Below are 54,801 nucleotides of genomic sequence, written 5' to 3'. Positions count from 1 at the left end.
CTCGCGGTGCTGCTGGCGGACCGGGTCGACCGCCTGAGCCACGACGTCCTCGAGCTGCTTCACGTCGGCCTCGACCGCCGGGTGTACCGCCACGTCCACGACCTCGCCCTGGACTACCGCGACACCGCCACGGGGGCCGGTGACGCGGGAGCCGGCCCGGTCGTCGTGCCCCTCACCCAGGCGCAGCTCGCCGACCTGACCGGCGGCACCCGGCCGTCGGTCAACCAGGCGCTGCAGCGGCTGGTGCGCGAGGGCGTCGTCACCCTCGGGCGCGGCCGCGTCGAGGTGCACGACCTCGCCGCGCTCGCGCGCCGCTGCGGGCGCTGACCCCTCGACGAGGGCCGGCGTCCGGGTCCTGTGGTCACGCCCCGGGCGGCGACGGGATCGGAGGGAGGGCCGCCATCTCCCGGACCAGGTCGGCCACCGCCTCCGTCCGTCCACGCTCCCGCGCCGCGTCGTACTCCTCGGGGTCGAGCAGCGGACGGACCGCGGACATCACACGCTCCTCCACGGCCGCCCCGTAGTCGTCGCGCCCCATGCCCTCGACGTCGCGGAGCGCGGCCGAGCTCGCGTAGGTGCGGACGCAGACCGACGGGTACGCCGGGCCCACGGCCTCGGCCATGGTCTCGGCGTAGACGCCGAGCAGGTAGGGGTCCCCCAGGTCGAGCGGCAGGTCGGCGTGCGCCGCGAGGCGGGCGTGGGCCAGGTGGTGACGGTCCAGACGGATGTCGACGTCGGCCAGGTTGTTGACGTCCTGCACCCGCAGCGGGACCCCGGCCGCCAGGCGGTGCTGCTGGGACTCCAGCAGCAGCGCCCGGTCCTTCTCGAGGTCGCCGTCGTGCTCGGCCAGCCAGGAGCCCATCTCCGCCACGAACGCGGAGATCAGGTGGTCGTCCGCGGCCTCGCCCACCGCCCGCATCCGACCGTGCCACGCCCGTGACTCCTCGACCCGGTCGGTGTCGAGGGCGCTGAGCGAGCCGAGGTAGGCGACCTCGACGGCGACGCGCGCGGCGGAGCGCCACGGAGGCGAGGTCCCGTGGGTCGTCACGCCGAGCTCGGCCCAGCCCTCCTCCGCGAACGCCAGCGCGCGTCCGGCGTCGCCGTGGCGGGACTCGATCCGGCCGAGCTCACCGCGCAACCACGCCCGGGCCACCCGGCCGGTGTCACCGTCGCCCGCGTCGGCGGCCAGGCCCGCCCGGCCCCACTGTCGGGCGTCCTCGACGAGGCGGAGGTCGAGCGCGAGCACAGCGGCGTACGCGTGACGGTGCGCCGGCGGCACGGGCACGTCGTCCCACGTCAGGTCGAGGGCCGGCCGGGCGAGCATGGCGTCCACGTTGGGCAGCTCGCGGAGGAGGACCGTGCGCGTCGCCCGGTACTCGCCCCCCTCGAGCGCGCCGTGGAGCCGGCGGAGCAGGTCGAGGTGGTGCTGGCCGTGCCGCTGCTCGGCCCCGGCCCGCCGTCCGGTGGCGTCCAACCGGTCCCGCGCGAAGCGGCGGACGGTCTCGAGCAGGTCGAAGCGGGGCTCGCCGTCGGCGGTGTCGCCGACCACGACCATCGACTGGTCGACCAGGTCGAACAGCACGTCCAGGAGGTCCGCCCCACCCAGCTCCGCGGCGGGCACGACGGCCTCGAGCGCCTCGAGCGACGCGCCGCCGACGAAGACACCGAGGTGCTCCAGCACGCTGCGCCGGCCGGCGTCGAGCAGGTCGTGGGACCAGGCGATCGTGTCGCGCAGCGTGGCCTGGCGGCCCTCCCCCAGCCGGTGGCTGGTCGCGAGGTCGAGGCTGGAGTCGAGCCGCGCGAGCATCGCCTGCGGCGAGAGCAGCTTGACCCTCGCCGCGGCGATCTCCAGGGCCAGGGGCAGCCGGTCGAGCGCCGAGCAGAGCTCGCGGACCGCCGTGGCGTTGGACGCGTCGACGACGAAACCCCGCCGCGCGCGGGCCGCGCGCTCGGCGAACAGCGCCACGGCGTCGGCCGGCTCGAGGCCGCGGACGGCGTGCTCGTGCTCGGCCGGGAGGTGCAGCGGACGGCGCGACGTGGCGACGACGCCGACGTCGGGCGCCGCGTCGAGCAGCGTCGCGACGACCTGGTCGGCGTCGGCGATCTGCTCCAGGTTGTCGAGCAGCAGCAGGACCCGGCGGTGCCGCAGGTGCTCGAGGAGGCCGGTCGGCTCCTGGGCGTCCGGGGGCGCGTCGAGCACCTGCGACAGGGCAGCCCACATCCCGGCGGCCGAGGTCACCCCGGCCATCGGGACGACGTGCACGCCGTCGGGGAAGGAGTCGGCCACGACGGCGACCGCCGCCGTGGCCAGCGTGGTCTTGCCGACCCCGCCCGGACCGGTGAGGGTCACGAGTCGGACGCCGTCGGTGATCAGCCCGGCGACCTCGGCCACCTCGCCGTCGCGCCCGCGGACCCCGCGCAGCCCGTCGCGCACCGAGGTGGTGAGGCTCCCGGCCCCGCCCAGGGTCCGCGGCGGCCCGAAGGCGGCGTCCTGCCCGGCGGGCGACAGCTGGAACAGCCGGGTCCGGGTCGGGATGTCCCTCAGCTGGTGCTCGCCGAGGTCGACCGTGGCGACGGAGTCCGGCAGCCAGTCGGCCACCAGCCGCATCGTCGCCTCCGAGACCAGCAGCTGCCCGCCGTGCGCGGCCGCGGCGACGCGCGCCGCCCGGTGCACGTCCATGCCCACGTACCCGTCCGCGTGCCGCGTCGGCGTCCCGGTGTGGATCCCCACCCGCAGCCGGACCCTCGCGCCGACGGGCCAGGTCGCGGCCGCGATCGAGCCCTGCACCCGCAGCCCGGCCGCCACCGCGTCGCGCGGCGAGGCGAACACCACGAAGAACGAGTCCCCCTCGGTGGCCAGCTCGACGCCGGCGTGCCGCACCCACGCCCGCCGGCACAGCCGGCGCTGGTGCGCGAGGACGTCGGCCCAGTCGTCCCCGAGGGCGTGGACCATCTGCGTCGAGGCCTCGACGTCGGAGAACAGCAGCGTCACCGTCCCCGACGGCAGGACCTCACCCACGTCCATCCCCACGCGCCGCAGTGAAGCACCCGCGGCCCCTCGTTTCCAGACCGGAGCGGACCGCCCGCCACGGGTGTCGTCGATCCGACACGGGTCGTGTCCGTCGGCCGACACCCACGGGCCGCGGACCGGGCGACAGTCCGTGTCGTCGGGCGCCACCGCCCGGCGAGCCCTCACCGAAGGAGAACGCCATGGACCACGACGAGCCGACCCCCGAGACCCGCAGCGACGCCGACCGGACCGACCACGCCCCGGAGGTCGAGGTCGAGGACGACGTCGAGGGCCACCGCCGCCGCATCTTCCGCAGCTGAGCGGGCCGTTGGCCGGGCGCACCGCCCCCTCCCGCGCGCACCCGCGCCCGGCCGACGCTCCGCCGCCCCGTCCACCACCTCCCCCTGAGGAGCCGACCGTGACCCTCGCCCACGCCACCGAGACCGAGGCCGACCGCCGCGACACCGCGCTGACCGCGGCCCTGCGCCACCGCGACTACCGCCTTCTCCTCGGCGCGTCCACGCTGTCCGACGCGGGCAGCTGGGCCTACACCGTCGCGGTCACGGTCTGGGTCTTCGAGGCGACGGGCTCCGTGACGTGGCTGGCCGTAGCCACCGCCTGCCGCTTCGTCCCCGCGCTGCTGGTGAGCGCCTGGGCGGGGGTGCTGGTCGAGCGGCACGACAAGGCCCGCCTCCTGCGCACCGTCGACCTTCTGCTGCTCGCCGTCATGGTCGCGATGGCGCTCGCGATGACGCTCGGTGCCCCGGTCACCGTCGTGCTGGGCCTGGCGGCGGTCGCCTCGACCCTCGCCACGGCGTACGACCCGGCGACGGCCGCGCTCACCCCCCAGGTCGTGCCGGAGCGGCACCTGGCCTCGGCGAACGCCCTGCGCAACGCCGTCGACGACGTCACCGTGGTCGCCGGTCCGGCCCTCGCCGCGTCGCTGCTGCTCCTGGGCCCTCCGCAGCACGTCGTGTGGCTCAACGCCACGACGTTCGCGGTCTCGGCCATCCTCGTCGCGCGGGTGCGGACCCGCACCCGCGCGGTCGACACCTCGGACGGCGGCGAGCTCGGCGCGCTGGGCCAGCTCACGACCGGGATCCGCACGATCCTCACGGAGCCCGCCGCCGCCGTCCTGGTCGGCTACGCCGTGCTCGCGACGGCGGTCTTCGGCGTGGACACCGTGCTGTTCGTCGCCGTCTCCGACGACCTGCTCGGGACGGGGGCCGACGGGTTCGGCTACCTCCTCGCCGGGCTGGGGGTCGGCGGCGTGCTCGCCGCACCGCTGGTCACGCGCGCGGAGGCGTGGCCGCGCCTGGCCCCCGTGATCCTCGCCGCCACGGCTGCCGCCTGCCTGCCGATGCTGGTCGTGCTCGTCACGGACGCGCCCGCCGCCGCCCTCGCCGCCCAGGTCGTGCGGGGCGCGGGCACGCTCGTGGTCGACGTCCTGGCGGTCACCGCACTCCAGCGCGCACTGCCCACCGACGTGCTGGGCCGGGTCTTCGGCGCCCTCAACAGCCTCGCCATCGCCGCGCTGCTGCTCGCCTCGTGCCTCACGTCCTGGGCGATCGCGACACTGGGGACCCCGACCACGGTGTGGCTGAGCGTCGTCAGCCTGCTCGGCGTCGGCCTGCTCGGACTGCCCCGGCTGCGACGCCTCGACCGCGCCGACCCGGTGGCACCGTGAGCGCGCGGACCCGCGCGAGCCGGCACCCGGACGTCGCCCGGTTGCTCGGCAGCATCCGCACCCTGTACGACGCCGCGGCCTGCTCCTACGCCGTCGTCGAGGCCGGCGGGACCCGACTGCGGTTCGTCGCCGCCGACGGCGCCGGGGCCGACCGGCTGCCGGACGTGCCGGTGTCCCTCGACCGCGGGATCATCGGGTGGGTGGCGCGGTCCGGCCTGCCCGCCGGCGTCGCCGCGGTCGCGACCGACACCCGGTTCGACCACGCCGCGGCCCGGGCCACGGGCTACGTGCCGACGACGGTGCTGGCCGCGCCGGTCGCGGACGCGACCGGCGCGGTGGTGGGGGTCGTCGAGGTCCTGGACCCCGCCGCCGAGCACCCCGGGCTCGAGGTGCTGACCGTGGTGGCCGCCAGGCTCGACGCCGCCGTGCGCCCGGTCGCCCGCGCGCCGGGGTCGCCGCACCCGGTCCCCGCACCCGCCCGGGTCCGGCCCGCTCCCGACGCCGCTTCCGCGGTCGCCGACGACCCGCCGGAGTGGTCGGCGGCGTTCGCGGACCCCGCACCGGTCCGCTCGCTGCCGCTGGACGACGTGCGGGAGTGGGCCTTCGGCGGCGCCACCGGCGCCGGGATCCGGGTCGCCGTGGTCGACTCCGGCGTCGACCCCGACCACCCCGCCGTCGGGGGGATCGCCGGGGGCGCCGCGGTCGTCCGCGACGGCGGCGCCGCGGGCGGCGTCCGGGTCGAGGAGGGACCGCACGAGGACCTGGTGGGCCACGGCACGGCGTGCGCCGGCGTGATCCGCGGCTTCGCCCCGGAGGCCGAGCTGCTGTCCGTGCGGGTCCTCGGGGCCGACCTGAAGGGGCAGGGCGCGATGCTGGTCGCGGGCGTCGAGTGGGCGCTCGCCCGCGGCATCGACGTGGTCAACCTGAGCCTGTCGAGCCGCAGCGAGTCGATGTACGCCCGCCTCCACGCGCTCGCCGACGCCGCCTACTTCGCCGGCACCACCCTGGTCTGTGCGGCCAACAACGACCCCGGCCCCACCTACCCCTCGCAGTTCGCCTCGGTGGTCTCGGTCGCGGCGGCCCCGGGTGACGACCCCTGGGGCCTGGCGTGCAACCCCCGACCGCCCGTCGAGCTCGGTGCCCGCGGGATCGACGTCGAGGTGGCGTGGAGCGACGGGGAGACGGTCGTCGCGACGGGCAACAGCTTCGCCGCCCCCCACGTCACCGGGATGGTCGCGCTGATGCGCAGCAAGCACCCCTGGCTCACGCCGTACCAGGTGAAGACGGTGCTCCTGGCGCTCAGCGACAACGCCCGGGTGCGCTAGCGGCGAGCCTCGGCCTCGCGCAGCCGGCCGCAGAGGGAGACGAGCAGCGCGTTGGCGAGCTCGGCGTCCTTCTCCAGCAGACCCGCCACCGTGACGTGCGGGATCGCGAAGGTGGTCGTGACCTCGGTCGTGGTCACCGTGGCCGAGCGCGGTCGTCCGTCGATCATGCTGATCTCGCCGAAGTAGTCACCGGGGCCCAGGGTCCGGATGACCGATCCCTCACGGCTGACCTCGACCTGGCCGTCCAGGATCACGTGCAGCGCGAGGGCGCCGAGGCCCTCCGTCGCGATCTCCTTGCGCGCCGGGCTGCGCACCTCGCTGCCCGCGTCGACGAGCTTGCGCAGCTGGCGCCGCGAGAGGCTGGACAGCACGTCCACGGCGGCGAGCGCCTGGTCGAGGTCGGTGCGGGTCATGGTCTCTCCTTGCCGGACGGGTGGCGGCACCCTAACCGCTGGTCGCGCGCCCGGGCCGGGCCGACCACCAGGGGGCCGGTCGCGGGCACCGTCGCTCAGAACAGCAGCGCCGTGCCCGGGTCCTCCATCACGTCGGCGACGTCGCGCAGGAAGCGCGAGCCCGCCTGACCGTCCACGTGGCGGTGGTCGAAGGACAGCGCCAGCGTGGTGACCTGGCGCGGCTCGATCACCTCGACGCCGTCCCGGACGACGACCCACGGCTGGCTGCGGACCTGGCCGAAGCACAGGATCGCCGACTCGCCGGGGTTGATGATCGGGGTGCCGGCGTCGACGCCGAAGACGCCCACGTTGGTGATGGTGAAGGTGCCGCCCGCCATCTCCGCCGGCGACGTCCGGCCCTCGCGCGCGGTCGCGGTCAGCGCGACCAGCGCCTCGGCGAGCTCGCGCAGGTCCATCTCCTGGGCGTCCTTGACGTTGGGCACGACCAGCCCGCGGGGCGTGGCCGCGGCGATGCCGAGGTTGACGTAGCGCTTGAACACCACCTCCTGGGCGGCGTCGTCCCAGGTCGAGTTGATCACCGGCGTGCGACGGATCGCGAGGATCGCGGCGCGCGCGAGGAGCAGCAGCGGCGAGACCTTGACGTCGCGCAGCTCGCGGCGGCCCTTGAGCCGCTCGACGAGCTCCATCGCGGCGGTGACGTCGACGGTGACCCACTCGGTGACGTGGGGGGCGGTGAAGGCGGAGCCGACCATGGCCTCGCCCATCATCTTGCGCACGCCCTTGACCGGCTCGCGCCACTCCCGGCCGGCCGGCTGCGCGGCGGCCTGCGGGGCCGACGGGGCGGACACGGCGGTGGCGGGGGACGCGGCCGGGGCGCGGCGCGCGCCCTCGACGTCCTCGCGGGTCACGGTGCCCCCGGGGCCGGTGGCGCGGACCGCGGCGAGGTCGACGCCGAGGTCCTTCGCGAGCTTGCGGACCGGCGGCTTGGCGAGCACCCGGACCCCGCCGGGGGTCGTGGCCCGCGCCGGGGTGAGCGGGTCCGCCACCCGGTCGTGGGTCTCGTCGGGGCGCGCCGAGGTCGCGGGCACGGCCGGCTCGTCGGTCTCCACGACGGGGTCGGACTGCGCCCCGCCGGGGGCGAACGCGCCCTGGACCTGCATCTGGGTGGCGGCGGCCGACTCCGTGCGCGGCGACGCGCTGCCCTTGCGCGGGCGACGCACCGGCCCGCGCTCGGCCTTGCTGCGCCCGACCAGCGACTCGCCCTCGCCGCCGCCGCTGGCGGCGGGGTTGGACCAGTCGATCTCGACCGTCTCGGCCGCCTCGACCGGCGAGGTCGCCGCGGGGTCGGGCGACGCGGCACCGCCCGCGGGAGCAGCCGGGGCCGCCGCCCCGGACCCGACGTCGCCGACGGCGATGATCGGGGTGCCGACCTCGACCGTCTCGCCCTCGGCCACGAGCAGGGCGGTGACCTCCCCGGCGTACGGGGAGGGGAGCTCGACGAGGGACTTGGCGGTCTCGATCTCGACCACGATGTCGTTGATCGCGATGACGTCGCCGACCTTCACCTTCCAGGTGACGATCTCGGCCTCGGTGAGGCCCTCACCGACGTCGGGGAGCAGGTACTCGGCCATGGGTGGTGTGTCTCCTGATCAGTACGCGAGGCTGCGGTCGACGGCGTCCAGCACCCGGTCGAGGTCGGGGAGGTAGTCCTCCTCGATCCGCGACGGCGGGTACGGCGCGTCGGGGGCGCCGACGCGCAGGACGGGCGCCTCGAGGGAGTAGAACGCCTCCTCGGTCACGCGGGCGGCGATCTCGGCGCCCATGCCGAGGTTGACGTGCGCCTCGTGGACGACGACGAGGCGGCCGGTGCGACGCACGGAGTCGAGCACGGGACCCATGTCGAGCGGCGAGAGGGTCCGCAGGTCGATGACCTCGAGCGACGTGGAGTCCTCGGCGGCCTCGGCGGCGCGCAGGCAGGTCTTCACCGTCGGGCCGTAGCCGACAAGCGTCGCGTCGGTGCCGGCCCGCACGGTGCGTGAGGTGAACAGTGGCGCCGGGGTCTCGGTCTCGTCGAGGTCGGCCTTGTCGGCGTGGTACTGCCGCTTGGGCTCGAGGAAGATCACCGGGTCGTCGCACGCGATCGCCTGCTGGATCATCCAGTAGCCGTCGACGGGGTTGGAGCAGGCGACGACCTTGAGGCCCGGGGTGTGCGCGAACTGCGCCTCCGGGCTCTCGGAGTGGTGCTCGACCGCGCCGATGCCGCCGCCGAACGGGATCCGGATGACCATCGGCATCGGGGAGCGGCCCCGGCTGCGGTAGCTCATCTTCGCGACCTGGCAGACGATCTGGTCGTAGGCGGGGTAGACGAAGCCGTCGAACTGGATCTCGATGACGGGGCGGTAGCCGCGCAGCGCCATGCCGACCGCCGTGCCGACGATGCCGGACTCGGCGAGCGGGGAGTCGATGACGCGGTCCTCGCCGAAGTCCTTCTGCAGGCCGTCGGTGATGCGGAAGACGCCGCCGAGCTTGCCGACGTCCTCGCCCATGAGGAGGACCTTGGGGTCGTCCTCCATGGCCTTGCGCAGGCCGGCGTTGAGGCCCTTGGCCAGGGTGATCCTGCTCATCGGTGGGCTCCCGTCCCCGTGGTGTGGTCGGTCTCGAAGCTCTCGGCGTAGGCCTGGTGGGCGGCGCGCTGGGCCTCCAGCTCGGCGGTCTGCTCGGCATACACGTGCTCGAACATCGACATCGGGTCCGGGTCCGGCAGCGCCTTGCAGCCCTCGCGCAGCTTGGCGCCGAGGTCGTCGGCCTCGTCGGCCAGCTCGGCGAAGAACGCGTCGTCGGCCAGACCCATGCGACGCAGGTACGCCGTGACCCGGGCGATCGGGTCCTTGAGCTTCCAGTGCTCGACGTCCTCGCTCATCCGGTAGCGGGTCGGGTCGTCGGTCGTGGTGTGGGCGCCCATCCGGTAGGTGTAGGCCTCCACGAGCGTGGGTCCCTGGCCGTCGCGGGCGCGCTGCAGCGCGGCCTTGGTCACGGCGTACGTCGCGATCACGTCGTTGCCGTCGACGCGGACGCCGGGGAAGCCGAAGCCGAGGGCGCGCTGGTAGAGCGGGATCCGCGTCTGGCGCTCGATGGGCTCCGAGATGGCCCACTGGTTGTTCTGGCAGAAGAACACGACCGGCGCCTGGTAGGAGGCCGCGAAGATGAAGGCCTCGTTGACGTCGCCCTGGCTGGAGGCGCCGTCGCCGAAGTGGGCGAGGACGGCGGCGTCGCGGTCGGGCTCGCCCGTGCCGACGACGCCGTCGCGCTGCATGCCCATCGCGTAGCCGGTCGCGTGCAGGGTCTGCGCGCCGATGACGATCGTGTAGAGCCCGAAGCCGAACTCGGCCGGGTCCCAGGCCCCCTGGTCGACCCCGCGGAACAGCCCGAGCAGGTCGAGCGGGTCGATGCCCTTGCACCAGGCGACACCGTGCTCGCGGTAGGTCGGGAAGACGTGGTCCTGTCGACGCAGCGCGCGGCCGGCGCCGATCTGCGCGGCCTCCTGGCCGAGCAGCTGGGCCCAGATGCCGAGCTCGCCGTGGCGCTGGAGCGCGGTCGCCTCGGTGTCGAGGCGGCGGACCAGGACCATGTCGCGGTAGAGCCCGCGCAGCTCGTCGGCGGAGAGGTCGACGGCGAAGTCGGGGTGCTCGACGCGCTCGCCCTCGGGGGTGAGCAGCTGCACGAGGTCGGGTCCGCCGTCGCGCTGCGAGGGTCCGAAGACCTCCGCGAGGTCGGGGCCGAACTCGGCGCCCGGGGCAGGGGTGGCTGCGGTCATCGGTGCTCCTTCACTCTGCGGTCGGCGGGGTCTCCGCGACCGGGCGCCCGGTCACCTGCCCGACCGCCCGGGGTGGTGGGCGACAGGGTCCGGCCGGCACGCCGTCGGGTGTGAGCCGGACCACAGGGGTCCGGCTGGGGCAGACGGTAGCGGACCCCTCCGACCGGCACGAAACCACCGCCGCGCACCCACCGCGCGGACCCGTCGGACGTCGAGCCGTCCGGGGTCGCGGCACCCGACGACCCGACCACCCGACGCCGTCAGCCGGCGGTGGGCGGGGCGCCGGGGCGGGGGGCGTCGGTGGGACGGGCGCCGATGGTGGCCGCCGCGACGCCCGCGGCGGCGACGGCGAGGCCGACGAGCTCGAGCGGACCGAGGGTGTCGCCGAGCACGGCCCAGGCCATCAGCGCGGTGACCGGCGGCATCAGGAAGAAGGTGCTCGAGGCGGAGCCCGCGCCGCTGGCCCGGACGAGGACGCCGAGCAGCACCAGGCCGAGGACGGAGTTCACGACGACCATGTAGACCAGTGCCGCCGCGCCCGCGGCGGCGTCGCGGACCACGTCGCCGCCCTCGACGAGGACCGCGAGCAGCGCGACCAGCGGCGCCGAGGCGGCGAACTGGATCGCCGCCGACCACAGCGGGTCCGGGGCGGCGCCGATCCAGCGCTGGCCCAGGGTGCCGAGGCTCAGCCCGAGCAGGCTGGACACGGCGAGACCGACGGCGAGGGGGCCACCGGTGCCGTCGAGGTCCGGGACGAGCACGAGCATCACCCCGAGGACCCCGACGGCGAAGCCGGCGACCTGCACGCGGCTGAGCCGCTCGCGCAGCAGCACACCGGCCAGGACGACGGTGAGCACCGGGCTCAGCGAGTGCACGAGCGCGCCGAAGGTGGCGTCCAGGCCGAGACCGAAGGCCGAGAACATCGCGGAGAAGACGACCGCGTTGAGCACCACCCCGACCAGCGCGATCCGACCCAGCTCCCGCCCGCGCACGCCGACCCTGCGGCGCAGCACCAGGGCCAGCGCGGCCGCGAGCACCGCCGCCAGGCCGAACCGCATGGCGAGGATCCACAGCGGGCTGATCGCCTGCACGCCGAGCGGGGTCACGACGTACCCCGACGACCAGACCACCACGAACGCCGCGGCCGGGACGAGCGGCAGCCTCCCCGGGGTCGTCACCTCCCCGAGGCTAGGCCGAGTGGGCGCGAGCTCCCGCCTCCCGGGCGCCCGGCGCCGTGAGCTCGTGACGACTCGGCGCTCGTCCGACGCCGAGTGGGCGCGAGCTCCCGCCTCCCGGGCGCCCGGCGCCGGGAGCTCGTGACGACTCGGCGGTCAGTCGCTGTCGAGGTCGAAGGGGTCGGGCCCGGAGCGGCCGGTCAGGCGCTCGAGGATGCCTGCGAAGCCCGAGGCGATGTGGTCCTCGCAGGCACGTCGGGCGGCCTCGGCGTCGCCCTCGCGCAGGGCCGCGAGGATCGCGCGGTGCTCGGCGTGGGCGGCGGCGCCGCGCTCGGGGCTGCCGAGCGCCAGGTCCCACGGGAACGACGCCCAGAGCCCGGTGATCTGCTCGACGAGACCGGGCAGGCCGCACCGCTCGTAGAGGAAGAAGTGCAGGTCCCGGTTGGCCGCCCGCACGTCGACCGGCTCGGTCGCGGCCTCGACCGCGGCCACGAGCTCCTCGGCGCGGGCGAGGTCGCGGCGGGTCAGCCGCGACGCGGCACGGGCGACGGCGTGGCCCTCCACCAGCCGCCGCACGACGTACGTCGCGGTGACCCGGTCGACGTCGATGCCGGCGACGCGGGTGCCGCGGTGGGGCGCCGAGACGACCAGGCCCTCGGCCTCCAGCGCCCGCAGCGCCTCACGGACCGGCGTGATGGAGGAGGAGAAGCGCGCCGCGAGCTCGTCCTGCGGCAGGCGGGCGTCCCGGGCGAGCTCGCCGGACAGGATCAACCGGCGCAGCTCGTCGACGATCAGGTCACGCTTGGTCGTGGCGCCGGTCGTCGCGGGGAGGCTCACAGCACCCCATCATGACGCAGGCGCGCGACCTCCGTCTCGTCGTACCCGAGCGCGGCGAGGATGGCCGCGCTGTGCTCGCCGACGCCGGGCACGGGGTCCATCCGCGCCTCGCGACCCGCGAGCCCGATGGCCGGCAGGACCGCCCGGATCTCGCCGACCGGGGTGCCGACGTCGCGCCAGCGGTCCCGCGACGAGAGCTGCGGGTGCTCGAGCACCTCCGCGAGCTCGCGGCGCCGGGCGTTGGCGATGCGGCCCCGGTCCAGCCGCTCCCCCATCTCCTCGCCGCTCAACGGCGCGAGCCGGGCGGCGATCTCGGCGTCGAGCTCGTCGCGGTGGGCGACGCGGCGCGAGCCCGTGTCGAAGCGCGGGTCGGTGGCGATCGCGGGGTCGCCGAGCACGACCTCGCAGAACGCCGCCCACTCGCGCTCGTTCTGGATCGACAGCACGTACTCGGTGCCGTCGCCCGCCGCGTAGGTCCCGTACGGCGCGATGGCGGCGTGGCTGGTGCCGGTGCGCCGCGGCGGGGTGCCGCCGTACGCCGCGTAGTACAGCGGGTAGCCCATCCACTCGACGAGGGAGTCGAAGAGGCTGACCTCCACGTCGGTGCCGACGCCGGTGCGCTCGCGCTCGTAGAGCGCGGCCAGGATCCCGGAGAACGCGTACATGCCGGCGCCGATGTCGGCCGCGGGGATCCCGCTCTTGGCCGGGACGTCCTCCGTGCCGGTGACCGAGACCAGCCCGGTCTCGGACTGGATGAGGAGGTCGTAGGCCTTCGCGTCGCGGTAGGGGCCCGCGGAGCCGTAGCCGGAGATCGAGCAGGTCACCAGGCGCGGGTTGAGGTCGCGGAGCCGCTCGGCGCCGAGCCCGAGCCGCTCGGCGGCGCCGGGCGCGAAGTTCTGGACGAACACGTCGGCGTCGCGCAGCAGCTCCTCCATGACCCGCACGGCCTCGGGGTTCTTGAGGTCGAGCGTGAGGCTCTCCTTGGAGCGGTTGAGCCACACGAAGTGGCTCGACATGCCGCGCACGGTCTCGTCGTAGGCGCGGGCGAAGTCGCCGCTGCCGGGGCGCTCGACCTTGATCACCCGGGCGCCGAGGTCGGCGAGCTGGCGGGTGGCGAGCGGGGCGGCGACCGCCTGCTCGCACGAGACGACGGTGATGCCCTCGAGGGGCAGCCCTGCGGTGGGGCCGGTCATCGGCTGCTCCTCACAGACCGATCGCGACGGTCTTGGTCTGGGTGTAGCCGAGCATGCCCTCGAAGCCCTTCTCCCGGCCGTAGCCCGAACCCTTCCAGCCGCCGAACGGCAGCTCGATGCCGCCCGCCGCGCCGTAGGTGTTGACGAAGACCTGGCCGGCGACGAGGTCCTGGGCCATCCGGTGGGCGCGGGTCAGGTCGCGGGTCCAGACCGCGGCGACCAGCCCGTACTCCGTGCCGTTCGCGAGGGCGAGCGCCTCGTCGTCGGTGTCGAACGCCGTGACGGCGAGTACCGGCCCGAAGGCCTCCTGCTGGCCGATCGGCGAGGCCGGGTCGACCTGGTCGAACAGCGTGGGCCGGTAGTAGAAGCCGCGGTCGAGGTCGCCGCCGGTGGGGATCTCGCCGCCGGTGACCAGGCGGGCCCCCGAGGTCGCGGCGGCGACCTTCTCGTGGATCTGGTCGCGCTGCTTCGCGTTGATGATCGCGCCGAGGTCGGGGTCGCCCATCGCGGGGCCGATCCGCATCGCCTCGAAGGCCTCGGCGACCCGGCGGACGAGCTCGTCGTGGATCGAGCGGTGCACCAGCACCCGGGATCCGGCGGAGCAGGTCTGGCCGGCGTTCTGGGTGATCGCGGTGACGATCTTCGGCACCGCGAGGTCGAGGTCGGCGTCGGCGAAGACGAGGTTGGGGCTCTTGCCGCCGAGCTCGAGCACGACCGGCACCACGTTGTCGGCGGCGGCCTTGGCGATCAGCGTGCCGACGGGGCGGGAGCCGGTGAAGGACAGGTGGCCGACGCCCGGGTGGGCCGACAGCGCGGCGCCCGCCTCGTGGCCGAAGCCGTTGACGACGTTGACCATGCCGGGCTCGAAGCCGGCCTCGAGCGCGAGCCGGGCGATCGCGAGCGCGGTCAGGGGGGTGTCCTCGGCGGGCTTCAGCACCGCGCAGTTGCCCGCCGCGAGCGACGGCGCGAGGGTGCGGGCGGTCATCTGCAGCGGGTAGTTCCACGGGGTGACGTGGCCGGTGACGCCGAAGGGCTCGCGGGTGGTCCAGGCGACGCTGCCGCCGGGCTGCGGGATGGTCTCGCCGTGGAGGGCGTGGAGCACCCCGGCGTAGTAGTCGAAGTAGCGCGCGGTCACCGCCACGTCGTTGCGGGCCTGGCCCAGCGGCTTGCCGACGTCGCGGCACTCGAGCTCGGCGAGGCGCTCGCCGTCGCGGCGGATCAGGTCGGCGAGCGTCGACATCACGCCGCTGCGCCACTCCGGGCCCCGGCGCCGGGTGCGGGCGAAGGCCTCGCGGGCCGCACCGACGGCGGCGTCCACCTCGTCGGCCCCGCCGCGGGCGACCGTGGCGAGCCGCTCGCCGGTGGAGGGGTCGACGTCGTCGAAGACACCGGTGGTCTCGACGTCGCGGCCGTCGATGAGGCAGGGCACGTGGTGCACGGGTTCGCTCCTCGCGGTGGTGGGGTCGGGCTGGTGGGGCCGGGCCGGTGGGGCCGTCGGGGGCTCTCAGATGCTGCGGCCGCCGTCGACCGGCAGGACGACCCCGGTGACGAACGCCGCGGCGTCCGAGCCGAGGAAGCAGATCGCGGCGGCGACGTCCTCGGGCTGGGCGAGCCGGCCCAGCGGGATGGAGGCGATGAACCGCTCGCGGGCCGCCTCGGGGTCCGCGCTGCCCAGGAACGTCGAGAGCATCGGGGTGTCGGTGGCGACGGGGGCGACGGCGTTGACCCGGATCCCGTCGGGCGCGAGCTCGACGGCCAGGGTGCGGGCGAGGTGGTTGGCCGCGGCCTTGCTCGGGGCGTACGCCGCGAAGCCCGGCCGGGTGCGCTCGCCCATGACGGAGCCGGTCACGACGATCGCACCCCCGCCGGCGGCCCGCAGCGCCGGCACCGCGGCGCGCGCGGTGAGCCAGGCGCCCTTGACGTTGACCGCGAAGGTGGCGTCGAAGTCGCCCTCGTCGATGTCGACGGCCGGGGTGGGGTCGGTGGTCAGGCCCGCGTTGCAGGCGACCAGGTCGACGCGTCCGTACGCCGCGACGGCCTCGGCGACCATCGCCGCGCAGGAGGCCGCGTCGGTGACGTCGACCGTGACGGCGGTGCCGGCGACCTCCTCGGCGACGCGCCCGGCGCCGTCGGCGTCGCGGTCCGCGACGACGACCCGGGCGCCGGCGGCGGCCAGGGCCCGCGCCGTGGCGGCACCGATCCCGCTCGCAGCGCCGGTGACGATCGCGACCTTGCCCGTGTAGCCCGACGGGGTCGGGACGGACGTGACGGGTGCGCTGCGCTGGGTCATCGGCGATCCTCTTCGACGGGAGCGGTGTGTCGTGCACCACGCTACGGATAGAATGCCCGATAAGCAACGCTCATGTCGGACCCAGACCGATCATGCATGATCCAGGAGGCGCCATGACCCAGCAGTCGAGCGGGCAGTCGAGCCGGCAGCCCGGCGGAGAGCGGAGCGGGCCCGCGGGCGGGGCCCCGGCCTACACGCCGATCCTGCAGCGCGGCGCCGACACCACGTCGTACCGGCGGCTGGACCTGCCCGCTCCCGAGGTGCGCGAGGCCCTCGGCCGACGCTTCCTCGAGGTGCCCGGGGAGACGCTCGCGGCGCTGGCCGACACGGCGTTCGCCGACATCTCCCACTACCTGCGCACCTCCCACCTCGAGCAGCTGCGCCGGATCGTCGACGACCCGGAGGCCAGCGGCAACGACCGGTACGTCGCGACCGACCTGCTGCGCAACGCCGCGGTCTCGGCCGGTGGCGTGCTGCCGATGTGCCAGGACACCGGGACCGCGATCGTGATGGGCCGGCGTGGCCGCCACGTGCTCACCGACGGCGACGACGCGGCCTGGCTCACCGACGGCATCCGCTCGGCGTACCGGCGGCTCAACCTGCGCTACTCCCAGCTCGCGCCCCTGACCATGTACGACGAGCGGAACACCGGCGACAACCTGCCCGCGCAGATCGACCTCATGGCCGAGGGCGACGACGCCTACGAGCTGCTGTTCGTGGCCAAGGGCGGGGGCAGCGCCAACAAGAGCTTCCTGTTCCAGGAGACGAAGGCGCTGCTCAACGAGGCGTCGCTGATGGCGTTCCTGCGCGAGAAGATCGCCTCGCTCGGCACGGCCGCGTGCCCGCCGTACCACCTGGTCGTGGTCGTCGGCGGGACCTCCGCGGAGGCGACGCTCAAGACGGCCAAGCTGGCCTCGACGAAGTACCTCGACTCGCTGCCCACGACCGGCTCCGAGGGCGGTCGCGGCTTCCGCGACCTCGCGCTGGAGGAGCAGGTGCACCAGCTGACCCGCGAGCTCGGCATCGGTGCGCAGTTCGGCGGGAAGTACTTCTGCCACGACGTCCGCGTCGTGCGCCTGCCCCGCCACGGTGGCTCCTGCCCGGTCGCGATCGCGGTCTCCTGCTCCGCGGACCGCCAGGCGGTCGCGCGGATCACCGCCGAGGGCGTGTTCCTCGAGGACCTCGAGCGCGACCCGGCCCGCTTCCTGCCCGACGTGACCGAGGAGTCGCTCGCGGAGGCGGGCAGCGAGGTCGTCGCCGTCGACCTCGCCGGGTCGATGGACGACATCCGCGGGCGGCTCTCGGGGCTGCCGGTCGGCACGCGCGTCTCGCTGACCGGCGACCTCGTGGTCGCCCGCGACCAGGCCCACGCCGAGATCAAGAAGCGCCTCGACGCCGGCGAGGAGATGCCGGACTACCTGCGCGACTCCCCCGTCTACTACGCCGGCCCGGCGAAGACCCCCGACGGCTTCGCCTCGGGCTCGTTCGGCCCCACCACCGCCGGGCGGATGGACACCTACGTCGAGCAGTTCCAGGCCGCGGGCGGCTCGCTGGTGATGCTCGCCAAGGGCAACCGCTCCGCCGCCGTCGCCCGGAGCTGCGGCGAGCACGGCGGGTTCTACCTCGGCACGATCGGCGGTCCCGCCGCGCGGCTGGCCCAGGACTGCATCACCCACGTCGAGGTCCTCGAGTACGAGGAGCTCGGCATGGAGGCCGTCTGGCGGGTGCGGGTCGAGGACTTCCCCGCCTTCGTCGTCATCGACGACCAGGGCCGGGACTTCTTCACCGACGACTCCGGACCGGTCCTGCAGATCACCCGGCGGCCCTGAGCCGACGGCCGCCCGGGCCCGCCCGGGCGTCGATCAGACCGGATCCCACGGATCATGCATGATCCGTTGACGCTCGGCATCGCACCGTCGTAACGTGCATCACATGACGACCGCCACACCCGGCGCTGCTGCGCCCACCACGACCTCCTCCGACATGCGCAGGGTGGCCGGCGCCAGCCTGATCGGCAGCGCCATCGAGTGGTACGACTTCTTCCTCTACGGCACCGCCGCCGCCCTGGTGTTCAACCGGCTGTTCTTCCCGGAGGCCTCGCCGCTGGCGGGCACCCTCTTCGCGTTCGCGACCTTCGGCGTCGGGTTCTTCGCCCGACCCGTCGGCGCGGTCGTGTGCGGCCACCTCGGCGACAAGGTCGGGCGCAAGCGGATGCTGATCTGGACCCTGATGGTCATGGGTCTGGCGACGGCGCTGATCGGCATGCTCCCGTCGTACGCCACGATCGGCGTCGCGGCCCCGATCCTGCTGGTGGTGCTGCGGATCGCCCAGGGCTTCGCGGTCGGGGGCGAGTGGGGCGGCGCCGCCCTGATGGCCGTCGAGCACGCCCCCGCCGACAAGCGGGGGTTCTACGGCTCCTGGCCCCAGCTCGGGGTCCCGATCGGCCTGATGCTCTCGACCGCGGTCTTCGCCGTCGTCTCCCAGCTGCCCGACGACGAGTTCCTCGCGTGGGGCTGGCGCGTGCCGTTCATCCTCAGCCTCGCGCTCGTCGCCGTCGGCCTGTTCATCCGCCTCAAGGTCTCCGAGTCGCCCGCGTTCGCCCAGCTGCAGGCCAGCGGCGAGCAGGTGAAGACGCCGATCGTCGAGGTCTTCAAGCGCCACCCCAAGCAGGTCTTCCTGTCCGCCGGGATGCGCTTCACCGACAACATCGCCTACTACGTCTTCGCCACGTTCGCCCTCACCTACCTCACCGGCGAGCTGGGGATCTCCCGCAACGTCGCGCTGCTCGGCGTGCTCGTCGCCTCCGCCGTCGAGCTGGTGCTGATGCCCTACTTCGGGGCGCTCTCGGACCGCATCGGCCGCCGCCCGGTGATGATCGGCGGCTCGGCGGTCTGCGCGTCGATGGCCTTCCCCTACTTCCTCATGGTCGGCACCACGAACCCCTACCTCGTCGTCCTCGCCACGGTGCTGATGATCGGCGTCGGCCACGCCGCCGTCTTCGCCCCGCTCTCGGCGTTCTTCTCCGAGCTCTTCGGCACCGGCGTGCGCTACTCGGGCACCTCGGTCGGCTTCCAGCTGGGCGCCCTCGTCGCCGGCGCCCCCACGCCGTTCATCGCGACCGCGCTGCTCGCGGGCAGCGACGGCGAGCCGTGGCTGATCGCGGGCCTCACCGTCCTCGGCGCGCTGGTCACGATCGTCGCCACCTGGCTCGTCGCGGAGACCTACAAGGCGGGGCTCTCCGACTGAGCCGTCGCGCACGGCCCCGGGGCGGCGGGGCCGCTGGCTACGCTCGCGACATGGCCCACGACGAGCGCATCGTGTCCGAGACCGCCCCGATCGCCGCCCCGCCGGAGGTGGTGTTCGCGATCCTCGCGGACCCCCGCCAGCACGAGCGCATCGACGGCTCCGGATCGGTGAAGGGCAACATCACGGGGCCCGACGTCCTGTCGAGGGGCGCGACGTTCGGCGTCGACATGAAGATGTTCGGGCTGCCCTACAAGATCCGCAACCGGGTGGTCGAGTTCGAGCAGGACCGCCGCATCGCGTGGCGCCACTTCGGTGCGCACCGCTGGCGCTACGAGATCACCCCGACCGCGACCGGCTGCGAGGTCACCGAGACCTGGGACGCGAGCCGGTACGCGCGGCCGGCGTGGCTGGTGCTGAAGACCGCGGGCTTCCCCGACCGCAACCGCAAGGGCATCGCCGGCACCCTCGTGCGCCTGCGCGAGGCCGCCGAGAACGACGCCTGAGGCCGGACGGCGGGCTGACGACGGACCCGGACGGTGCGCTCAGTGCGCCTCGCCGAGGTCCTCGTGCGCGCGGTGCGAGGCGGGCTCGACCTGGAAGGTGGCGTGCCGCACCGCGAAGTGCGCCGCCGTGCAGCCGGCCAGGTCGTCGAGGATCGCTCCCACCCCGCGCTCGTCGAGGACCTCGTCGGTGACGGTGACGTGGGCCGACAGGCTCGGCAGGCCGGTGGTGATCGTCCAGGCGTGGAGGTCGTGGACGTCGACGACGCCGGGCATCCGCATCAGGTGCGCCTGCACGTCGTCGAGGCGGACGTCGCGGGGCGCGGCCTCGAGCAGGACCGCCACCGAGTCCCGCGCCAGCGCGACTGCACGGGGCAGGATCATCGCGGCGATCAGCAGCGACCCGATCGGGTCGGCCCGATCGAAGCCGGTGGTCCAGATGACGACGCCCGCCACGACCACCACCACGGAGCCGAGGGTGTCCGCCGCGACCTCCATCGTGGCGCCGCGCATGTTGAGCGAGCCGGTCGTCGAGCGGGAGAGGACGAGCAGCGAGACCGCGTTGGCGACGAGGCCGACGAGCGCGAAGCCGACCATCGGCCCCGCGGCGACCTCGGTCGGCTCGAGCAGGCGACCCGCCGCCGCGACGGCCAGGTAGACGCACAGCGCGACCAGCACGACGGCGTTGGCGAGCGCGGCGAGCACCTCGGCCCGGTGCCAGCCGAACGTCGCGCGTCGACCCGACGGCAGCGCCGCGACGTACGACGCCCCGAGCGCGAGCACGATCCCGGCCGCGTCGGTCGCCATGTGGCCCGCGTCGGCCAGCAGGGCCAGCGACCCGCTGATCCAGGCCCCGACGAGCTGCACGACGAGGATCGACCCGGTGACGGCGAGCACGACCTTGAGGCGGCGGCGGTCGCCGGCCCGGCCGGCGGCGTGACCGCCGTGCCCGTGCCCGTGACCATGACTCATGCGAGAAACCTTATATGACGGAGCCCGGATCGTCCCCGACGCCGCGTGAACGTCCGCCCGACGAGCGACGTACTACCTTCGGACGCGGCCACCGCCGCGTCGTGCGCACCGACGACGACGGGGGCCCCGAGACGATGTCAGCAGTGCTCGCCGGTCCCCGACCGGGCACGGCCGGGAGGTGGGCGATGGGGCGGTCCGCCCCCGCGACCGGCTTCGACCTCGCCGACGCCTGGCGCGACCACGGCTCCGCGCTCCTCGGCTACGCCGTCAACTGCCTCGGCGACCGCGGTGCGGCCGAGGACTGCGTGCAGGAGACGTTCCTGCGGGCCTGGCGCGCGCGCGACCGGTACGCCGAGCACCGCGGCTCCGAGCGCACGTGGCTGTTCGCGATCGCCCGCAACGTCGTGGTCGACGCCGCCCGCGCCCGCGCGCGGAGGCCCGTGCCGGTCGACGACGACGGCCTGCGCCACCTCGCGGACACCACCTCCGAGCACGACCGGGTCGAGGACCGTGCCACCCTGGTGGCAGCCCTGGCGCAGCTCAGCGCGGAGCACCGCGAGGTGCTCGTCGCGGTCCGGCTCGAGGGGCTGACCTACGCCGAGCTGGCCGCGCGCACCGACGTGCCGGTCGCGACCCTGCGCACCCGCTGCTACCACGCCCTGCGCGCCATGCGCGCCCTCGTCGGGGAGGAGAGCCGATGACCGACCGCGAGCGCCCGCCCCACGAGGCGGCCCTCATCGCCGGCGCCGTGAGCGGCGACCTGGACCCCGAGGGACGGCGGACCTACGAGGCCCTGGTCGCCGCCGACCCGTCCGTGGCCGCCGAGACCGCGTCGCTGCGCGAGGTCTGGGTCCGCCTGGGGCGGATGGACCGCTGGGTCGAGACGGACCCCGACCCCTCCCTGACCGCACGGGTCCTGGGGCTCTCCGCCGACGACCCCGACGTCCCCGGTGGGTCACGACCGGTGGCGACTCCCGTCGCGCTCCCCCCGGGCCCGCGCCCGCGGGGCCGGTGGCTGCTGGCGGCGGCCGCGGCCGTCGTCCTGCTGGTGGTCGGAGGGGCCACCGGGACGTGGCTGGCCGGACACGACGACGGCGGCACGAGCGCCGAGCCGGCCGCGCCGACCCAGGGTCCCCCCGGGACGCTCGGCGCGGTCGAGCCGATCGACTTCGCGGGCGAGCCGGCGGCCGTCGACATCGACGCCTCGCTCGTCGCGCACACCTGGGGCACCGAGACCGTGCTCGACATGGACGGCTTCACGCCCGGCGAGCCCTACCGCGTGGTCCTCGTCGGCGCCGACGGCGGCGAGGAGCAGTCCGGGACCTTCCTGGGCTCGGAGGTCCGGATCGCCTGCCGGATGAACGGCGCCCTGCTGCGCGAGGACGTCGACGCGGTCGAGATCCGCGACGCCGACGGCGACGTGGTCGCCACCTCCGACGTCCCGACGGTCACGGCGGGCTGACCGGCCCCGGTCCGCCCGTGCCGGTGACGACCCGGCGCAGCAGCCCGAGCAACCGCTCGAGGCGGTCCGGCGCGAGGCCGCCGAGGACGCGCTCCGCGCCCGCGCTCCCCCGGCGGCGCGCCTCGGCCAGGGTCGCGGGCGCCCCGGCGGCCAGGTGGATCACGTGCGTACGACGGTCGGCGGGGTCGGGGCGGCGCGTGGCCAGGCCCCGCTCCTCGAGCTCGTCGACGATCGCGACGGCTCCCGCGGGGCTGACGCCGATCGCGCGGGCGAGCCCGCCCTGCGAGACCGGGCCCAGCGCGTCGAGGGCGGTGAGCGAGCCGACGTGGCGGGGCTCGATCCCGACCGGCTCGAGCAGGGCCTGGAACTCGCGGTGGAGCCAGCCGTGGACCCGCGGCAGCAGCACGGCGACCCGCTCGACGACGACCGGGGCCGGGTCGGGGCCGAACACCGGAGCGGCGAGCTCGAGCAGGAGCGCCCGCAGCTCCGACCGCTCGTCCGCGTCGAGGCCCTCGAGGAGGACCTCCTCGAGGCCGTCGACGTCGGCGTCCCACCGCCGCGCGGCGGCGCGTCCGGCCGGCGTGGGCGCCAGGCGGTAGGAGCGCCGGTCGTCGGGGTTCCGCGCGCGGGAGACCAGGCCGGCCCCGAGCAGCTCCCCGGCCACCTTGACCATCGTGGTGCGGCTGACCCCGACCGCGTCGGCGACCTCCTGCTGCGAGCGGGCGTGGTCGCCGCCGTCCACGGTCCGCAGCGCGGCGTACGCCGTCAGGTCGACGCCGGGCGCGAGCCGCTCGCCGGCGAGGAGGGCGACGCGGGCGGACGCCCGCCAGAAGACGTGGCCCGGGATCCGGGCGAGCGCGGGCAGCAGCGCGCGGCTGTGCGTGACCTCGCCCACGTCCGTGCCTCCTCGATCGTTCAGGGGTTGACGATACCGCCACCGCGCGTATCGTCGAGCCGGACGATCACCGGGTTGACCGTTCACCCGCGAACGATCTCGAGAGGCCGCCATGACCCACGTCAGCCCCGCCGCCGGTACCCACGCCGGTCGTACCGGGATGGACCCGAAGTGGTGGACGCTCGCCGCGGTCTGCACCGGCGTCTTCATGCTGCTGCTCGACATCACGATCGTGAACGTCGCGCTGCCCGACATCCAGCGCGAGCTCGACGCCTCGCTCTCCGACCTGCAGTGGGTGATCGACGCCTACGCGCTGAGCCTGGCCGCGCTGCTGCTGACGGCCGGGTCGCTGGCCGACCTGTACGGCCGCAAGCGGGTCTTCATGATCGGGACCCTGCTGTTCACCGTCGGCTCCATCGCCTGCGGCGCGGCCGGCAGCATCGGCGTGCTCACGGCGTCCCGAGCCTTCCAGGGCATCGGCGGGGCGGCGATGTTCGCCACCGCCCTGGCGCTGCTGGCGAGCGCGTTCCGCGGCAAGGACCGCGGCACGGCGTTCGGCGTGTTCGGCGCCGTCACGGGCGTCGCGGTGGCCCTGGGCCCGGTCCTCGGCGGGGTGCTCACCAGCGGCCTGTCGTGGCGCTGGATCTTCTTCGTCAACGTGCCGCTGTGCCTGGTCGCGCTCGGCGTCACCTGGGCGAAGGTCGGCGAGTCGAAGGACCCCCGCGCCGGGCGACCGGACTGGATCGGGTTCGTCGTGTTCACCGTCGCGCTGGGGGCGCTGGTCTACGGACTGATCGAGGCCGGGCAGACGTCGTGGGGCGACCCGCTGGTCCTCGCCTGCCTGGCCGTCGCCGCCGTCGGGCTCGTGGTGTTCGCGATCAGCCAGCGGGTGCAGGCCTCGCCGATGTTCGACCTCGCCCTGCTGCGCAAGCCGACGTTCGTGGGCGGGCTGGTGGCGGCGTTCGGGGTCTCCGCGTCCATCTTCTCGCTGCTGACGTTCCTCGTGATCTACGTGCAGAACGTCCTGGACTACTCCGCGGTCGGCACGGGCGTGCGGTTCCTGTTCCTGTCGGCGGCGTCGTTCGTGGCCGCCGCCGTCGCCGGACGCCTCACCGAGCGGGTGCCGGTGAAGTGGCTGATCGGGCCGGGCTTCCTCGTGCTCGGCACCGGCCTGCTGCTCTTCCTCGGCATCACCGAGACCTCGCAGTGGACGCACCTGATCCCCGGCATGGTCGTGTCCGGCATCGGGATCGGGATGATCAACCCGCCCCTGGCCTCCACCGCCGTCGGCGTCGTGCCCGTCGAGCGCTCGGGCATGGCGAGCGGCGTCAACTCGACCTTCCGCCAGGTCGGCATCGCGACGGGCATCGCCACCCTCGGCTCGCTCTTCGGGCGCGAGGTCGCCGACGCCGTCCGGCCCGAGCTGGCCTCGCAGGTGCCGCCGGGCGCGCTCGACGGACTCGTCGAGGCACTCTCCGGCGGTCAGGTCAGCGCCGCCGCCGAGGGCGCGCAGGCCCAGGCGAGCGCGACCGGCGGGGCGACCGCGGGCCAGCAGGCGTTCGACCTGGTCACGCGGGTGGGCACGTCGGGCGTCGTCGACGCCCTCAACCACATCGTCCTGATCGCCGCCGTGCTGGCTCTCGCCTCCGGCGTGGCGTGCCTGCTGCTCATCCGTCAGAAGGACTTCATCGCCCGCGGCTGAGCGCCGCGCCCGTGGTCAGCAGCGGGGCAGGCTGCCTCGCCGCAGGTCACCGCCCGTGCCCGAGTTCGGGTCGCTCACGAACCAGCCGATCTCGTCGGTCGAGCGGACGACGACCGTGCGGGGCGCGGACACCCTGCCCACGGCGGGCTTGACCGTGAAGCGGGCGGTGGCGCCGTTCTCACGGGTCCGGAAGAGGCCCCCGCTGTGCACGTGGCCCGCGTCCCGGCTGTCGAGGCGGAACCGCACCGCGGGCTCGCCGCCGTCGGTCGTGGTCCGGCAGGCCTGCAGGTCGGAACCGTGGTAGCCGCCGACGACCTCGTACGCCGCGGAGGCGGACGGGGCCAGCGCGACGAGGCCGGCGGTCAGGGCGGTGGCCAGCAGGCCGGAGGCGAGGGGGCGCGACATCATGCCGCGGATCATCACATCCGCGGGGGTCGGGCCGCGCTCCCGCGCCGCGGTGGGCTAGACCGCGGCCGGGACGCGCCTCAGAGCTTCTCGCGACCGTGCGCGGTGTGCCAGACCGAGAGGTCGGGACCCTTCGGCACGATGCCCGACGGGTTCACGTCGGTGTGGACCACGTAGTAGTGGGCCTTGATCTGGTCGAAGTCGATCGTCTCGCCGAAGCCGGGCGTCTGGAACACGTCGCGCGCGTAGCCCCACAGCGCCGGCATCTCGGTCAGCTTGTTGCGGTTGCACTTGAAGTGGCCGTGGTAGACCGCGTCGAAGCGCGCGAGGGTCGTGAAGAGCCGCACGTCGGCCTCCGTGATCGCGTCGCCCATGAGGAAGCGGCGGTCGGTCAGCCGCTCCTCGAGCCAGTCCATCGCGGTCCACAGCCGGTCGTACGCCGAGTCGTAGGCCTCCTGCGAGCCGGCGAAGCCGCAGCGGTACACCCCGTTGTTGACCTCGGTGAAGATGCGCTTCATGACGTCGTCCATCTCCTCGCGGACGTCGTCGGGCCACAGGTTCGGGGCGCCCTCCTTGTGGTGGTCGCGCCACTCGAAGTACAGGTCGTGGGTGATCCACGGGAAGTCGTTGGTGACGACCGCGCCGGTGGGCACGTCGACCATCGCGGGCACCGTGATGCCACGCGGGTAGTCGGGGTAGCGCGCGAAGTAGGCCTCCTGCAGGCGCTCGATCCCCAGCACGGGGTCCTTGCCGCCCTCGTCGAGGTCGAAGGTCCAGCTGCGGGCGTCGTGCGTGGGGCCGGGCATGCCCAGCGAGATCACGTCCTCGAGGCCCAGCAGGCCGCGCACGATGATCGCGCGGTTGGCCCACGGGCAGGCCTTCGCGGCGACGAGGCGGTAGCGACCCGGTTCGACCGGCCACCCGTCCCGTCCGTCGGCGGTGATCCGGTCCGGGATGTAGTTCATGTCCCGGTCGAACTCCTTGCCGGACTCGACGTAGGTCGGGGTCTGGTCGGTAGTCATGTCAGTACTTTACCCCTGAACCATCTTCCCTATCCGGCTTTCCTCCCGCCCAGCGGAAGCACCCCGTCCACCCCCCTCCCGACCTCGATCGTCGACGTCGGCACGAACGAGCAGGAGGGGCCCCACGGGTCCCGATCGGTGCCGTCCCGACCGCTCCTCCTCGTCCGTCCCGACGCAGGGTCAGCGGTAGGGGCTGCCCGGCGGTGCGGTGCCGAGGGCGGCGCGGTCCTCGGAGAAGTGCACGCCGTGCCGGCCGCAGGCGTGCAGCAGCCGGTCGCGCACGGCGGCGCGGGCCTCGTCGCCGTAGACCGCCGCGTCGAGCCGCCAGGGCGCGGTCCGCTCCGCCCCGTGGAGCGGCTGCCGCGGCCGCAGCACGAGCACGGCGTCGTGGCCGTCGGGCAGCCACCCGACCTCCAGCAGCTCCGACCACGGCCAGTGGCGCTGCGGCCTCGTCCCCGCCGCCGGGACGGTCAGGCCGCCGTCGTCCACGTGGAACAGCGAGCGACCCCGGCCGGCGGCCACCAGGACGAGCGGCAGCAGCACCAGCGGCACGGCGACCCAGGCGTAAGCGGTGAGCGGGACCCCCAGGAGCTGCATCGTGGCCACCACGACGAGGGCGCCGAGGAGCAGCCGCACGACGTAGCTGCGCTGCCCTCGCGAGCGCACGTGGTGCGGCTCGACGGGCTCCGCACGGCGCCGCGAGGCGGCCTCGAGGCGATCGGCGAGGGCGTCGAGGTCGGGTGGCCCGACCCGCTCGGGCCCGGGCTCACCGTCGTGCTCGGCGGTCATGACGGGACCGTACGCCGGGTCGGGCGCTAGTCGCGGCTGAACGCCGCGGCGACCTCGAGCAGGCGCGCGTTGGCCTCGGGCTCCCCGACGGTGACGCGGCAGCCCTCCCCCGCGAACGGGCGGACCACGACCCCCGCGGCGTCGGCGGCCGCGGCGAAGGCGGCGGCCTTCTCGCCGAGGTCGAACCAGACGAAGTTGCCCTGCGCGTCGGGGACGTGCCAGCCGACCTCGGCGAGGCCCGCGACCAGGCGCTCGCGCTCCGCGACGATGCCGTCCACGCGCTCCAGCAGCTCGGGCTGGGCCTCGAGTGAGGCGATCGCGGCGGCCTGCGCCACGGCGGAGACGCCGAACGGCAGGGAGACCGCGCGCAGGGCGGCGGCCACCTCGGCGTGGGCGACGGCGTACCCGACGCGGAAGCCGGCGAGCCCGTAGGCCTTGGAGAAGGTGCGGAAGACGACCACGTTGTCGTGGCGCCGGTAGGTGCCGATGGCGTCGAGCGCCTGCCCGCGGGAGGGGTCGAGGCGCACGAACTCCAGGTAGGCCTCGTCGAGCACCACCAGCACGCGGGCGGGGACCTTCGCGAGGAAGGCGTCGACCTCGCCCTGGGTGAGCGCGGGCCCGGTCGGGTTGTTGGGGGTGCACAGCAGCACGACGCGGGTGCGGTCGGTGATGGCGGCGGCCATCGCGTCGAGGTCGTGGCGGGCCTCGGCGGTCAGCGGGACCCGGACGCCGCGGGCGGCGGCGGTGGTGATCGCGATCGGGTAGGCCTCGAAGGAGCGCCAGGCGTGCACGACCTCGTCCCCGGGCTCGCAGTAGGCCGCGAGGAGCTGGTAGATCAGCGCGACCGACCCGGTCGCGGCGGCGAGGTCGCCGACCGGCACGTCGAGGCGGGCGGCCAGCTCGGCGTACAGCGCGGCGCTGCCCATGTCGGGGTAGCGGTTCATCTCCTCGACCGCGGCGTGCGCGGCGGCGACGACACCCGGCAGGGGCGGGTAGGGGTTCTCGTTGGAGGACAGCTTGTAGACGACGAGGTCCTCGCGCGGCGACGGCGGCCGGCCCGGCACGTAGGCGGGGATCTGCTGGACGTTGCCGCGCGGCTGGGGTGCACTCACCCGCCGCACGCTAGGACATCGCGCGGGGCGCGCGCTCGCGCCAGGGGCGGAGCAGGACAACCAGCACCAGCCCGATCGCGAACCCGATCCCGGCACCGGTCACGTTGTCCACGACGTCGGTGATGTCGCAGGCCCGGTCGATGCGCGCGAGCGCGAGCTGGGTGGCCTCGATGGCGACCGAGTACGCCGCGAGCAGCCCGACGCCGAGGGGCGCCAGCACCCACCCGGCGCGCCACCGGGCGGCGACGACGACCACCAGCGCCCCCGACGGCACGAACAGTGCCGTGTTGAGCAGCCGCTGGCCGCCCGAGAAGATCCAGAAGCCGTCCGGCGCCGGCCCGCCGTAGTCGAAGGAGCACACCGTCTGCACCTCGTCGGGCATCAGGTAGCCCGGCGGCCCGGAGGCGGGCACGAGCGTGACCAGGCCGATGACGACGAGCGTCCAGACCAGCCCCGCCGAGGCGTACGCCGCGACCGGGCCGGAGCGGCGGGCGGCGACGAGGGCGACGAGGCCGAGCAGCAACCCCGCCACCACCGCCCCGAGCACCATCACCCCGGTGCCGCCGAAGTTCACCACCCCGCGAGGCTAACGAGGGGCCGATGGGGGCCAGAGGGGTCTCGTGGCTCCCCGGCTCCTGCGTCGCCGGCTCGCACCTCGACCTCCGGATCGACCTCGCACCTCGACCTCCGGATCCACCCGTAGGTCGAGGCGCGAGGTCGCGAGGCACGAGCGGGCGAGCCACGAGACCCGGTGACGGTCACACCGGCCCCTCGCTCAAGCCAGCAAGACCTCCCCGCCCGGGACGACGGCGAGGTCGCGGCCGAGGCGCAGGTCGAGGGGGTTGGTCAGGCAGCGGACCGACCCGCCGCCCTTGTGGAACTCGCTGACGTCGAGCAGGACCACGGTGAACCCCCAGCCCTCGAGCACCTCCCGCACGCGCGGCGGGCAGGCGGGGGCGAGGACCGTGCGGTCGACGACCACCGAGTTGGCCACGAAGGTCAGCGCCTCCTCCTCGCTCAGCACGAGCGGCTCGGGCACCAGCGCCAGCAGGGCCTCCGCGGAGGCGGGGTCGAGGGCCGCCGGGCAGACCATCGCGCGGCGGGAGTCGAGCGGCTGGAAGGCGAGGTCGAGGTGGTACATCGACGGGTGCACGATCCGTACGCCGCGGACGCGGACCTCCAGCTCGGCCGCGAGCGCGTGCAAGGCGGGCTCGGCGGTGCGCGGGCCGTGGCCCACGACCAGCTCGCCGCCGAAGGCGAACGCGTCGCCGGCCTCGAAGGACGCCTCCCCCGCGAGCTCGACCGCGCGGGCACCCCGCCCCGCGAACCACGGCGCGGCGCTCAGGCCCTCCGCGCGGCGCTCGGCGTACCGCATCCGCGACATCACCACGCGGCGGTCCGTGCCGTCCGCGGAGGCGACGGCCAGGCCGAGGTTCATCGCGTAGACCATGTCGGGCGAGTCCGGGCGCTGACCGAGGACGTCGACGCGGGCCCCGAGGCCGCGCAGCGCGCCGACCATCCGCTCCCACTGACGGCGGGCGTAGCGCGGGTCGGGCTGGCGGGCGGGGTCCATGAACGGGTTGATGACGTAGTCGACCCGGAAGTGGTCGGGCGAGACCGCGGCGTAGTGGCGTCCCCAGGGCAGGGGCTCGGCGACGCGGACGGCGTCCGGGGCCAGGGTCATGGCGTGTCTCCTCGGGGTCGCGCTGATCGTCAGGTTGTCAGACAATCTGACGATCAGTGTGGTGGTGCCGTGCATCCCACGCAAACAGGCGCGACACTGGAGGGGTCATGGACTTCGGGACCCTCCGCCTCGAGCACTCCTCCACCGTCGACCGGGTGGTCGAGGAGCTGCGGCGTGCGGTGTTCGACGGCGAGGTCGAGTCGGGCACGGCGCTGCGCGAGGTGGCGCTGGCCGAGAGCCTCGGCGTGTCCCGGCCCACGGTCCGCGAGGCGCTCACCGTGCTCGTCGCCGACGGCCTCGCCACCCGCGAGCCCCACCGCGGCGTCTCGGTCGCCACGCCGAGGGCCGAGTCGGTGCGCGACGTCTGCCGGGCCCGCGCGGTGCTCGAGGGCGCCGGCGTGCGCCGCTGGCACGACGCGGGCGACCCGGCCCGGACCGCTGTCCGGGAGGCGCTGGACCGCTACACCGGCGCGGTCGCGGCGGGCGCGTCGTACCGGGAGCTCAACGCGCTGCACCTGGCCTTCCACGTGTCGCTGGTCGGCCTGACGGGCTCGCCACGACTCGTGGCGATGGCCGAGGACCTCGTGCTGGAGCTCAAGCTCGCCCTCGCGCAGGTCGACCGGATCCGGCGCAACGCCCACGACCAGGCCGACTCGCACACCCGTCTCGTGGTGCTGCTCGAGGCCGGCCGGATCGAGGGAGCCGACGGCGCGAGCGCCGAGCTCGACGCCCACCTGCGCGACGCGGAGACCTCGATCCTCGAGGCGCTCGCGCTCGGCTGAGGGCCCTGGGCCGACGGCACCCGTGCGAGGACGGGCCGCTCAGCAGCGGCCGAAGCGGAACCCCAGCGGCACCCGTGTGGTCTCGACGGCGCGACCGGTGGACCCGGCGGCTCCGTCGGGCGACCAGTCGACCTGGAGCGCGCGCGACCGAGAGCCCGCCGAGCCGGTCACCCGCACCAGCATCAGGGCCTGTCGACCCGCCGGCACCCGGTACGCACCCGGCCCGGGGGGACCGACGGGCACCCACCACCGGGTGGACCTCACCAGCCCACGCGTGGTCCGTCCGCGCAACGGCATCGGCCACGGATCGGCCGTCTGGGTGACGTTGTAGCGACCGACGGCCTCCTCGGTCAGCAGGACGAGCTGGACCCCGCGCAGGCGGGCGTCCCGGGTGCCGACCCCCCGCACGGCCCGCACGTCGACCGCACCGACCCGCGCCTCGACCACCGCCTGGGCGAGGCTGACGGCCCCGGGGCCCGTGCAGGTGACCCGTCCGCCACGGCGGACCGACACGAGCTCGCCGGCCGCCGGCGGGGCCGGCGTCGCCACCACCACCTCGGGCTCGGCGACAGGCCGGTCGGTGCCGGTCGGGGGCGACGCGGAGGCCGTGGCGGGGGAGGCACCCGCCCCGCTGGGGCCCTCGGTCCCCGGGGTGGCGCCGCACCCCGCCGTGAGCATGACCGCGACCGCCACCAGGGCGCCGTACCGCGCACGTGTCGTCATGGGCCCCGACCCTAGGCCGGGCCGGCGTCGTTCAGGCGGCGTTCAGCCGGGCTCACTAGAGTCACGCCGGTGAAGTTCGTGGCGTCGGTGGTGGCGGGCATCGCGGGGCTGGCGGCCGCCGCGTGGCTCTTCGAGGGCATCTACTTCGTGGGGCCGACCCGCGGGATGGCGGAGCTGGAGCAGAAGTTCCTGCCGCTGGTGCTGACCGGGCTGATCTTCGGCGTGGTCACGAGCGTCGTCGCGCCGGTCGTCCGACTGGTGGCCCTCCCGTTGGTGATCCTCACGATCGGGCTCTTCCTGCTCGTCATCAACGCGGGGATGCTCGCGCTGACGGCCTGGTTCGCCTCGCAGGTCGGGCTCCCGTTCCGGGTCGAGGGCTTCTGGACCGCGGTCGGCGGCGCCATCGTGATCACGCTGGTCACCTGGGTCGTCGAGCCGCTGTTCGAGACGGAGCGCGCGTGAGCACCGCCGCGGGCCCGCCCGACCTCCCCGCCCCCCGCACCCCGGGCCGCTACCACGTGGCCGTCGTCTGCCTCGGCAACATCTGCCGCTCCCCCATCGCCGGGGTCGTGCTCCGCGACCGGGTCGCGGGGGCGGGGCTCGCCGACGTGGTCACCGTGACCAGCGGCGGCACCGGCGGCTGGCACGTCGGCGGCGAGATGGACGCGCGCGCCGCCGCCACGCTCGACGCCGCCGGCTACGACGCCGACGACGTGGCCGGTCACCGTGCCCGCCAGTACGACGCCGGGTGGGCCGCCGAGGCCGACCTCGTGCTGGCCATGGACGCGGGCAACCTCGCCGAGGTCCGCCGCCGGGCCGAGGCCGCCGGGACCGCCGAGCCCGGGCGCCTGCGCCTGTTCCGCGACCTCGACGACGTCGACCCGGGCGCGGACGTCCCGGACCCGTACTACGGTGGCGACGACGGCTTCGAGGAGGTGCTGGGGATGGTGGAGAGGACCGCGGACCGGCTCGTCGCCGCCCTCCCGGACGCCCTCGACGGCGACCGGTCCGGGGGCCGCGCATGACCCGTCGACCCACCGTCGCGCGCCGCATCGAGCAGCTGCTCGGCTCCTCCGTCGTCGCCACCGCCCCGGTCGCGGGCGGCGACATCTCCACGGCCACCCGGCTGCGGCTCTCCGACGGCACGGTCGCGTTCGCGAAGACCCTGACCCAGTCGCCACCCGGCTTCTACGCCGCCGAGGAGCGCGGGCTGCGCTGGCTCGGCGAGGCCGCGACGGCGGGCGGCGCCCCCGTGCCCGAGGTGCTCGGCACCGACGAGGAGTGCCTGGTGCTGCGCTGGGTCGAGCCCGGCCGGCCGACCGAGGCCGCCGCCGCCGCGTTCGGGCGCGCCCTCGCCGCCACCCACGACGCCGGCGCGGACGGCTTCGGCGCGGACGAGGACGGCTGGATCGCGCGGCTGCCGCTGCCCAACGCCACCGCTCCCACGTGGGCGGAGTTCTACGCCACCCGCCGGGTGCTGCCCTACCTCAAGCTCGCCCGCGACCGCGACGCGATCGACGACGCCCAGGCCGCGACGGTCGAGTCCGTCGTCGGGCGCCTGCCCGACCTGCTGCCCGACGAGGCGCCCGCCCGACTCCACGGCGACCTGTGGAGCGGCAACGTCCTGTGGGGCGCCGACGGCGTCGTGCGCCTCATCGACCCCGCGGCGTACGGCGGCCACCGCGAGGCCGACCTGGCGCTGCTGTCGCTGTTCGGGCTCCCCCAGCTGTCACGGGTCCTCGACGCCTACGAGGAGGTCCACCCCCTCGCCGACGGCTGGGAGGACCGCCTCGGCCTGCACCAGCTGTTCCCGCTGCTCGTGCACGCCGCGATGTTCGGCGGCGGGTACGGCGCCCGCGCGGTCGCGGTGGCCGAGCCCTACGCGGGCTGAGCCGCCCCGACTCTCAGCGCGGGCTCAGGCGGTGCTGGCACGATCGGAGCCATGGACTCCGCGAAGGTGCTCGTCGTCGAGGACGACCGGGCGGTCCGTGAGTCCCTCCGCCGGTCGCTGGAGTTCAACGGCTACGCCGTGACCACCGCCGGTGACGGCGCCGACGCGCTGGCCGGGATCTCGCGGGTGCGCCCCGACGTCGTGCTGATGGACGTGATGATGCCGCGCCTCGGCGGGCTCGAGGCGACCCGCGCCCTGCGCGCCGCCGGCAACGACGTCCCGATCCTCGTCCTGACCGCCCGCGACGCGGTCGGCGACCGGGTCGAGGGCCTCGACGCGGGCGCCGACGACTACCTCACCAAGCCGTTCGCCCTCGCCGAGCTGCTCGCGCGGGTGCGGGCGCTGCTGCGTCGGCGCGCCGCCACCGGGCCCGAGGAGGAGGACGAGGTCCTGTCCTTCGCCGACCTGACGATGGACCTCGCCAGCCGTGAGATCCGGCGCGGCGAGCGCGCGATCGACCTGACCCGCACCGAGTTCACGCTGCTGGAGATGTTCCTGCGGCGCCCGCGGCGGGTGCTGGAGCGCTCCTTCATCCTCGAGGAGGTCTGGGGCTACGACTTCCCGACCACGGCCAACTCCCTCGAGGTCTACGTCGGCTACCTGCGCCGCAAGACCGAGGCGGAGGGCGAGCCGCGGCTGATCCACACCGTGCGCGGCGTGGGGTACGTGCTGAGGGAGTCGTGACCGAGACCCTCGGCGGGGCGGGCCGGCGCCTGCACTACAACCGCTCCCTCGAGAGCCGGGTCATCCTGCTGACCACGGCCGCGGTCGGCCTCGCCGTCGCGATCATGGCGCTCGCGGCGTTCGTGACCGTGCGCGCGCAGATGCAGACGACCCTCGACGAGAGCCTGCAGAACCGCGCCGACAAGGCCGCCCGCGCTGGCGCCCTCGCCCAGATCACCACCGGCAGCTACGCCGTGCCGAGCTGGGCGCTCGGCGCCGCCGACGTGCGGATCGCCTACGTCAGTGCCGACGAGGTCGCCTTCTTCGCCGACACCGAGCGGCCGCTGCCGCTGGGGCGGAGCGAGGTCGAGGTCGCCCGCGGCGACCGGGACCACTCCGCCCGCACGATCAGCGTCAGCGACACCCGCTACCGGGTCGTGGCGGTCCGGGCACCCTCCTCCACCGACGTCGCCCTCGTCATCGCGCAGCCGCTGACCTCGCAGGAGCAGGTGCTGTCCAAGCTCGGGCTCGTCCTCGGCTTCTTCGGCGGCGGCGGCGTCATCGCCGCCGCGCTCGCCGGCTGGGCGGTGGCCCGCAACGGGCTGCGGCCGGTGCGCAGGCTGACCCACTCCGTCGAGCACATCGCCCGCACCGAGGACCTGCGGCCGCTGCCCGTCGAGGGGCACGACGAGATCGCGCGGCTCGCCGGCGCGTTCAACTCGATGCTCGCCACCGTCGCGGCGTCCCGGGACCGGCAGCGCCGGCTCGTCGCCGACGCCGGCCACGAGCTGCGCACCCCGCTGACCTCGCTGCGCACCAACATCGACCTGCTCAGCCAGTCCGACGCCGCGACCGCCTCCGGCCACGGGCTGCCGCCCGAGGCCCGCGCCGAGCTGCTCGACGACGTCCGCGCCCAGACCGAGGAGCTCAGCACGCTGGTCGGCGCGCTGGTCGAGCTCGCCCGCGACGAGCCGCTGCCGACCGTGGTCGAAACCGTCGACCTGTCGGAGGCGGTCGACCGCGCGGTCACCCGCGTCCGGCGGCGTGCCCCCGGCGTACGGCTGGAGGTGGAGCTCGAGCCGTGGCTCGTGCAGGGCGAGTCCGACAGCCTCGAGAAGGCCGCCCTCAACCTGCTCGACAACGCCGCGAAGTGGTCGCCCCCGGGCGGGACGGTGCGGGTCGGCCTGCACGAGGGCCGGCTCGTCGTCGACGACGAGGGTCCGGGCATCGCGCCGGCGGACCTGCCGCGGGTCTTCGACCGGTTCTGGCGCTCGGAGGAGTCCCGCACGATGCCCGGCTCCGGCCTCGGGCTCGCGATCGTGGCGCAGGTCGTGGACCGCCACTCCGGCGCGGTCCGGGCGGGCGAGTCCCCCGCCGGCGGGGCCCGGCTCGAGATGTGGCTGCCCGGCCGACCCGCGACCGTCGACGCCTGAGCCACGCTCCTCCGGGCCCAGGGCCCGGGGACGTCGCCGCGCCCCGGTCCGGGGCGTCCCACGCCGGGCCGGACCGGGGCCGTGGCGGCGAGCGCGCGGCGCCCCTCGTTCCCCCCGGAGGAGACCCCGGCGGCCCGCCGGTGACGACGCTAGACGCACGGCATTCACACAGGACACGCTCCGCACGTGAACCCGGGCGTGCGAGGGTCGAGCCATGGGTACCTCCGGCAGCGCCGAGCGGGGAGCGCGCGAGCCCCCCGCCGTGACCGCGGTTCCCACCGCGTTCGCGCGGGAGCTCTCGGCGGCGGTCGACGCCTCGGGGATCTCGCTGCACGCCCTCCAGCGGCGCCTGCAGGAACACGGCGTACGGATCAGCCTGACCGCGCTCAGCTACTGGCGGTCCGGGCAGCGGCAGCCCGAGGGTCCGGGCTCGCTCGACGCCGTCGACGAGCTGGAGCGCATCCTCGGTCTGATCCCCGGCCACCTCACCGGCCGGCTGGGCCCCTCCCGACGCCCGGGCGTCGTCCGGGAGCGGGCGGCGTACGGCGACCTGCTGGAGCTGCCGCTGGCCGTGGCGCTCACCGGTCACCTCGACCGGCTCGGGCTGCTCGGGGTCGCCGACGACCTCGCCGAGGTGACGGTCATCGCCACCGTCGAGGTCGACCGCCGCGGCCACGTGCGCTCGCAGTCGACCCGCACGCTCTACCGGGCGGTGCGCGGTGGGGTCCGCTCGATCCCCCTCGTCGTGACCAACGGCGGCTCCCCGCTCCTCGCGCCGCCGGTGCTGCGCTCCGTGCACGGCGGCGTCGCCCGGCGGCGGGTCGTGGACCGCTCCGCCGGGGTCTGCGTCTGGGAGCTCGGCCTGGACGCCCCGCTGACCGCGGGGGCCACGACCGTGGTCGAGAGCGTCCTGGACGTGCCGGTCCTGGACGAGCCCGCCCTCGGGCCCCAGTGGGAGCACCACCTCCTGCGACCGGCGCGGGAGCTGCTGCTGTGGGTGCGCTTCGACCCGTCCCGACGGCCCGCCTCCTGCGTGGCGTGGGAGCGGACGCCCGGCGAGGCGGAGCGCACGCGCCAGCTCGAGGTCGGCGCCGGGGGGAGCACGCACCTGTCGATGCACGGCTCCGGCCCCGGCACCCTCGGGATCCGGTGGCTCTTCTGAGTCCCGGCCGCGTCAGACCCCGCACCTGGCCCTACCGGGGACGCGGGCGTCGGGCCCGACGAGCAGAAGTGCCCCGACAGGCCCCCGGAGGCCCCTCGGACCCGACTTCTCCTCGTTCCTTTCGACGCAGTGGGGTGGGATCGGGCCTCAGACCCCCTGCACGCCCAGCAGCACGACGTGGACCGCGAAGCAGACGAGCGCGGCGGCCAGCAGCCGGCGGCCGAGCCGCGAGTCGGCCGGCCCGGGACGGCGGCCACCGGACCGCTGACGGTAGGCCGCGACCATGGCGGCGAGCAGGAACGCGTTCGCCAGCAGCAGCGTCACGATCCCCATGCCCGCACGGTAGCCAGCGGCCGGTCGTGCCCGCGGACGCGTGAGGGTGCCTGCGACACTCGAGGGGCTCCTCGCCGAGGGGCCCCGCACCCGGCCCGAGGAGCAGCCATGGCGTCCGACGTCCTGACCGACGAGGTCCTGGAGCTCTGCCGGAGCGGCGCCACCTGCTACCTGGCGACGACGATGCCCGACGGCTCGCCGCAGCTCACGCAGACCTGGGTCGACACCGACGGCGAGCACGTCCTGGTCAACACCGTCGTCGGCTACCAGAAGGCCCGCAACATCGAGCGTGACCCGCGCGTCGCCCTGACGGTGTCGGACCCGAGCAACCCCAGCCGCTACCACCAGCTGCGCGGCCGCGTCGTCCGCACCACCACCGAGGGCGCGGCCGACCACATCGAGATGCTGTCGCAGCGCTATACCGGCGGCCCCTACCCCTGGTACGGCGGCCGCGACCAGCAGCGCCTCCTCCTGGTGGTCGAGGCCGAGCACCGCCACTCGATGGGCTGACCCCGCAGCGACACATCCACGCTGGTCGAGCAGCACGCGAGCCCTGGCGAGCGCGAGGTCGACGCCACGGTGGTCGAGCAGCACGCGAGCCCTGGCGAGCGCGAGGTCGACGCCACGGTGGTCGAGCAGCACGCGAGCCCTGGCGAGCGCGCGGCGTCGAGACCGCCGGGACCAATTCACGCCACCAGGGTTGAAGCCCGCCGATCTGGGTGATGATGACGCCCATGAGCGACCAGCAGCCCCGCCAGCCGGACCCCCGCCAGCCCGGTCAGCCGGTGTCGCCGCAGCAGGGGTGGCCCCAGCAGGGTCAGCAGCCGTACGCCGGCCGGCGCGTGCAGCAGCCGGCGACCCCGGCCGCCGGACAGCAGCAGTACCCGCAGCAGGGATACGGTCAGCAGGGCTACCCCCAGCAGCAGTACGCCGGGCAGTACGGCCAGGGGTACGGCCAGCAGCCTGCCCAGCAGCCCGCCCAGCAGGGCTGGTCCGCGGCGCAGCCGGAGCAGCGCCGCTCCGGGTCCCGCGGGCGCGGCTCGAACCTGGGGGCCGGCCTGCTGGCCGGCGCGCTCGTGCTGGGCCTGCTCGGCGGCGTGGGCGGCGCGGCGGCGTGGGGCGCCCTCAGCGGTGACGACACCCCCTCGGCGGCCACCGGCGCGGGCGGCGGCAGCGACAGCGTCGCCGCGGAGGACGTCGACCTGACCGGCGTGGACCCGGTCGAGGTCGTCACGGTCAACGAGGTCGCCAGCGAGGTCCTGCCGACGGTGGTCAAGATCGACGCCCGCGACGGCGCGGGCGGGGGCGGCAGCGGCTCGGGGATCATCCTCACCGACGACGGCGAGATCCTGACCAACGACCACGTCATCGCCTCGGCGGCGGACGGCGGCACGCTGACCGTGTCGTTCGACGACGGCACCCTGGCGCCGGCCGAGATCATCGGCACCGACCCCAAGACCGACACCGCCCTCATCAAGGCCGAGGGCGTCTCGGACCTGCCGACCATCGACGTGGGCTCCTCCGACACCACCGAGGTCGGCCAGGCCGTCGTGGCGGTGGGCTCGCCGTACGGGCTGCAGTCGACGGTCACCGCCGGCATCGTCTCGGCGCTGCGGCGCCCGATCGTCATCCCGTCGGTCGACGACCCGGACGAGGTCAGCGTCTACGGCGCGATCCAGACCGACGCGGCGATCAACCCGGGCAACTCCGGCGGCGCGCTGGTCAACATGGGTGGCGAGCTGGTCGGCATCAACTCCTCGATCGAGCTGGCCCGCTCCAGCGAGGGCGCCGGGGGCGACCTCGGGTCGATCGGCATCGGCTACGCGATCCCCATCGACGACGTGAAGGACATCGTCGCCGAGATGCGCGCCGGCGAGACCCCCACCCACGCCCGCCTCGGCGTCAGCACCTCCGACGAGCTCACCGAGGACGACGTCCCCAACGGCGCCCTGGTCACCGAGGTGGAGTCCGGCAGCGCGGCCGAGGCCGCCGGCATCGAGGACGGCGACGTCATCACCCGCCTCGGCGACATCCCGGTCTCCAGCTCCAACGGGCTGATCGCGTCGGTGTACGCCTTCCGTCCCGACGAGACCGCCGAGGTCGTGGTCTCCCGCGACGGCGAGTCCCAGACGCTCGAGGTCACCTTCGGCTCGGACGCCGAGTAGCTCCGAGCCCGGTCCCCGGATCGACCCAGGGACGTAACGCGACGGCAACACGGGCCTCCCAGGCTGTGGTCCGACCTCGATGGTCGTTCACCACTCACCCCTGGGAGCACCCCCGTGCCACTGCACCACTCGACCGCCCGCCGCCGGGCGGTCTCCGTCGTCGCCGGACTGGCCGCGCTCGCGGTCACGTCCGTCGCACTCGCCCCGGCCCCCGCCAGCGCGGCCCCCACCACGGCCGCCGACGACGAGATCGTCGGCACCGTCCCCGGCGTCGACCTGCCCACCGCCACCATCGAGGACCTGCAGGCCGGGCTCGCGGCCGGTGACTTCACCTCGGTCGACCTGGTCGAGGCCTACCTGGAGCGCATCGCCGCGCTCGACGTCGGCGGGCCCGCGCTCAACGCGATCCGCGAGCTGTCCGACGACGCCCTCGACCAGGCCGCCGAGGCCGACGCCGCCCGCGCCGCCGGGGAGGACCTCGGCCCGCTCGCCGGCGTGCCGATCCTCGTGAAGGACAACATCGACGTCGCCGGCCTGCCGACGACGGCGGGGTCGGTCGCGCTGGCGAACTCGTTCCCCGCCACCGACGCCCCGGTCACCACCGCCATGGAGGACGCCGGCGCGATCATCCTCGGCAAGACGAACCTCTCGGAGTTCGCCAACTTCATCACCAACGGCCTGCCCTCGGGCTACAGCTCGCTCGGCGGGCAGGTGCTCAACGCCTACGACCTCTCCCAGACGCCGTCGGGCTCCAGCTCCGGCTCGGGCGTCGCGGCCTCCACGACCATGGCCGCCGCCACCGTCGGCACCGAGACCTCCGGGTCGATCCTCAGCCCCGCCAACGCGAACTCCCTGGTCGGCGTGAAGCCCACCGTCGGGCTGATCAGCCGCACCGGGATCATCCCGATCTCCGCCTCCCAGGACACGGCCGGCCCGATGACCCGCACCGTGTACGACGCGGCCGCGCTGCTCTCGGGCATGACCACCGGCCTCGACCCCGAGGACCCGGCGACCGAGGCCGGCGCCGAGTACGACGGGACCGACTACACCGCCGGGCTCGACGAGACCGCGCTCGACGGCGTGCGCCTCGGCTTCGTGCCCTCGACCAACGAGCCCTACCTGGCGGCGCTCGACGTCCTGCGCGCCCAGGGCGCCGAGCTGGTGCAGGTCGCCTCGCCGACCAACACCACCGCGCCGAGCATCCTGGTGCGCGAGTTCGAGCGCGACCTCAACGCCTACCTGTCGCGCCTGCCGGAGTCGGCCCCGATGGACACCCTCAGCGACATCATCGCGTTCAACTCCGCCAACGCCGACGTCGCGCTCAAGTTCGGCCAGACGCTGCTCACCGAGTCCGAGGCCGTCGACCTGGACGACCCGGCGACCCTCGCGTCCTACGAGGCCGACCGCGACCGCGGCATCGCCGAGACCCGCGCGAGCATCGACTCCACGCTCGAGACCAACGACGTCGACGCGATCGTCAGCAACGCCGCCACGACCGGCATCGGCGCCCGCGCCGGCTACCCGTCGGTGACCCTGCCGGCCGGCTACAACCCCGCCAACCGTCGCCCGACGGGCATCACCTTCCTCGGCACGGCCTTCACCGAGCAGGCGCTGCTGGAGTACGCGTACGACTACGAGCAGGCCGCCGACGTGTGGCGGTCGCCCGACGTCGTGAACCCCACCGCGTTCCGCTGCACCGCGATCAGCGAGGCCACGCTGCCCGACGAGGACTGCCCGGCCGCCCCGGTCGCGCCGCCCGCCACGTCGGTGACCCTGGCCGACCTCGTCGCCAACCCGGTGCGACAGGGTCAGGCGCCCGTCGTCCGGGTCAAGGTCGGGGCCGGTGACCTCACCCCGGTTGGGTTCGTCCGCGTCGAGGTGCCCGGCCGCCGCTGGGTCCGCGCCCGCCTCGACGACGCGGGCCGCGCGACCGTGCGGGTGAACCGCCCCCTGGCGGTCGGCCGCACCCCGCTGGTGGTCCGCTACAACGGCAGCCCCGCCGTCGCGCCGAGCCAGGACCGGCTCGTCGTCCGCGTGCGTCGCTGACGCACCGTCCCACCCCACCGCCCCGGGCGCCTCTGCACGGCGTCCGGGGCGGCGGTGCGTCACCGGTCGTCGCGCCCGGCGACGCCGATGACTCCTGACCGCAGCCCGGGTCCATCCCGGGGACGACGAAGGAGCAGCGATGACGAGTCAGCAGGTCAGGGTCCACAACCTCACCGTCTCGAGGGACGGGTACGCCGCGGGCGAGGGCCAGAGCCTCGAGCGGCCCTTCGGGCACGCGGACCTGGCCGAGCTGATGGCCTGGATCCTGGGCACGGCGAGCTTCCCGGGACGCACCACGCCCGGCGGGTCCCGCGGGGTCGACGACCACCTCGCGCGCGAGTTCCACCGCCACGTCGGCGCGGAGATCATGGGCCGTCACAAGTTCGGTCCGCAGCGCGGGCCGTGGAGCGACCACGAGTGGACCGGGTGGTGGGGCGCCGAGCCACCGTTCCACACCCCCGTCTTCGTGATGACCCATCACGAGCGGCCGTCGTTCACTCTGGCCGACACGACGTTCCACTTCGTCGGCGGCGAGCCCGAGGACGTCCTGCGGCAGGCGCTCGCCGCCGCCGACGGGAAGGACGTCCGGCTGGGCGGCGGTGCCGACACCGTGCGGCAGTTCCTCGACGCCGGGCTCGTCGACACGATCCACGTCGCCGTCGCCCCGCTCGACCTCGGCGGCGGGTCCCGCCTGTGGACGTCACACGACGAGCTCACGGACCGCTACGAGCACGATGTCGTGCCGGGCCGCCACGGCGTCGTGCACCACCTGTACTGGCGGGAGTAATCGGGCTGCACCCGCTGTTGGGCCGCACATGCAGATCGAGGTGTGGAGTGACGTCGTGTGCCCGTGGTGCTTCGTCGGCAAGCGGCGGCTGGAGGGTGCGCTGGCCGACTTCGCGCACCGCGACGACGTCGAGGTGGTCTACCGCTCCTTCGAGCTCGACCCGTCCGCACCGCAGCACGGCCACGAGCTGACCTCGGTCGTGCTCACCCGCAAGCTCGGCCGCAGCGTCGAGGAGGTCCGGGCGATGCAGCAGCAGCTCATCGACCTCGGCGCCTCCGAGGGCCTCGAGCTGCGGCTGCACGACAACGTCCACACCAACACCGTCGACGCCCACCGCCTGCTGCACCTCGCCCTCGAGACCGGCGGCCCGGGCTTGCAGCGCGAGCTGGCGGAGGCGCTGTTCGCCGCGTACTTCACCCGCGCCGAGGACGTCGGCGACCACGCCGTCCTCACCGCCGCGGCGGTGGACGCCGGCCTCGACCCGGAGCGGGTCGCCGCGGTCCTGGCCTCCGACGAGTACGCCGGGGCGGTCGCGTCCGACGTCGCCCAGGCGCGGGCGTACGGCGCGACCGGCGTGCCGTTCTTCGTCGTCGACCAGAAGTACGGCGTCTCGGGCGCCCAGCCCACCGAGGTCTTCGCGCAGGTCCTCGCCCAGGCCTGGACCGAGAGCCGCCCGGCGCTGCAGACCGTCGGCGGCGACGCCGACGCGTGCGGCCCGGACGGCTGCGCGATCTGACGCGGGCCGGTCCGGTCCCGGCCTAGGATCCCGGCCATGCCCGGGTTCGAGCCGCCCACCTCCCGACCCGACACGTCCTGGTTGGAGGGCCGTCAGGCCCTGGGCTTCGCCGCGCTGCTGCTCGGCGCGTTCGGGCTGCTGTTCCTCGTGCTGACCGTCGCCGGGCTGCTCGGGGCCGCCCGCTTCCAGCTCACCGACGCCGGTCTCGCCGTCGTGTGCCTGGTGGGGTCCTGGCTGATCCTGCGCTTCCGGCGGCGCACCCGGTGAGCCCGACCGACCGTGACGTGGCGTACGTCGAGCAGCTGCGTCCCGAGCTGGCGGCCCGGCTGGCCGAGCTGCACGCCGAGGAGGTCGCCTACTTCGGTCCCGACGAGCCGGAGCTGACCGAGATCGTCGTGATCGACCTGACCCTCGACGTCGCGGCCGACGGCGTGCTCGACCTCGTGGTCGAGCACGACCTCGTGAGCCCGGGTCGCGAGGACGAGCGTGAGACCCGGCGCCTCCGCATCGACCGCGAGTACCGCGAGGCGCTCGACCGTTCCTTCCAGGGCTCGTACGCCCAGTGGGCCGCCCGACACCTCTACTTCGGGATCGACTGCCCCCAGGCGATCGACCCCGACGAGGTCGCCGCCGCGTCGACGTCCCTGCCTGACGCCGAAGCCCTCCTGGAGCACGTTCGCGCCTTCGTGGGCGGTGAGCGGATCGCCACGGACCGCATCCGCGTCGGGCGGGCCACCGTTTGCCTGACGCCCGAGCAGTGGCGCGAGCACGTCGTCGACTGGGAGGTGACCGCACAAAGGGACCGGGGCCCGGACGCCATGCGCCCGGGTCACGGCCCGGTCGGTGCGGCCATAGAGCTGGAGGAGCTGCTCGGTGAGTACCCGGCGTACGTCGTGTGGTGGCGCGGCGCCCTGCACGGCTCCTCTCGTGCCGGGCTTCCACCGATCTGAAAGCAATCGGAGGCCCGCTGCAACCTTCCTCCGCCCATACGGGCTACCCGGGTCAGAAGCACGGAAAGGGGGCCTCCAGGTGCGGGACGCGACGAGCTTCGACGAGTTCTACAGTGCGCGGGCGGAGCGCCTGGTGCGGCTCGTCTATGCCCGCACCGGCGATCTGGGGCGGGCTGAGGACTGTGTGCAGGAGGCCTTCATTCGCGCGTGGCGACGATGGGGCCGTCTAGAGGGCGACGATCCGGTCGGCTGGGTGACGACGGTCGCATGGCGGCTCGCGATCAAGGACTGGCACCGCAGGCGCCGCGAGCACGACGCCTGGCGCGGTCGTCCCGACTTCCGGACGGACGTCCCGGCCGAGCTGCTCGAGCTGCGCGACGCGCTCGGTCGCCTACCCCGAGCCCAGGCCGATGTCCTCCTGCTCCACTACCTCCAGGACCTCTCCATACGACGCATCGCCACCCTCTTGGCGATGCCCGAGGGGACGGTCAAGTCCCACCTGTCCCGCGGGCGTGCCGCTCTCGCCACCAGCCTCGACCCGGGAGGAGCACCGGCATGACCGCTCACGACCTGCCCGACGCGCCGGAGGCGCTGGTGCGAGCCCGTAGCGCGCCACTGATGCGTACCTCGCCTGACGCCTTCGTGGTGCGTCGACTCTCGGACCGCCGCAGGCGGCGGCACTGGCTCGGTGGAGGCGGGGCCGCGGTCCTGGGCCTCCTGGCCGTCGTGGCCATCGCTGCCCCGCTGGCGCGCCTCAGTGGCGGCGACCAGCGAGGAGTGGATCCGGCCGGCGGCCGGGCGATCTCGTCGACGGCCTTGTCGTACTCCCTGCCCGAGGGGTGGAAGACCTACGAGTCCCGCACCCCCCTGCGCGCCTGCGTCGGCCCGGAGGGCGAGCCGGCAGGGTCATGTCCGGTCGTGATCGTCCGCACCGCGGACCCTACTGTCCCCGGGGACCCGCTGGCGGGCGCTTTGGAGGTCCTGGACGACTGCGAGCGCGGCGACTACCGCGAACTGAAGATCATCTTGGAGTCCGTGGGCCGACCCTCGAGGTCGACGCTGAGCGCCCGGTGCACCCTCGACGACCCGCTGGTCACCGTCCTCTCCCTCGACAGCGGCACCGTCTGGGTCCGGACCTCGGACCCGGCGCTCGCTCCCCGCCTCGCCGACCTCGTCGCGTCCTTCGAGGTGCCCGACGACTGGGCAAAGGGGGACTCCCTCGACGACAGCGACGGCGCACCCCAGCCGTCGGCGCAGCCGACCGTCCGCTCCGACTGACACCACTGCTGACCGACACCGCGATTCACGACCGCTGACCACACCGGGGGCCGACCCCGGACCCGCCCGACACTCTCTGGAGATCCGATGCCGCACCGTCCCGTCGTCCTCCTCGCCGCCGCCCTGGTCCTCGCCGCCGGCACGGGAGCCTCGGCGTCCCCGGCGTCAGCCGAGGTGCCTGCCTCCGAGCTGGCGACGCGGGCGATCGCGAAGGACCCGGTCGGTGACGGCGTGGGTCGTGGCGCGCTCGCCGTCCGGCGCGCCGACCTGGTGCGGGCGTCGTACCGGACCCCGCGCGTCGAGGGCGGCACCATCACCGTCCGCGTGACGTGGGCCGAGCTGCGCCGTACCGGTCCGTTCCAGCGCCTGCACGTCTCCGTCGACCCCCGCACCAGCGGGAAGCAGCAGCCGTCCGCGTTCGAGGGCGCGCGCTCCGGCGTCTCCGTGCAGACCTACGAGCGGGGCGAGCCCTTCGCCGACCGCGTCCGGCCCGAGGTGCTCGACGTGCAGCGTGTGTACGGCGAGCGCGGCACGACCACCGTCACGATGTCGACCGAGTGGCTCGAGGCCCCGGCCGGCAGGGTCGAGGTGACGGTGCTCTCAGAGGCGGGCAGCCGCGCGAGCGCCGCCTTCGACAGCAGCGCCGGGCGCGACCTGCGCGTCGGGCCGGTCACCGACTGAGCGCACCCGACCGCGCGCCGCGCCGGTCCAGACCGGGACGGAGAGACCGACGGAGGGCGGGTGATCCGCGCATACTGAGCCCGCGCCGGGCCCGCCCAGCGCCCCGCAGCGGGACTGCCCGGCGTTCTGGCCCGACCCTGCGTGACCCCACCCCCCACCCGTGAGACGGAGACCCTGTGCGACGACTCGCCGCCTTGCTGCTGACCTCGACCCTCGCCCTCACCGGCACCGCACTGTCCCCCGCCCAGGCGAGCGACGGGACGGAGCTGCCGGCGCTGCCTCCGACGGAGCTGGGGGCTGCCGCGACGGCCGACGCGCGCCCGCCGGCCCAGCTGCCCACCCGGGCGGTCGTGAAGGACCCCGCCGGTGACGCCCAGGGGGAGGCCGAGGACGGCAGGAAGGGTCCGACCGGGCTGGCCGACCTGCGCCGGGTGACGTACCGGACCCCCTCCACCGGTGACGGGACCCTCACGGTGCGGGCCCGCTGGGCCGACCTGCGCAACGCCAACCGGTCCGGGGTCGTGCGCCAGCGCCTCGTCACGGTGATCGAGACCTCCGCCGACCGCACCTACGTGCTGCGGGTGAGCAACCGACGCGGCACCTTCCGGCTCCTCGAGTACGTCGACGACCAGACCCGCCCCGGGCGCATCGCCCCGGAGGACGTCGACGTCGACTACACCTTCGGCCGTGGCGGCACCATCGAGGTCGAGCTGACCACCGAGTGGCTCCGCGGCCGACGGGTCGCGCCGCTCAGCTACGGGTCCGTGGCCCGCCCGCGCTCCGCCGCCTTCGACCTCACCGACGCCGTGGCGCTGCGCGTCGGGCCTCGCCGGTGATGCGGGCCGTCGCCCGAGGTCTCGCCGCGGCCCTCGCGTCGACCTCCCTGCTCGCCGCGACCGCGGCTCCGTCCGTCGCCGAGGAGCGCGTCCGCGGGGTGCGGGTGGGCCCGGCGGACGACGACAGCGTCGCCTCCCCGCTGCCCACCCGGGCGGCGGTCGAGGACCGGTTGCGGGATGCCCGCGGCACCGCCTACCTCCACTCCCACGCCGACCTGCGCAAGGTCGCCTACCGCACCCCCGCCGTGCGCGAGGGCGGGACCATGACCGTCCGGGCGACCTGGCGCGACCTCGCACCCACCGGCCGGGCGCGCGGCGTGCGCCGGGGACTGACGACCGTCGTCGACGCCCGCACGGGCAACGGGGGGACCGGGTACGCCCTGACCAGGATCGGCCGCCTGCCGCGTTTCACGCTGTACCTCCTGACCGACGACACCGCTGGGCCGTCCCGCGTGCGACCGGAGGACCTCGACGTGCGGCACCGCCCCGGCCCCCGCGGCACGACGACGGTGACCATGTCGACCGAGTGGCTCGACCCCGGGAAGGTCAGCGTCTCCTCCTACGCCGAGGCCGTCGGCAGCAGGGGCCGATTCGACGACGCGTACGACGAGGTCCGCGGCACCCGCCTGCGCGTCGGGCCGGCGCCGCAGGTCTGACGCCCACCGCGGGTCCGCGCCCTCGGCTATAACGGGGTCATGAAGTTCGGGATCTCCACGTTCATCACCGACGACGGCATCCGCCCCGACACGCTCGGTCGTGCGGTGGAGGTGCGGGGGTTCAGCACGCTCGTCGTGGCCGAGCACTCCCACATCCCGACCAGCCGGGAGTCGCCGTACCCCGGCGGCGGCGACCTGCCGCGGAAGTACTACCGCACGCTCGACCCGTTCGTGGCGTTGACGGCCGTCGCGGCGGCGACGTCGACGCTGCGGATCGGCACCGGCATCGCCCTGCTGCCCCAGCGCGACGTGATCCACACCGCCAACGAGGTCGCGAGCCTCGACGTGGTCTCGGAGGGCCGGTTCGTGTTCGGCGTCGGGGTCGGGTGGAACCGCGAGGAGATGCGCAACCACGGCACCGACCCCCGCACCCGCGGCGCCCTCATGGACGAGCAGCTGGCCGCGCTCAAGGAGATCTGGACCGCCGAGGAGGCGGAGTACCACGGCACCCACGTCGACTTCGACCCGATCACGATGTGGCCCAAGCCCGTGCAGCGGCCGCACCCGCCGATCTACGTCGGTGGGGAGAGCGAGGCGGCGCTGCGCCGGCTGGCGACCCTCGGCGACGGCTGGCTGCCCCGCGCCGGGACCCCGCCCGAGGAGATCGCCCGGGTCCGTCGGTGGCTCGCCGACCAGGGTCGGGAGGACGTCGGCTTCACCTCCTTCGGCGTGCCGGCCGACCCCGAGCTGATCGACGGGCTCGCCGAGGCCGGCGTCGACGAGGTCGCACTGATGCTCGAGACCGCGTCGACCGACGAGTCGCTCCGCGCCCTCGACGACTTCGCCGCGCTCGCCGCCCGGCACGGCTGAGCCCGGCCCCGCGTCGGGGCGGGGCACACGTTCAGGCGCGCGCCGCGACCCTGACGAACGCCGCGAGGTCGGTCGACCGGCTCTGCGAGGGCCAGGCGAGCATCGTGGTGACCGGCGGTGCGCCGACGAGCGGCACGGCCGCGACCCCCTCGCCCGCCAGCGCCCGGGCCGACGCCGGCGCGACCAGGTAGGTGCGACCGAGCGCGATCAGCTGGAGCAGCTGCGTCACGTCGTGCACCTCCGGCCCCGCGCCCGCGGCGTACCGGCCCTCGCGGTCGGGCCAGCGCGGCGCCGGCAGACCGACGAGGGCGTCGAGGTCCCCCGCCGGCACGGCGCCGCCCCCCGTCAGCGGGTGCCCGGCCGCCACCAGGACCGCCGCCTCCTCGACCTGCAGCACCTCGGTGTCGAACCCGGCCGCGTCGTCCCACGGCGCGTGCAGGAGCGCGACGTCGGCGCGCCCGTCACGCAGCGCCTGCTCCTGCTGGCCCGGCCCGACCAGCAGCACGTCGACGCCGACGGCGCCCGGCTCCGCGGCGTACTGGTCGAGCAGCTTGGCCACGAGCTCGTTGGCTGCGCCCGCCTTCGAGACCAGCACCAGCCCGGCCCGACCGCCGGCAGCGACGCCGGCGGCACGGCGCGTCCGCCGTTCGGCCGCCACCACGGCGTCGAGCGCCGCGCGCGCCTCGCGGAGCAGCACCTCCCCGGCCGGGGTCAGGCTCACCGTGCGGCTCGTGCGCTCGAGCAGCCGGGCGCCGAGCCGGCGCTCCAGCTGGCCGATGGCCCGCGACAGCGGCGGCTGGGCGATCCCGAGCCGGGTCGCGGCGCGTCCGAAGTGGAGCTCCTCGGCGACGGCCACGAAGTAGCGCAGCTCCCGTGTCTCCACGTGTCCCCCTCCCGCCCGGAGCCCGACCCGGCGCCGCTGCCGGACCGGCCCGCCTGCGGCCCCGGTCCGGTCGATACCGCCAGGGTATCGGCGCCCACCCAGACGGTGTTGGGGCCCGAGGACGCCGCGACCAACCATGGACCCATGACCGAGACGACCTCCACACCCACTCCCACCCACCGGGGCCGCACCGCGCTCGTCACCGGCGCCAACAAGGGCATCGGCCTCGAGATCGCCCGGGGCCTCGGCGCCCTCGGCTTCACCGTCGGGGTCGGCGCGCGCGACGCCGACCGCGGCGCCACCGCCGTCGCGACGCTCGAGGCCGACGGCCTCGACGTGTTCCTCGTGCCGCTCGACGTCGCCGACGACGCCTCGGTGGCCGCGGCCGCGGACCTGCTGGAGCGGCGCGGGGGCGGCCTCGACGTCCTCGTCAACAACGCCGGGATCACGGGCTCGATGCCGCAGGAGCCCACCGTGGTCCACCTCGACACCCTGCGCACCGTGCTCGAGACCAACGTCTTCGGCGTCATCCGCACGACGAACGCGATGCTGCCGATGCTGCGTCGCTCGACCGCCGCGCGCATCGTCAACGTCTCGAGCGGCGTCGGGTCGCTGGCGCGCCAGTCCGCGGCGGCGACCGACGGGGCCGCCGGGCCGGTCGCCGCGGCGTACTCGCCGTCGAAGACCTACCTCAACGCGGTGATGCTGCAGTACGTGCGCGAGCTCGCCGGCACCGGCATCCTCGTCAACGCCGCGTGCCCCGGCTACGTCGCGACCGACCTGAACGGGTTCGCCGGTCACCGCACCACCGAGCAGGGTGCGGCGACACCGATCCGGCTCGCGACGCTGCCCGACGACGGGCCCACCGGGGGGTTCTTCGAGGACGCCGGCGTCGTCCCCTGGTGACCGCGTGGCGGTGACCGACCCGCACCGGGCTCGGCGGTGGGGCCGGTGTCGGTGGCGGCGCCTAGGGTCGGGGGGTGATCGCCCGATGAGCAAGGAAGCAGCCCAGCGCGCGATGCGCGAGGCCCGGTACGCCGAACGCATGGCCAACGGCAGCACCGGCATCCCCGCCACCCGCACCCGTCCCCCCGTCGCGCCGCCGGCGGGCAGCCCCGCCGCCACCCCCCGGCCCGCGGCGAAGGCCCCGGCCACCGCGCCGGCGGCGGCGACCACCACCGCCGACACCGCCGACACCGCCGCCGGCGACGGCCTGTGCGGTCACAAGTCGATGAACGGCCGCACCTGCACCCGCGAGCACGGCCACGCGGCGAAGAGCCACCGCTACTCCTGAGGCCGCCGGGTCGACCTCACCGCCGCAGCGCCTCGAACGCCCGGCGCGCCGCCCACCCGATCGCCGCGTCCGCGCCCGGGTCGACGGCGACCGGCACCCGCGACTCGGTGAGCGCGACGACCACGACCTGCTGGTCGCCGTGCTCGACGACGCCGGCGTCGTGGCGCAGGTGGAGGAAGCTGCCGGTCTTGCTGGCCACACGCACGGCGTCGGTGAGCAGCTCGGGGACGATGCGGCGGCTGGTGAGCTGACGTCCCATCGCGTCCCGGACCCGCTCGCACACCGCCGGGGTGGCCACGCCGTCGGACCAGACGGCGGCCAGGAGGTCGGCCACCGCACGGGCCGAGCCCACGTTGGCGGCGGCGACGTCGAGCATCGCGATCGCGTGGCCGCCGCCCTCGGTCGAGGCGCGGACCGCGAGCGCCAGCGCTCCCTCCTCGTCGGGCGCCGCGGCCGCCGCGGCGTCGTGCAGGTCGCGGAGCCGGTGACGCACCACGATGCCGCCACCCGCCGGGTCCGCGACCCCCCAGCCGGCCATCGTCGCCGTGACCGTCGCGGGCGGGACGCGGTCGAGGAGCAGGTCCGCGGCCGCGTTGTCGCTGACGGTGAGCGCGGAGTCGACGAGGTCGCCGAGCGCGACGGTGGCCGGGTGGCGGAACGCGCCCGTGCCCGTGCGCCCGCGCGTGGCCGTGGCCGGGTCGACCGCCACCGGCTCCGCCTCCCCGCGCGGCCCCAGCGCACCGCGGGCGGCGGCGTCCAGCACGGCGAGCGCCAGCGGCAGCTTGACCAGGGAAGCGAGGGGCAGCTGCCGGTCCACGTCGAGGCCGGTCTCGGCCCCGGAGCCCAGGTGGCGCGCGAGGAACGCGCCCCCGAGCCCGGCCTGGTCCCAGACCTCCGCCACCTCCTGCGCCACGGCGAGGAGCGGTCCGTCGGAGCCCACCAGCGCGCTCACGGGCGCCGCTCCGCGGAGGCGGCGGGGCCGAGCGCGAGGCCCAGCGCGGGCCCCAGCGTCGCCACGAGCCCGCGCCGCTCGGCCGCCCCGACCGAGGCGGCCGCCCCGCGGCCGACCGCCAGCCGGTAGCCGCGGGCCACCGGGAGGTCCGCGACCTCCCGCCACACCAGGTCGTGGGCCGCGGCCTCGCCGGGGGTGCACAGCCACAGGTCGCCGCGGGCGAGCACGTCCGCGACCACCGTGAGCGTCGCCCGCCCCACCACCACCTGCCCCGGCGCCAGCCCGGCCCGCGCCGCGGCCCGTCGTACGACGTCGCGGACCCAGGGCCGGTCGTCCTCCGCGCCGAGGTGCAGACGCCGCGGCCGGCCGGTCTCGCCGCGGTGGCGGCGCAGCTGGTCGAGGTGGAGCCGACCCGGCGCGGACCCGGCTCGGGTGGCAGCGTGCCCCCCGGCGGGCCCCGGTCCGGCCGGGTCCGCGGGGTCGCTCCGGTCGGGCGGGGCGGCGACGCCGAGCGGGCCCCCGAGGTCCGCCTCGTCGGGGCTGCAGGGGACCAGCGCCACCCCTCCGCCCGCGCGGGCCACGGCGGCCGACCGGTCGTCGGGGCCGGCGACCTCGAAGGAGACGTCCAGCCCCACCTGCTCCGCAGCCGCGCGTACCGGCACCAGGCCCCGCGCCGGGGCGCCCTCGGGCAGCCACACCGTCAGCGCCGACCCGACGGCGCGACCGAGGTCGAGCAGCTGGTCGGCCCGCACCACCAGGTCCCGGGCGTGGGGAAGCACGGCCCGACCCCGGTCGGTCGGGACGACGCCGCGGGGGTCCCGGACCACCAGCCGCCCGCCGAGGTGCTTCTCGAGCGCGGCGACCCGGCGGCTGACCACCGGCTGCGGCACCCCGAGCTCGGCGGCGGCCCGGGTGAAGCTGCGCTGGTCGACGACGGCGCACCAGGCGCGGAGGTGCAGCAGGAGGTCCACGCTGCGGTTATACCGCTCGCGCATGAGCGTCACGGATTCCGTCTTCGACATGGCCGCGGCCCCTCGAGCAGCGTGGCGCCTGACGACGCCGACCCCTCAGGAGACCCCCGTGACGCACCCGCCCGCCCGCACCGCCCGTCGTACCGTCCTCGGGGCGGCGGCCGCCCTGCCGCTCGCCGGGGGCGCGATGCTGCTGCCCGACCGCCCGGGCACCGCGGCGCCCCGAGGGCCCGCGCGTGGTCCGGCCGGCGCGGGACTGCCCGAGGTGCGGGCGCTGGAGCGCCGCTACGGCGCCACCATCGGCTTCCACGCGGCGCGGACCTGCCGGGGCGCCCGGGTCCTGGCCCACCGCGCCGACGAGCGCGCCCCGGTCCACTCGGTGTTCAAGGCGTACGCCGCGGCCGCGGTGCTGCGCGACCTGGACCGCGACGGCGAGGTGCTCGACCGGCGGGTGCGCTACGACCGCGAGGACCTGGTGACCTACTCCCCCGTCACCGGGCCCGCCGTCGACGAGGGCCTGACGGTCCGCGAGCTGTGCGACGCCGCGGTCCGGGTCAGCGACAACACCGCCGCGAACCTGCTGCTGCGCGAGCTCGGCGGGCCGGGCGCGATCACCCGGTTCGCCCGCTCGATCGGGGACCGGGCCACGCGGCTGGACCGGTGGGAGACGGAGCTGAACTCCGCGATCCCGGGCGACCCGCGCGACACCACGACCCCCCGGCAGGTCTCCCGCGGCTGTGCGGCGCTGCTCGTCGGCGACGCCCTCTCGGTGCCCGACCGGGCGGTCCTGCGCGACTGGATGCTGCGCAGCACGACCTCCGACCGCCGCTTCCGCGCGGGCCTGCCCGACGGGTGGGCGCTCGCGGACAAGACCGGCTCGGGCACCGAGACGTTCAACGACGCCGGGGTGGTGTTCCCGCCGCGGGGCACGCCGTTCGCGATCTCGGCGCTCGTGCGGCTGCGGCGGCCGGACGTGACCGCCAGCGTGGAGATCCACGCCGAGCTCGCGCGCATCGCCGTACGACGGCTGGGGTGAGCGCGGCTCAGGGGCGGCGCGGGACCGTCAGGTCGCCCGCCCGGCGGGTCGTGTCGCGCGCGGACACGCGGCCGTCGCGGCGCTTCACCAGCTCCGCGGCGGCCCGCACCTGCAGGTCCGCGCCGGCCAGGCAGTCCCGGTCGATCCGGACGACGACCCTCCCGGCGTCCCGGTCCTGGCTCCAGTCGCCGCAGCCGCCCCGCAGCCCGCCGTCGTCGCCGACCCGGACCACCCGCGCACCGCGGGTCTCGAAGCGCAGCTCCTTCGCGCGGTTCTCGAAGGAGACCCTGTAGGCCTGGCGCCAGGTCACGAGGCGCTCCTCGATGTCCACGTCGAGCACGGCGACGACGCGGCCGGGCTGCACCCGCGCGGCGAGACGGGTGACGTCGGCGGACTGCTGGGCGTCCGGGTCCGGCGCCGGCTCCCGGGTCGCCCGGACGTCCCCGCCCGGGTCGGTGACCTGGACCCGGTCGGCCGCCGCCGCCGGGGCGGCGGGGAGCGCGAGGCCGGCGAGGGCCAGGACGAGGGCAGGGACGACGTGGTGGGGACGCGTCATGGTGGTCACCCTCCCCCGTCCGACGCGGCGGCGCCACCCTCCCGCTCCTCGCCGGCACGCGGCGGGCGGCGGGGCAGGGCGGGCCGCTCGGTCTCAGACCGACAGCGACCCGGCCGGGAAGCGGACGCCCGCGAGCCGCTCGGAGAGCTCCCAGACGCGGCGGGCGTCGTCGGTGCTGCGCAGGCTGCGGTACGGCTTCTGCTCGCCGGGAGCGCCGCCGACGTGACCGAGCCCGCGCGGACCGTAGAACCGCCCACCGGCGTCGGGCGCGGTGGCGGCCAGCAGGGCGGGCAGCCCCGCGCTGTCGGGGGTGCCGGCGATCCCCAGCGCGGAGAGCCGCCGGATCAGGCGCAGCTCGCGACCCTCGGAGCCCCGGCCGATCTCGGGGCGGGCGCCGAGCAGGTTGGTGGGGGCGACGCCGGGATGGGCGAGGTTGCTGGAGATGCCCCACCCGTGGGCGCGGCTGCGCCGGTCGAGCTCGAGCGCGAACAGCCCGACGGCGATCTTGGAGGAGCTGTAGGCCCGGAACGGGTCGTAGCCGCGCTCGGAGTCGAGGTCGTCGAGCTGTACGCCGTTGCGGTTCGCGGCGATGCTCGTCTGCGAGGTCACCCGCCCCCCGCCCTCGCGCAGCAGCGGCAGCAGGTGGGCGACGAGCGCGACGTGGCCGAGGTGGTTGGTGGCGATCTGCAGCTCGTGGCCGTCGACCGTGGTGCGACGCTCGGGCGGCGTCATGACCCCGGCGTTGTTGACGAGCACGTGGACGGGCGCCCCCTCCTCCAGCAGGGTGGCCGCGAACGCCGCGACGGAGTCGAGGGAGGCCAGGTCCATCGTGGCGAGTCGCACGGAGGCCGCCGGCACCTCGGCCCGGATCGTGGCCAGGGCGGCCTCGCCCTTGGCGGCGTTGCGGACGGGCAGCACGAGGTCGGCGCCGGCGGCCGCGAGGCGGCGGGCCATGCGCAGGCCCATGCCGTCGCTGCCGCCCGTGAGGACGACGCGGCGGCCGGTGAGGTCGGGGAGGGTGAGGTCGTGGGTGCGGGCCATGGCGTGCTCCTTCGGTGGTGGGTCCGGCGGGTGCCGTCGTCACCACCCTCGGCGATCCGCGCCGGGCGAGGCAGGACCCGTCGATCCCCCTCTCGGGCGAGGACCCGGCCCGGGGCGCCTCAGCGGCCGGCGGGGACCCGGTCGTCGTCCGGCTGCGGCTCGGGGGCCGGCGCCGGGTCCTCGTGCATCACGAGGCTGAAGGAGACGAAGCGCAGCGTGCCGACGAGGCCGTTGGCGACCCCGAGCACCAGGACCTCGGTGAGCCGTCCGGCGTCGGGGTCGACCAGGCCGAGGAGTCCGAGGGCACCGGAGGTGATGCCGAGGCCCGCGACGACCAGGCCCAGGCCCAGCGTGTGGTGCGGGACGATCGTCGCGGCGGCGGTGCTGTGGAACGTGACGCGACGGTTGCCGCCGGTGCTCAGCAGCGTGGAGGCCACGAGCGCGACGATGTTGGCCCACTGGGGCGTCATCAGCTCGCGCAGC

Annotated in this window: 58 protein-coding genes (1 of these 58 running past the window's edge); 32 read left to right on the top strand and 26 right to left on the bottom strand. The window is 75.3% G+C overall.

Going from position 1 to position 54,801, the window contains the following annotated elements; all coding sequences use genetic code 11:
* On the top strand, positions 1-327 hold the 3' portion of the coding sequence (locus ABD158_RS03090; RefSeq protein ID WP_344003515.1) for a Crp/Fnr family transcriptional regulator. It extends 438 nt beyond the left edge of the window; only the last 327 of its 765 coding nucleotides appear in the window; the start codon falls outside the window, past its left edge; it ends in the stop codon at positions 325-327.
* A 34-nt stretch (positions 328-361) separates the two neighbouring features.
* Here ABD158_RS03090 and ABD158_RS03085 read toward each other — a convergent pair whose 3' ends face one another.
* Positions 362-3,025 carry an ATP-binding protein gene (locus ABD158_RS03085; RefSeq protein ID WP_344003723.1) on the bottom strand — a complete coding sequence of 888 codons (2,664 nt, stop codon included), beginning with the start codon at positions 3,023-3,025 and terminating at the stop codon, positions 362-364.
* 403 nt (positions 3,026-3,428) lie between these two features.
* Here ABD158_RS03085 and ABD158_RS03080 point away from each other — a divergent pair, with 403 nt between their 5' ends.
* Together ABD158_RS03080 and ABD158_RS03075 are read left to right on the top strand one after the other, a co-directional pair.
* A complete protein-coding gene (locus tag ABD158_RS03080) occupies positions 3,429-4,697 on the top strand; it encodes an MFS transporter (RefSeq protein ID WP_344003511.1) in 1,269 nt (422 codons plus the stop codon).
* Positions 4,694-6,022, top strand: coding sequence for a S8 family serine peptidase (locus ABD158_RS03075; protein WP_344003509.1), 1,329 nt, complete (start codon positions 4,694-4,696; stop codon positions 6,020-6,022). The genes ABD158_RS03080 and ABD158_RS03075 overlap by 4 nt, the downstream gene beginning before the upstream one ends.
* Here the strand turns inward: ABD158_RS03075 and ABD158_RS03070 are convergent.
* The 9 genes from ABD158_RS03070 to ABD158_RS03030 form a co-directional block, all read right to left on the bottom strand.
* On the bottom strand, positions 6,019-6,435 hold the full coding sequence (locus ABD158_RS03070) for a cyclic nucleotide-binding domain-containing protein (protein WP_344003507.1): 417 nt from the start codon (positions 6,433-6,435) through the stop codon (positions 6,019-6,021). The two genes, ABD158_RS03075 and ABD158_RS03070, sit on opposite strands and share 4 nt — an antisense overlap.
* 95 nt (positions 6,436-6,530) lie before the next feature.
* Positions 6,531-8,066 carry a dihydrolipoamide acetyltransferase family protein gene (locus tag ABD158_RS03065; protein WP_344003504.1) on the bottom strand — a complete coding sequence of 512 codons (1,536 nt, stop codon included), beginning with the start codon at positions 8,064-8,066 and terminating at the stop codon, positions 6,531-6,533.
* 18 nt (positions 8,067-8,084) lie between these two features.
* A complete protein-coding gene (locus ABD158_RS03060; RefSeq protein WP_344003501.1) occupies positions 8,085-9,059 on the bottom strand; it encodes an alpha-ketoacid dehydrogenase subunit beta in 975 nt (324 codons plus the stop codon).
* On the bottom strand, positions 9,056-10,249 hold the full coding sequence (gene pdhA / locus ABD158_RS03055; protein ID WP_344003499.1) for a pyruvate dehydrogenase (acetyl-transferring) E1 component subunit alpha: 1,194 nt from the start codon (positions 10,247-10,249) through the stop codon (positions 9,056-9,058). Before pdhA ends, ABD158_RS03060 begins: the two co-directional genes overlap by 4 nt.
* A gap of 260 nt (positions 10,250-10,509) precedes the next feature.
* Entirely contained in the window at positions 10,510-11,427 is a 918-nt protein-coding gene (locus ABD158_RS03050; RefSeq protein ID WP_344003497.1) for a DMT family transporter, read from the bottom strand.
* 153 nt (positions 11,428-11,580) lie between these two features.
* The gene (locus ABD158_RS03045) at positions 11,581-12,261 is read right to left on the bottom strand and encodes a GntR family transcriptional regulator (protein WP_344003495.1); all 681 of its coding nucleotides are present in this window, start codon (positions 12,259-12,261) and stop codon (positions 11,581-11,583) included.
* The gene (locus tag ABD158_RS03040) at positions 12,258-13,454 is read right to left on the bottom strand and encodes a CaiB/BaiF CoA transferase family protein (RefSeq protein WP_344003494.1); all 1,197 of its coding nucleotides are present in this window, start codon (positions 13,452-13,454) and stop codon (positions 12,258-12,260) included. The genes ABD158_RS03045 and ABD158_RS03040 overlap by 4 nt, the downstream gene beginning before the upstream one ends.
* Positions 13,455-13,464: 10 nt before the next feature.
* On the bottom strand, positions 13,465-14,892 hold the full coding sequence (locus ABD158_RS03035; RefSeq protein ID WP_344003493.1) for an aldehyde dehydrogenase family protein: 1,428 nt from the start codon (positions 14,890-14,892) through the stop codon (positions 13,465-13,467).
* Between the two features lie 66 nt (positions 14,893-14,958).
* Positions 14,959-15,744, bottom strand: coding sequence for an SDR family oxidoreductase (locus ABD158_RS03030; RefSeq protein WP_344003491.1), 786 nt, complete (start codon positions 15,742-15,744; stop codon positions 14,959-14,961).
* Between the two features lie 113 nt (positions 15,745-15,857).
* Here ABD158_RS03030 and ABD158_RS03025 point away from each other — a divergent pair, with 113 nt between their 5' ends.
* The 3 genes from ABD158_RS03025 (at position 15,858) to ABD158_RS03015 (ending at position 19,493) form a co-directional block, all read left to right on the top strand.
* A complete protein-coding gene (locus ABD158_RS03025; RefSeq protein ID WP_344003489.1) occupies positions 15,858-17,573 on the top strand; it encodes a FumA C-terminus/TtdB family hydratase beta subunit in 1,716 nt (571 codons plus the stop codon).
* Positions 17,574-17,676: 103 nt separating this feature from the next.
* The gene (locus ABD158_RS03020; protein ID WP_344003487.1) at positions 17,677-18,990 is read left to right on the top strand and encodes an MFS transporter; all 1,314 of its coding nucleotides are present in this window, start codon (positions 17,677-17,679) and stop codon (positions 18,988-18,990) included.
* Positions 18,991-19,040: 50 nt separating this feature from the next.
* Positions 19,041-19,493, top strand: a complete 453-nt coding sequence (locus tag ABD158_RS03015; RefSeq protein ID WP_344003485.1) for an SRPBCC family protein — start codon at positions 19,041-19,043, stop codon at positions 19,491-19,493.
* Positions 19,494-19,532: 39 nt separating this feature from the next.
* On the opposite strand, the gene ABD158_RS03010 is transcribed toward ABD158_RS03015, so the two are convergent.
* Positions 19,533-20,462: a cation diffusion facilitator family transporter gene (locus tag ABD158_RS03010; protein ID WP_344003483.1), complete on the bottom strand. Its 930-nt coding sequence runs from the start codon at positions 20,460-20,462 to the stop codon at positions 19,533-19,535.
* 185 nt (positions 20,463-20,647) lie between these two features.
* Here ABD158_RS03010 and ABD158_RS03005 point away from each other — a divergent pair, with 185 nt between their 5' ends.
* Positions 20,648-21,163 carry an RNA polymerase sigma factor gene (locus tag ABD158_RS03005; protein ID WP_344003481.1) on the top strand — a complete coding sequence of 172 codons (516 nt, stop codon included), beginning with the start codon at positions 20,648-20,650 and terminating at the stop codon, positions 21,161-21,163.
* Positions 21,160-21,924 carry a hypothetical protein gene (locus ABD158_RS03000; RefSeq protein WP_344003478.1) on the top strand — a complete coding sequence of 255 codons (765 nt, stop codon included), beginning with the start codon at positions 21,160-21,162 and terminating at the stop codon, positions 21,922-21,924. The genes ABD158_RS03005 and ABD158_RS03000 overlap by 4 nt, the downstream gene beginning before the upstream one ends.
* Here the strand turns inward: ABD158_RS03000 and ABD158_RS02995 are convergent.
* Positions 21,911-22,819, bottom strand: a complete 909-nt coding sequence (locus ABD158_RS02995; RefSeq protein WP_344003475.1) for a MarR family winged helix-turn-helix transcriptional regulator — start codon at positions 22,817-22,819, stop codon at positions 21,911-21,913. The two genes, ABD158_RS03000 and ABD158_RS02995, sit on opposite strands and share 14 nt — an antisense overlap.
* A 112-nt stretch (positions 22,820-22,931) precedes the next feature.
* Here ABD158_RS02995 and ABD158_RS02990 point away from each other — a divergent pair, with 112 nt between their 5' ends.
* Positions 22,932-24,521 (top strand): MFS transporter, encoded by a 1,590-nt coding sequence (locus ABD158_RS02990; protein ID WP_344003472.1) that lies wholly within the window; start codon positions 22,932-22,934, stop codon positions 24,519-24,521.
* A gap of 15 nt (positions 24,522-24,536) precedes the next feature.
* On the opposite strand, the gene ABD158_RS02985 is transcribed toward ABD158_RS02990, so the two are convergent.
* From ABD158_RS02985 to ABD158_RS02960, 6 genes are all read right to left on the bottom strand, one after another.
* The gene (locus ABD158_RS02985) at positions 24,537-24,929 is read right to left on the bottom strand and encodes a hypothetical protein (protein WP_344003469.1); all 393 of its coding nucleotides are present in this window, start codon (positions 24,927-24,929) and stop codon (positions 24,537-24,539) included.
* A gap of 77 nt (positions 24,930-25,006) precedes the next feature.
* On the bottom strand, positions 25,007-25,948 hold the full coding sequence (locus tag ABD158_RS02980; protein WP_344003466.1) for a glutathione S-transferase family protein: 942 nt from the start codon (positions 25,946-25,948) through the stop codon (positions 25,007-25,009).
* A 180-nt stretch (positions 25,949-26,128) separates the two neighbouring features.
* On the bottom strand, positions 26,129-26,737 hold the full coding sequence (locus tag ABD158_RS02975) for a hypothetical protein (RefSeq protein WP_344003463.1): 609 nt from the start codon (positions 26,735-26,737) through the stop codon (positions 26,129-26,131).
* Positions 26,738-26,763: 26 nt separating this feature from the next.
* Positions 26,764-27,849: a histidinol-phosphate transaminase gene (hisC, locus tag ABD158_RS02970; RefSeq protein WP_344003462.1), complete on the bottom strand. Its 1,086-nt coding sequence runs from the start codon at positions 27,847-27,849 to the stop codon at positions 26,764-26,766.
* Between the two features lie 10 nt (positions 27,850-27,859).
* Entirely contained in the window at positions 27,860-28,426 is a 567-nt protein-coding gene (locus ABD158_RS02965) for a VanZ family protein (protein ID WP_344003459.1), read from the bottom strand.
* 198 nt (positions 28,427-28,624) lie between these two features.
* Positions 28,625-29,533, bottom strand: a complete 909-nt coding sequence (locus tag ABD158_RS02960; protein ID WP_344003458.1) for a dimethylarginine dimethylaminohydrolase family protein — start codon at positions 29,531-29,533, stop codon at positions 28,625-28,627.
* Between the two features lie 107 nt (positions 29,534-29,640).
* Between ABD158_RS02960 and ABD158_RS02955 the strand changes: the two genes are divergently transcribed.
* Positions 29,641-30,315 carry a GntR family transcriptional regulator gene (locus tag ABD158_RS02955; RefSeq protein ID WP_344003457.1) on the top strand — a complete coding sequence of 225 codons (675 nt, stop codon included), beginning with the start codon at positions 29,641-29,643 and terminating at the stop codon, positions 30,313-30,315.
* 39 nt (positions 30,316-30,354) lie between these two features.
* Here the strand turns inward: ABD158_RS02955 and ABD158_RS02950 are convergent, their stop codons facing one another.
* On the bottom strand, positions 30,355-31,038 hold the full coding sequence (locus tag ABD158_RS02950; RefSeq protein WP_344003455.1) for a hypothetical protein: 684 nt from the start codon (positions 31,036-31,038) through the stop codon (positions 30,355-30,357).
* Between the two features lie 69 nt (positions 31,039-31,107).
* Between ABD158_RS02950 and ABD158_RS02945 the strand changes: the two genes are divergently transcribed.
* From ABD158_RS02945 to ABD158_RS02920, 6 genes are all read left to right on the top strand, one after another.
* Entirely contained in the window at positions 31,108-31,500 is a 393-nt protein-coding gene (locus ABD158_RS02945) for a phage holin family protein (RefSeq protein WP_344003454.1), read from the top strand.
* Positions 31,497-32,063, top strand: a complete 567-nt coding sequence (locus ABD158_RS02940; protein ID WP_344003453.1) for a low molecular weight protein-tyrosine-phosphatase — start codon at positions 31,497-31,499, stop codon at positions 32,061-32,063. The genes ABD158_RS02945 and ABD158_RS02940 overlap by 4 nt, the downstream gene beginning before the upstream one ends.
* A complete protein-coding gene (locus ABD158_RS02935; protein ID WP_344003452.1) occupies positions 32,060-32,929 on the top strand; it encodes a fructosamine kinase family protein in 870 nt (289 codons plus the stop codon). The genes ABD158_RS02940 and ABD158_RS02935 overlap by 4 nt, the downstream gene beginning before the upstream one ends.
* Positions 32,930-32,980: 51 nt before the next feature.
* Positions 32,981-33,673 carry a response regulator transcription factor gene (locus tag ABD158_RS02930; protein ID WP_344003451.1) on the top strand — a complete coding sequence of 231 codons (693 nt, stop codon included), beginning with the start codon at positions 32,981-32,983 and terminating at the stop codon, positions 33,671-33,673.
* Positions 33,670-35,085 carry a HAMP domain-containing sensor histidine kinase gene (locus tag ABD158_RS02925; RefSeq protein WP_344003450.1) on the top strand — a complete coding sequence of 472 codons (1,416 nt, stop codon included), beginning with the start codon at positions 33,670-33,672 and terminating at the stop codon, positions 35,083-35,085. The genes ABD158_RS02930 and ABD158_RS02925 overlap by 4 nt, the downstream gene beginning before the upstream one ends.
* Before the next feature lie 214 nt (positions 35,086-35,299).
* Positions 35,300-36,247 carry a hypothetical protein gene (locus ABD158_RS02920; RefSeq protein ID WP_344003449.1) on the top strand — a complete coding sequence of 316 codons (948 nt, stop codon included), beginning with the start codon at positions 35,300-35,302 and terminating at the stop codon, positions 36,245-36,247.
* A gap of 147 nt (positions 36,248-36,394) precedes the next feature.
* On the opposite strand, the gene ABD158_RS02915 is transcribed toward ABD158_RS02920, so the two are convergent.
* Positions 36,395-36,580, bottom strand: coding sequence for a hypothetical protein (locus ABD158_RS02915; RefSeq protein WP_344003448.1), 186 nt, complete (start codon positions 36,578-36,580; stop codon positions 36,395-36,397).
* 108 nt (positions 36,581-36,688) lie between these two features.
* Here ABD158_RS02915 and ABD158_RS02910 point away from each other — a divergent pair, with 108 nt between their 5' ends.
* The 13 genes from ABD158_RS02910 to ABD158_RS02850 all read left to right on the top strand — a co-directional run bounded on the left by ABD158_RS02910 (position 36,689) and on the right by ABD158_RS02850 (position 47,585).
* Complete coding sequence (locus ABD158_RS02910) at positions 36,689-37,090, top strand: PPOX class F420-dependent oxidoreductase (RefSeq protein ID WP_344003447.1); 402 nt, start codon at positions 36,689-36,691, stop codon at positions 37,088-37,090.
* A 224-nt stretch (positions 37,091-37,314) separates the two neighbouring features.
* On the top strand, positions 37,315-38,745 hold the full coding sequence (locus ABD158_RS02905) for a S1C family serine protease (RefSeq protein ID WP_344003446.1): 1,431 nt from the start codon (positions 37,315-37,317) through the stop codon (positions 38,743-38,745).
* Between the two features lie 114 nt (positions 38,746-38,859).
* A complete protein-coding gene (locus ABD158_RS02900; protein ID WP_344003444.1) occupies positions 38,860-40,791 on the top strand; it encodes an amidase family protein in 1,932 nt (643 codons plus the stop codon).
* Positions 40,792-40,930: 139 nt separating this feature from the next.
* Positions 40,931-41,578, top strand: a complete 648-nt coding sequence (locus ABD158_RS02895; RefSeq protein WP_344003442.1) for a dihydrofolate reductase family protein — start codon at positions 40,931-40,933, stop codon at positions 41,576-41,578.
* Between the two features lie 28 nt (positions 41,579-41,606).
* Positions 41,607-42,314: a DsbA family oxidoreductase gene (locus tag ABD158_RS02890; RefSeq protein ID WP_344003438.1), complete on the top strand. Its 708-nt coding sequence runs from the start codon at positions 41,607-41,609 to the stop codon at positions 42,312-42,314.
* Positions 42,315-42,350: 36 nt separating this feature from the next.
* A complete protein-coding gene (locus ABD158_RS02885; protein ID WP_344003435.1) occupies positions 42,351-42,581 on the top strand; it encodes a hypothetical protein in 231 nt (76 codons plus the stop codon).
* Positions 42,578-43,264, top strand: a complete 687-nt coding sequence (locus tag ABD158_RS02880) for a hypothetical protein (RefSeq protein ID WP_344003432.1) — start codon at positions 42,578-42,580, stop codon at positions 43,262-43,264. Before ABD158_RS02885 ends, ABD158_RS02880 begins: the two co-directional genes overlap by 4 nt.
* A gap of 79 nt (positions 43,265-43,343) precedes the next feature.
* Complete coding sequence (locus ABD158_RS02875; RefSeq protein ID WP_344003429.1) at positions 43,344-43,823, top strand: RNA polymerase sigma factor; 480 nt, start codon at positions 43,344-43,346, stop codon at positions 43,821-43,823.
* A gap of 59 nt (positions 43,824-43,882) precedes the next feature.
* Positions 43,883-44,542 (top strand): hypothetical protein, encoded by a 660-nt coding sequence (locus tag ABD158_RS02870; protein ID WP_344003426.1) that lies wholly within the window; start codon positions 43,883-43,885, stop codon positions 44,540-44,542.
* An 87-nt stretch (positions 44,543-44,629) separates the two neighbouring features.
* Complete coding sequence (locus ABD158_RS02865) at positions 44,630-45,223, top strand: hypothetical protein (protein WP_344003423.1); 594 nt, start codon at positions 44,630-44,632, stop codon at positions 45,221-45,223.
* 194 nt (positions 45,224-45,417) lie between these two features.
* Positions 45,418-46,059 carry a hypothetical protein gene (locus tag ABD158_RS02860; RefSeq protein WP_344003420.1) on the top strand — a complete coding sequence of 214 codons (642 nt, stop codon included), beginning with the start codon at positions 45,418-45,420 and terminating at the stop codon, positions 46,057-46,059.
* A complete protein-coding gene (locus ABD158_RS02855; RefSeq protein ID WP_344003417.1) occupies positions 46,059-46,715 on the top strand; it encodes a hypothetical protein in 657 nt (218 codons plus the stop codon). Before ABD158_RS02860 ends, ABD158_RS02855 begins: the two co-directional genes overlap by 1 nt.
* A gap of 39 nt (positions 46,716-46,754) precedes the next feature.
* Entirely contained in the window at positions 46,755-47,585 is an 831-nt protein-coding gene (locus ABD158_RS02850) for an LLM class F420-dependent oxidoreductase (RefSeq protein WP_344003414.1), read from the top strand.
* Between the two features lie 31 nt (positions 47,586-47,616).
* Here the strand turns inward: ABD158_RS02850 and ABD158_RS02845 are convergent, their stop codons facing one another.
* Entirely contained in the window at positions 47,617-48,468 is an 852-nt protein-coding gene (locus tag ABD158_RS02845; RefSeq protein ID WP_344003411.1) for a LysR family transcriptional regulator, read from the bottom strand.
* A gap of 144 nt (positions 48,469-48,612) precedes the next feature.
* On the opposite strand from ABD158_RS02845, the gene ABD158_RS02840 reads away from it, so the two are divergent.
* Together ABD158_RS02840 and ABD158_RS02835 are read left to right on the top strand one after the other, a co-directional pair.
* Entirely contained in the window at positions 48,613-49,374 is a 762-nt protein-coding gene (locus ABD158_RS02840) for an SDR family NAD(P)-dependent oxidoreductase (protein WP_344003408.1), read from the top strand.
* Between the two features lie 85 nt (positions 49,375-49,459).
* Entirely contained in the window at positions 49,460-49,762 is a 303-nt protein-coding gene (locus tag ABD158_RS02835; protein ID WP_344003405.1) for a hypothetical protein, read from the top strand.
* 16 nt (positions 49,763-49,778) lie between these two features.
* Here ABD158_RS02835 and ABD158_RS02830 read toward each other — a convergent pair whose 3' ends face one another.
* Both ABD158_RS02830 and ABD158_RS02825 read right to left on the bottom strand, forming a co-directional pair.
* Positions 49,779-50,714, bottom strand: coding sequence for a serine hydrolase (locus ABD158_RS02830; RefSeq protein ID WP_344003404.1), 936 nt, complete (start codon positions 50,712-50,714; stop codon positions 49,779-49,781).
* The gene (locus tag ABD158_RS02825) at positions 50,711-51,736 is read right to left on the bottom strand and encodes a LysR family transcriptional regulator (RefSeq protein WP_344003403.1); all 1,026 of its coding nucleotides are present in this window, start codon (positions 51,734-51,736) and stop codon (positions 50,711-50,713) included. The genes ABD158_RS02830 and ABD158_RS02825 overlap by 4 nt, the downstream gene beginning before the upstream one ends.
* A gap of 58 nt (positions 51,737-51,794) precedes the next feature.
* Between ABD158_RS02825 and bla the strand changes: the two genes are divergently transcribed.
* Positions 51,795-52,721: a class A beta-lactamase gene (gene bla, locus ABD158_RS02820; protein ID WP_425573130.1), complete on the top strand. Its 927-nt coding sequence runs from the start codon at positions 51,795-51,797 to the stop codon at positions 52,719-52,721.
* A gap of 7 nt (positions 52,722-52,728) precedes the next feature.
* Here bla and ABD158_RS02815 read toward each other — a convergent pair whose 3' ends face one another.
* The 3 genes from ABD158_RS02815 to ABD158_RS02805 all read right to left on the bottom strand — a co-directional run.
* A complete protein-coding gene (locus ABD158_RS02815) occupies positions 52,729-53,277 on the bottom strand; it encodes a hypothetical protein (protein WP_344003400.1) in 549 nt (182 codons plus the stop codon).
* Positions 53,278-53,370: 93 nt separating this feature from the next.
* Positions 53,371-54,318 carry an SDR family oxidoreductase gene (locus ABD158_RS02810; protein WP_344003398.1) on the bottom strand — a complete coding sequence of 316 codons (948 nt, stop codon included), beginning with the start codon at positions 54,316-54,318 and terminating at the stop codon, positions 53,371-53,373.
* Positions 54,319-54,437: 119 nt separating this feature from the next.
* Positions 54,438-54,801 (bottom strand): GtrA family protein (locus tag ABD158_RS02805; protein WP_425573124.1); only part of this gene is annotated, 364 nt, incomplete at its 5' end.

Source organism: Nocardioides lentus, assembly GCF_039529515.1.
Lineage (GTDB): Bacteria > Actinomycetota > Actinomycetes > Propionibacteriales > Nocardioidaceae > Nocardioides > Nocardioides lentus.
This window is presented reverse-complemented; position numbering and strand designations above follow the sequence as displayed.

Excerpts from the sequence above, each read along its gene's own strand:
- ABD158_RS03085 (WP_344003723.1), bottom strand. The coding sequence starts at position 3,025 with ATGGACGTGGGTGAGGTCCTGCCGTCGGGGACGGTGACGCTGCTGTTC.
- ABD158_RS03070 (WP_344003507.1), bottom strand. The coding sequence starts at position 6,435 with ATGACCCGCACCGACCTCGACCAGGCGCTCGCCGCCGTGGACGTGCTG.
- ABD158_RS03065 (WP_344003504.1), bottom strand. The coding sequence starts at position 8,066 with ATGGCCGAGTACCTGCTCCCCGACGTCGGTGAGGGCCTCACCGAGGCC.
- ABD158_RS03060 (WP_344003501.1), bottom strand. The coding sequence starts at position 9,059 with ATGAGCAGGATCACCCTGGCCAAGGGCCTCAACGCCGGCCTGCGCAAG.
- pdhA (WP_344003499.1), bottom strand. The coding sequence starts at position 10,249 with ATGACCGCAGCCACCCCTGCCCCGGGCGCCGAGTTCGGCCCCGACCTC.
- ABD158_RS03040 (WP_344003494.1), bottom strand. The coding sequence starts at position 13,454 with ATGACCGGCCCCACCGCAGGGCTGCCCCTCGAGGGCATCACCGTCGTC.
- ABD158_RS03030 (WP_344003491.1), bottom strand. The coding sequence starts at position 15,744 with ATGACCCAGCGCAGCGCACCCGTCACGTCCGTCCCGACCCCGTCGGGC.
- ABD158_RS03025 (WP_344003489.1), top strand. The coding sequence starts at position 15,858 with ATGACCCAGCAGTCGAGCGGGCAGTCGAGCCGGCAGCCCGGCGGAGAG.
- ABD158_RS03020 (WP_344003487.1), top strand. The coding sequence starts at position 17,677 with ATGACGACCGCCACACCCGGCGCTGCTGCGCCCACCACGACCTCCTCC.
- ABD158_RS03015 (WP_344003485.1), top strand. The coding sequence starts at position 19,041 with ATGGCCCACGACGAGCGCATCGTGTCCGAGACCGCCCCGATCGCCGCC.
- ABD158_RS03010 (WP_344003483.1), bottom strand. The coding sequence starts at position 20,462 with ATGAGTCATGGTCACGGGCACGGGCACGGCGGTCACGCCGCCGGCCGG.
- ABD158_RS03005 (WP_344003481.1), top strand. The coding sequence starts at position 20,648 with ATGGGGCGGTCCGCCCCCGCGACCGGCTTCGACCTCGCCGACGCCTGG.
- ABD158_RS03000 (WP_344003478.1), top strand. The coding sequence starts at position 21,160 with ATGACCGACCGCGAGCGCCCGCCCCACGAGGCGGCCCTCATCGCCGGC.
- ABD158_RS02990 (WP_344003472.1), top strand. The coding sequence starts at position 22,932 with ATGACCCACGTCAGCCCCGCCGCCGGTACCCACGCCGGTCGTACCGGG.
- ABD158_RS02985 (WP_344003469.1), bottom strand. The coding sequence starts at position 24,929 with ATGATGTCGCGCCCCCTCGCCTCCGGCCTGCTGGCCACCGCCCTGACC.
- ABD158_RS02980 (WP_344003466.1), bottom strand. The coding sequence starts at position 25,948 with ATGACTACCGACCAGACCCCGACCTACGTCGAGTCCGGCAAGGAGTTC.
- ABD158_RS02975 (WP_344003463.1), bottom strand. The coding sequence starts at position 26,737 with ATGACCGCCGAGCACGACGGTGAGCCCGGGCCCGAGCGGGTCGGGCCA.
- ABD158_RS02960 (WP_344003458.1), bottom strand. The coding sequence starts at position 29,533 with ATGACCCTGGCCCCGGACGCCGTCCGCGTCGCCGAGCCCCTGCCCTGG.
- ABD158_RS02955 (WP_344003457.1), top strand. The coding sequence starts at position 29,641 with ATGGACTTCGGGACCCTCCGCCTCGAGCACTCCTCCACCGTCGACCGG.
- ABD158_RS02950 (WP_344003455.1), bottom strand. The coding sequence starts at position 31,038 with ATGACGACACGTGCGCGGTACGGCGCCCTGGTGGCGGTCGCGGTCATG.
- ABD158_RS02935 (WP_344003452.1), top strand. The coding sequence starts at position 32,060 with ATGACCCGTCGACCCACCGTCGCGCGCCGCATCGAGCAGCTGCTCGGC.
- ABD158_RS02930 (WP_344003451.1), top strand. The coding sequence starts at position 32,981 with ATGGACTCCGCGAAGGTGCTCGTCGTCGAGGACGACCGGGCGGTCCGT.
- ABD158_RS02920 (WP_344003449.1), top strand. The coding sequence starts at position 35,300 with ATGGGTACCTCCGGCAGCGCCGAGCGGGGAGCGCGCGAGCCCCCCGCC.
- ABD158_RS02915 (WP_344003448.1), bottom strand. The coding sequence starts at position 36,580 with ATGGGGATCGTGACGCTGCTGCTGGCGAACGCGTTCCTGCTCGCCGCC.
- ABD158_RS02910 (WP_344003447.1), top strand. The coding sequence starts at position 36,689 with ATGGCGTCCGACGTCCTGACCGACGAGGTCCTGGAGCTCTGCCGGAGC.
- ABD158_RS02905 (WP_344003446.1), top strand. The coding sequence starts at position 37,315 with ATGAGCGACCAGCAGCCCCGCCAGCCGGACCCCCGCCAGCCCGGTCAG.
- ABD158_RS02895 (WP_344003442.1), top strand. The coding sequence starts at position 40,931 with ATGACGAGTCAGCAGGTCAGGGTCCACAACCTCACCGTCTCGAGGGAC.
- ABD158_RS02890 (WP_344003438.1), top strand. The coding sequence starts at position 41,607 with ATGCAGATCGAGGTGTGGAGTGACGTCGTGTGCCCGTGGTGCTTCGTC.
- ABD158_RS02885 (WP_344003435.1), top strand. The coding sequence starts at position 42,351 with ATGCCCGGGTTCGAGCCGCCCACCTCCCGACCCGACACGTCCTGGTTG.
- ABD158_RS02870 (WP_344003426.1), top strand. The coding sequence starts at position 43,883 with ATGCGTACCTCGCCTGACGCCTTCGTGGTGCGTCGACTCTCGGACCGC.
- ABD158_RS02865 (WP_344003423.1), top strand. The coding sequence starts at position 44,630 with ATGCCGCACCGTCCCGTCGTCCTCCTCGCCGCCGCCCTGGTCCTCGCC.
- ABD158_RS02855 (WP_344003417.1), top strand. The coding sequence starts at position 46,059 with ATGCGGGCCGTCGCCCGAGGTCTCGCCGCGGCCCTCGCGTCGACCTCC.
- ABD158_RS02850 (WP_344003414.1), top strand. The coding sequence starts at position 46,755 with ATGAAGTTCGGGATCTCCACGTTCATCACCGACGACGGCATCCGCCCC.
- ABD158_RS02840 (WP_344003408.1), top strand. The coding sequence starts at position 48,613 with ATGACCGAGACGACCTCCACACCCACTCCCACCCACCGGGGCCGCACC.
- ABD158_RS02835 (WP_344003405.1), top strand. The coding sequence starts at position 49,460 with ATGAGCAAGGAAGCAGCCCAGCGCGCGATGCGCGAGGCCCGGTACGCC.
- ABD158_RS02825 (WP_344003403.1), bottom strand. The coding sequence starts at position 51,736 with ATGTCGAAGACGGAATCCGTGACGCTCATGCGCGAGCGGTATAACCGC.
- ABD158_RS02815 (WP_344003400.1), bottom strand. The coding sequence starts at position 53,277 with ATGACGCGTCCCCACCACGTCGTCCCTGCCCTCGTCCTGGCCCTCGCC.
- ABD158_RS02810 (WP_344003398.1), bottom strand. The coding sequence starts at position 54,318 with ATGGCCCGCACCCACGACCTCACCCTCCCCGACCTCACCGGCCGCCGC.